This is a genomic window from Shewanella sp. KT0246 (assembly GCF_019654955.1).
Lineage (GTDB): Bacteria > Pseudomonadota > Gammaproteobacteria > Enterobacterales > Shewanellaceae > Shewanella > Shewanella goraebulensis.
This window is the reverse complement of record NZ_BPEV01000011.1, coordinates 57,672-115,342: the sequence shown is the minus strand read 5'-3', so window position 1 is coordinate 115,342 and position 57,671 is coordinate 57,672. Positions and strand designations below refer to the sequence as shown.

Sequence of the window (57,671 nt, the reverse complement as noted above, 5' to 3'; positions counted from 1 at the left end):
AAAAGGCCCATAGCGTCGGTGAAAGCGCCACTATTACTATCGCTAACGACACCGAAGGTACTGAAAAAGCTGTTAATGATTTTGTTGATTCTTTTAATGAATTAATGACTCAGCTAAACCAACTTACTCGCTCAATGGGCAGCTCGGTTTTAGATGATATTAATGACGACAAAGATAAAGATGATGACGATGATGACGATGATGATGAAAACTCATCTGTCACTGAAGATCAGATCGGTATTCTCAAAGGTGATTCAAGTCTGCGTATGCTGCAAAACAGTATCCGTAATGCCATTTTTGATGAAGCACCCAATGGCATGCGCTTATCAGATATCGGTATCGAAATGGGCCGTGATGGCAAATTATCTGTTGATGAAGACAAGCTCTCTCAAGCCATAAGCAGCGACTCAGATGCTATCAAAGAAATGTTCACCGCTGACGGTGGATATATTGGCCGTATTGATTCGATTATAGACCCGTTTACTAAAAACAACGGCTATATCGATTTAAAGCAAAAGAACCTCGACTCTCAGGTGGAGCAAATTGAAGACAACATGTCTCGTCATGACAATCTTATGAGCCAACGCTACCAGATTTTACTCACTCAATTTACCGCAATGGAAAACACCATTAACAAGCTAAATACTGCTAGTGGCCTATTTTAATTAGGAAGAAATGAACAATGTTGAACGAATACGACCCTTTTAATGCTTATAAGCAAACCACATTAGATGCCAGAGTCGCCTCGGCTAATCCCCATGAAATGGTGCGTATGTTGCTGGATGGTTTGTTGGAAGAAATAGAGCGTACCAGCGGCCACATGGAGCGAAAAAACTTTGAAGATAAAGGTAAAAGCGTCAACAAATGCCTCAACATTGTTCATGGCTTAGATTCTATGTTGGATCTAGAGAATGGTGGCGAAGTCGCTACCACTCTAAACCGTTTATACGACTATTGCAGTCGTCAATTGGTGACTGCTAGCGTTGAAAATAGCATCACCGAGCTAACTCCCGTCATTAAGGTCATTACAGATGTCAGATCCGGCTGGGCCAACCTCAATTAATCAATGGCAACAATTTGAACTTGCCTTGGTTAAATATGCAAAAGCAAAAGACTGGAACAAAGTTGAAAAAGTGAATGAGCTAATGATGATGGCGCTTACCGTTCAAGGAAAGCCTAAAACGAAACAGCAATTGCTTGCACGTCAATCGTTAGCTCAAACCCATCAACAAGTCATTGCCATGGCGACTGCTGAAAAAGAATCGCTCAATAAAGAAATGAAACAGTTTCAAGCAACAAAAGACGGTATTTCAGCTTATAAGCTAACCAGTCTTTGTGGTGAACTATATGATAACTAATACGTTAAGCCTCACAAGTGTTGGGACTTCTTCCCAACAGCCATTTCGATCATTAGATGCTGAAAATGGGGAACAGGGTGTTATAGGGTTTGTGATGCCTGAGTCCCAAACCACGCCAACAAATTTAACCAAAACGGCATCATCTCAGACTGCTGCAATGCCAGAGCATATCTTAGCTGAACTAAAGCAACATCCTCAGCTGTTTAATGCACTCTCTGAGTATTCAAACCTGTTATCGAAGCCTGAAACAGGTATATCGCAGTCTTCAATAACTCAGGCTCAGTTGCCTGTGGGTGAATTGCGACTATCGAACCTGATTGCGGCTGATGCAAAGCCTTTAAGCTCAGAGCTAATGGCAATGCTTGCCAATTTAACGCAACAAGCAAGCAGTGTTAATAGCCAGCAAAACAATGCAGCTTTGCACAGTCGATTTAACCCGCAATCACCAACGGTGCAGCCTCAAGGTTCCTTATCTGCTCCAGCTATGCCAAGCAGTTTACCTGCTGTCGATATGCAAACAGCGCAAACCCAAATACAGTCAGTACTTAATGCGCAAGCCGGCTTTCAACCTGTGATCGCCGATGCTGCCAGCACTGAGTTAGACAATATTAATCAAGTCATTAACCAACTCACACAAGCGAATACAAAAAGCCAAGCAGTAACTCAATGGGGCCCCGTTTCTGTGACGCAATCAGCGCCAATGCTGCAACAAACCAATGAAATGATGTCACCACTGCGAGATCAACTTAGATTTCAGATCGATCAGCAAATCAAATCAGCAGAACTCAGACTCGATCCGCCAGAGCTTGGCAAAGTTGAACTTAACATCCGTTTAGATGGCGACAGACTGCACATTCAAATGCACGCAGCAAACTCAGCGGTTCGCGATGCGTTACTCATGGGTCTAGACCGTTTACGTATGGAGTTAGCCATGGATCACGGAGGCCAAATCGATATCGATATGGGGCAATCTCAGTCAGAGCAACAGCCACAAAGGCAACAAGTTAGCAGCGCCCAAAGCAGCAATATTGAATTTCAAGCAAGTGAGCAACACCAAGCCACTGAATTAAAACAACAAGATCAGGTTGATTTACTCGCCTAAAAAGGAAAATAACAATGGCTATTGGTAATAAAAAAGTCGGTAGATTAAGTATGTTAACCCTGGTTTTTCTTACATGGTCGGCAGGTATGTTTTATGTAGGATGGAAGTCGCCAGAAATCATCGGTGCGCCGTTTACGGCTTTTGAACCCGCGCCTAAAGTCGCTAAATTCTATCCGTTAGAGAAGTTTATCTTTTCTGTCCCTGGCAAAGATACCAACCATTATCTGTTATTAGAAATGGCATTGAAAAGTCGCTCTGAAAACGCTGATAGAACCATCCGTGAAGCCGATCCTTTAATCAAAAATGCATTAATGGTGATGTTTGCAGATAAAGATTACGAGCAACTTCATACCAATAACCACCTTCAATTATTACAAAAAGAAGCTCAGGTTTTACTCGCTACAGTACTGAATGAAAACAATTTTACTATTGAATTAGACGACGTTCTGTTTACCAGAATGGTTGTCCAATAAAGAGAGACTGTCATATGCAAACCGGTCAATTAGCGTACCAAGAGGCATTCGATGAAAAGAATGTTCATCGGTTATCTGAAGCCCAAGTCATGAAACAGTACTTACCTTTAGTTAAAAAGTCAGTTTCGAACTTAAGGACGCATTGCGGCGCTGCATTGGCCATCGAGGACATGGAACAAATTGGCATGATGGCCTTGCTAGAGTCTGCTAGGCGTTATCCTGGTGAGTACGACAATGGCTTTATTTCATTTGCAGGGCAACGGATCCGCGGCGCAATTTTAGATGAATTACGCCGTCAGGACTGGCGTCCCCGTCCTGTTAGACAACAAGCACACGAACTCAATGACACCGTAAGAAAACTGATCCGAGAGCTTGGCCGCGAACCTACTGATATGGAAGTCGCTGAAAACTTAGGGCTCAACAAGACACAATATCGTGATCGTCTCTTTGCCACTCAATCTGAGTCAATGAAAAGCCTTGATGAACTATTAACTGATGGGGTCAACTTTAAAGATAAAAGTTGCTTTATTGAGCAAATAACCAATAAAGACACATTATTTAAAGCAATTTCGAAATTAAACAAAAGAGAGCAAGTAATCCTGTCGCTTTACTATCAACATGAACTTAATTTAAAAGAAATTGCTGCGACTCTTGGATTAACTGAAACTCGAATATGCCAACTACACAAACAGGCTATTGTGAATCTTCAGCAAATATATCAACAGTGGGAGCGATAATACCAGGCAGGAAATATGAGCAAGCTAATTGGGATATCGATCATTATTTTTTCAGTATTTGGTGGATATGTTTGGGCTGGAGGTAGCCTAACCTCATTATGGCAGCCTGCAGAAATCCTGATTATTTTTGGTGCGGGTCTGGGTGCATTAATCATCGCTTCGCCACGAGCAGTACTCGACGAAATGGTTGAGCAAGTTAAAACCGTTTTTACACGTGAAAAGGAAGACCCTGAACTTTACCCGCAATTGTTTGGCTTAATGGGAATGTTAATGAGCCAAATCCAATCTCAAGGTCTTAAAGTCCTTGATGAGCACATCGATAAACCAAACGAGAGTTCTCTGTTTTTAATGTATCCAGCAGTACTTGAGCACCCTCATGTGCTGCAATTTCTTATCGACAATCTTCGTTTACAATCAATTGGCAAGTTATCTCCTCATGACTTAGAGCACATGCTCGCTGAAGAGATTGAGCGAATCGAAGACGATAGCATGCGCCCTTCTCACGCATTATCCAAAATAGCTGAAGCCATGCCTGGTTTTGGTATTTTAGCTGCAGTGATGGGTATCATCATCACCATGTCTAATATCGACGGACCAATTACCATGATTGGCGTTAAGGTCGCAGCAGCATTAGTCGGTACTTTTATCGGTATTTTTGCTTGTTACTGTTTCTTTGACCCGCTTTCAAAGTCGCTCGAACATTTAGTTGAACGCAATACCGCGCAACTACGTTGTGTCGCTGCAGCACTGTGTGCGTTTGCTAAAGGTAAACCACCGATGCTGGCGTTGGATGCTGGACGTAAGCAGATTCAATCTGAAAATCGCCCTTCATTCATTGAACTGGAGCGCTGGATTGAGGAGCAACGTGGCTAATGGCGATTCAACCAGAACCGGTCATTATCAGCCGGAAAAAGCGTAAAAAGAAGTCAGCTACCCATGGTGGAGCTTGGAAAGTCGCATTTGCAGACTTTACCTTAGCGATGATGGCCTTGTTTATGGTGCTGTGGATCATGCAAGTGGCTGATCAACGTGAGCGAACCTTGATTGTTCAATATCTTAAGGGTGACATGTACTCTTCAGGGCCAATTAATCCATTCGACTTGAGTAACTCATCTTCAATTATTGATTTGAGCGGCGGTATGAGCATTGAAACATCAATCGTACCCACACCCGGCCAAGGAAAAAGCGAAACAGCGATTAGCAAGCGTCACGCACTAGGTGAGCAATCATCTCCTTCTGGTGATGGTGTAGAGCTCAATTCGATATTACCCGGCGAGTTTGAAACCCAAGCGCAACTTGAGATTTTAGCCCGTGAACTAGATTACATAATCTCTAGCGTCAATATGAACGCTAATGTGGACTTACAAATCGTGCCCCAAGGCATTCGAATCCTAGTACACGATAATGTCGAGCAGTTTATGTTTACCCGTGGAAGTGCTGAAATCCAGCATTATTTTGAAGATTTACTCTTAGCGCTTGGTGAGTTACTCGGACAAATCAACAATGGATTAAGCATTTCAGGCCATACAGATTCACTGCCATTTGCAGGTAGCACGTTTACCAATTGGGAGCTTTCCAGCCAGCGAGCTTTACTTGCAAGGCGCATACTCGAAGCGGGTGGCGTTGACTATAAGCAAGTGGTTCAGGTGACTGGAATGGCGGATCAATCACCTTATGTATTGGATGATCCCGCTGCGGCAGCAAACCGCAGAATTGAGTTATTGGTATTAACCCAAGAAGCGGAAGAAAACCTCAGAATGATGACTGGATTACAAAGCAGACACACAAAAGCTAACCGTAATATCAGTGGCAAAGTCGACGAGGCCATTCAAGCTGCAGAAGATAATATGCCAAGAATGCGGTACCCAAACTAATGACTGACGAACATAAACCAATAGAATTCATTGAGAGAGCTCGCCGAGAAGAGTCCGCCGAGCCTATCACTGAAGATAACCGTGACCATGTCAGGTTAAGCCTCAGAGACTCCAAAGAAGAGCTATCTCAAGCATGTGACGGCATCAGTGTAAAGCTACACAAAAAAGGTTGGTTTCTCATGGAAGAGATAGGCATAGCCAATATCAAAGACATGAGCTTAGGTGGTGTTGGGTTAATCACCCCATTGACGCTTGAGTTAAAGCAAGAAGTTTGGGTAGAAATTCAGCAATCCTTTTTTGCCTTCACCATTATGCGTCAGTACCCAATAAATCAAAAATTAAATTTTATTGGTGGTAAGTGGAATTCGAATTACCAAAAAAAAATTAACAAGCTATTAGTCGAGATCAACAACTTAAAACCTTAGCAAAAATCGCGGTATTTTATAGTGTTTTTCCGACATAAAAATAGGGAGGTATTATGCGGACCAGAGAAAAAAGAAAAGGACCTGATGGCCTGCAAAAAATCTTTCTGTATTTGATATTACTTGAATGGTTTTTACTGATTTATACCACAACAACCATCAGCAGAATGACCTTTAGACAGGGGTTATTAACCTTAGCATTATTACTCGGGTTTAATTTAATATTGGGTAAGTTGTGTACTAAAAGAGCCAAAAGAACCACTGACGGTTACATTATTTATCCAGTAATCTGCGGCGGATTATTATCTTTCCTACTACTGGTTTATTTCATATTTTAAACGCTGTGAACCAGCGTCTAATGAAAGCATAATATTGTTTATCAAATATGATTAATAACCAAACTGACATATATTTTCACTCGACGAACATGGCACAACAGAAGCGCTGACCCCTGTCAGTGTTTCTTGGGTTTCAACCATAAATCCACTCAGTTCAGCTAACTCTTTCATCTTGATAAAATCATTATTTTTCTGCGATTCAAACTGAAACGTATCGCCTAAAGTAAATAAATTTTCTGGTGCTAAATCAAGATAATTACCGTTAGCATCTTTAAGACCCATAAACCTAAAATGTAATTGACTTTCCGAGTCAATAAAATCAACCTCAACGTAGATTTCCGAGCCATCAGCAAAAGCAACGACAATAGGTGGTGACAAGTTTTTCAACGGCAAACTCGCTTGAAGACTTGCGAATTCACCTTGTTGCCATCTAGCTAGCAATGCTGCATATTCATATTCGTATTGCTCTTGCCAATTAAACATCACCTTGCTGGCGGCATAACTGCGCTTAACCAACTCCCAAGCCGTGATAGCGATTTGTGGATCAGCCTGTATATATTGGCGTTGAAAAAAGTCTAACTGATACAGCTGCTCAGACAGTAAAATGACTTTCTCGCGCGCAATATTAGTGATTTTCAATGGCTCTACCGAAGAGCCATCATCCATCTTGCAATAGCCTTTTGTCGCTGATTTACCATAATCACTGCACACTTCAATTTGTAGCTTTTTCACATCAAATTTACGCACATCGAATTGATTAAAATTAATAACATTAACAACTTTTTGTTCTCTATCTTTAAGGGCTGATAATGCGGCGGTTTGATAATCTGAATCAGCAGTACAATGATTACATTGTATACTCACAACCGTGTTGAACACATTTGCCATGACTTGAGGGCTCAAGTACAGCGTAAATAAAAACACTAACGCACAAACTAAACCATTCATTAACTAAAAATTCCATTTCACAGGGGTCACCTGAGTATTTAAAGAAGCTTCCATATCTAAACTAAAATATTAGCCAACTTGGTTACATAAACTTACTGACTGAAAGTGAATAAAACAATCAATTTAAGAGGGGCATTAACAACCAGCTAAGTCTCTTTCGACTACTGGAGTTTCTGCTACTGCCTGTGGTTCGGAGTAACGGATTTCGCAGTCATTCACTGAATAATCTGCCGCAGGTCTAATCCGTAATCCAGCGCGCCCCGCAATGTTATATGTGGTAATTTCAAAATCGTCACCATCAACGATATTAATAGCACGAGCAATGCCAGCATTTGTATGTCTCGGGTAACCATAAGCTAGAGTTATGTTTTGCCCTTCTACCTCGATCGTATTTCCGGTACCTGGCCCTTCTGTTTCATCGCAATCTTGACTTAACACACAAGCCGAATAGATTAAATATTTGGCACTACTAATTGCCCCTGACACCCCTTGCATTTGGCTAGCATAGGCATCTTCTTTTAGGGTAATAAACTTTGGGGCAGCAATCACAGCGAGTACCGCTAAAATAATAATCACTACAACCAGCTCAATTAGGGTAAAACCACCTGAGTGATATTGGGGAGGTTTCATAAAAAGTGAAGTTGAGATTTCATTGTTATCAGTAACCTTATATACAGCAAAGTTTTTCCCCATATAACCTCCTAATAATACTGATATATCATTTAATATAGATTCTAGTACATAGTTGCTTATTACATTGACTAACTCGCCACCATCACTTTGTTTTTGCCTTGATGTTTAGCGAGGTACATCGCAGTGTCAGCACGATGGATCAAACTATCAGTATCTTTATCTAAACCGGTCGATAATGCCACACCAATACAAGCACTAATCGCAATCACTTTGTCTTCAATAATCACTGGCTCAGAGAAAAGCTGCAGTAACTTTTCAGCAGCACACTGTGCTGCGGTAGTAGAATCCATACTCGGCAGTAATACTACAAATTCATCTCCGCCATATCTGGCAAGAATATCGTGAATAAATAGATGCTTATTCGCTTTATCTGCTAATGATTTGAGTAGCTCATCACCGACTCGATGACCATGTCTATCGTTAACACTTTTAAAGCCGTCTAAATCAATAAATAATAGTGAAAAGTGCTTTTTCTGCTGCAATAGCGATTCAATTTCACCTCTAATTGCCACTCTATTTGCTAAACCTGTAACGGTATCATGATTCGCTAGATGTAAAGCTTTGGCTTGCGCTTCAGCTAAATCAGCAGTGCGATCTGCCACTCTAACTTCTAACTCTTCGCGTCCGTTTTTAATCTCTAAAGACATTTGCCTAAAACTATCAAATAGCTTGGCAAATTCAGCAGTATGAATGCCCCGAGGGTGACGATGAATGTCTCTAACTTCATCGGTAATGCCACGAGTTTTAGCTGTTAAAATATCAATTGGTCGAGTAATCAGTCCAACAATCCACCAACTAAATATGCTACAAACAAGCAGTGAAATTAATGCCACCAATAGGGTAAATTTAATCACGACAAACGCACGTTGATCGAGCTCCACTATGGGTTGTGGGATCATCACCCCCCACCCCGTGAGAGGCACAACATCAAAACCTGCAATCATGTCAGCTTTTACCGCTGGAGAATAAAACTGACTAACTCCGCTTTCACCATTCATCATTTGCTGCACGATACTCACCTTGCTAATGTTTTTAGCCTCGGCCTGCCACTGAACATTAGGATGAGCCAACACATTGCCCTGCTGATCCACAATGGCAGCGTGACCTTTTTGACCAAACATAATGGCTGATTGTAATTGCTTAATATAAGTCGCGTGCATTGTGGCTAACCAAATGCGGTTATCGGTAGTTTGACGGATCATATACAAGGTCGGCTGCACAACGCCTTCTTTATGAATAGGCGTAAAATGAGCTTGTGATAAATTAGATAAATCGAATGAATTAACCGAATCGGTCAAACTGTGAGGTTGGGATTGTTCTGAGCCATATACCACGGTTTCGCGTTGACCGTGCTGATCAAACACTCCAATAGATACCACATCAATGGTGCTTAATAAACTAAACATCTCCTCAGCAATACCCTGTTCCTGATTAGCTTGTTGCAGGCTAATGTTAGTGACAGAGGTGAAAATTGCCAAAGCATCCATTGCATAACGGTTCAATGCTTTAGTGATGTTTTGGGCAAGCAACAAATGCTTGTCATGCACCATGTTGTATTCGTTTTCGAGAGCTGAATTCGCGGACCAAAATGAAATTGCAGTAATAGGGATAAGTGACGTTAATATCATCACCAAAAATAACAAATGGCGAAACGGTAATTTCATTGAGATTCCATGCTCGGGTTATCGTATCAATACGTTTTATCGTGACGTTTTTAATTATCTAAACGAGTAACAAACACTTGCTAAGTTACCTGTTTCAAATTGAAAACAATTGTTACAAAACAAGGGGCGCATTGTTACATACGCTCAAAGACTGTTCAACTATTAGCTTTTAAAACAGAATAGTTACTCTAAAAGGTATTATTGAAATTATTTGAGTATGAAAGTTGACGGTAAATAGCGACTTAAACAAAAACACCGTAGCCCAAGGCGACGGTGTTGATATTATGACTTTAGCAAATAGCCAGCTGCGATAAGCTAACAGTGAGTTACTCTTCTGGCATATCCGCTGTTTGATAGTATTTACCATTAATCCGCTCAATAATTTGAGTGGCAGTCAGATCATGCACCACATTAATCACGGTTGACGCAGCATCAGTTATCGCACCTAAAACCACAAGAATAGGGATCACTTCTAATGGTAAACCTAACGTGGTGACAATAAATATCTCTCCAAGAAAAGCGCCACCTGGCACACCGCCGATAACAAATGCTGATAGAACAGAGATCAATATGGTCAGCATAAATACATCACTGGTGAACTCCATGCCTAATAGCGAATAAATAAATACGATCTTAAGCGCAGTAATCATCGCGGCGCCACCTTTATTGAGATTAACTAATAAAGGCAAACTAATTTCGGCTATTTGTTCGTTTAGCCCCATTTTACCCGCGCTTCTTAAATTGACTGGTAGAGTGGCCAGGGATGAACTTGTCCCTAATGCTGTTACAGCAGGTTCAAGCATGTTTTGCCAAAACCGCTTAACGCCCGAAACTCCACCACCAAGCCAAGCATAAACGGTTGAACCTAATGTGAGATAAACTAAGGTTGCCACTAAAAATAGTCCAACAGCTCTCGCAAATGTTCCCATTAGCTCTGCATCTTGGCTCGCCATAGTGGCAGCAAAATATGCCCCTAAACCGATTGGAGCGACAAACATTAATATTGAAACAATCTTCATGATGACGGTGTTCAGACTATCAAGTAACGCTGAAACCTTTCGACCATCTTCACCTGACTGTCCAATCGCTATCCCACTTATCACCGACATGATAATGAGTGCCAAAATGTTGGATTTTGATAGTAAGCCAACAAAGTCGTTAGTCGTCAGTAAGCTAACAAAATCCATGCTGCCAGCAACCTCAACAGTATCTTTTAATTCCAACGTCACGCCTTGAGCAGGATCATACGCTATTGCTAACAACACAATGCCAATCGCGGGCACCATTGCCATGACCACTGATACGCCCATGATCGTTGCCAGTATAGAGCCAAGTTTCTTTAAGTCGGTCATCTTTGCAATTGACGACATCACGCTAACCGCAACTAACGGCACAATAATCATGAATAACAAATTTAAAAATATTTGCCCTATAGGCTTAAGCTTTATAGCCAACTCTGGGAACGTAAAACCCAATAATCCGCCGAGCATCAGTGCTGATAATAAGATGATTGATGAACGATAAGCGCTAAGGGCATTCCACATAAATATGTTCCATATAATATTGTGTAGCTAAATGTTGTACTTAATAGTCAGAATAATAAAAAAGCCTGCAACTTGCAGGCTTATTTGACCATGCACTAATTAAAGCACACGTTAACGATGTCCACGACTTCGTCCTTCACGCGCCATTCCTGATTGACGGGCTTGACGAGAACGATTCAAGCTTTGATGATCAAAGCCACCGCTTGGGCGACTGCGATTGATTGAATTGTTCATGTTAGAAGGCCTCGTTGAAGGCATCGTCGTAGGACGCGAAGAAGGCATCGTACTTGGTTTGCTGATATTGCTCGGTTTACTGATATTGCTCGGCTTATTCAAATTAGTCGGTTTACTCACATCACGAGTCGATGGGGCAGTATTCCATTTACCGTCACTGCGGTTTTCCCACTTTCCTTGATTATCACGAGCAACATTACCATGCTTATCGGCAAAAACATCATTGGTGCGATTCTTATTGTGAGTCGCCTTCTTGAAGTTTTTGTTCGCAACCGCAGGGCTTGCTAACCTATCGCGAGTCGCAGGACGATTATACAAGTTATTCTGCTTACCAATTTTGTTGCCATTAATATTAGTCGAATTCATACGATTAGAAATATTGGTACGGTTGCCCACACTAATACTGTTACCAATGTTGATATCACCTGTGTTAATCACTACAGGTCGGCGATAGCCACCACCATAATAACCACCACAACAACGATAAGGTCTATGGTATCCATACCCACCACCCCACACGACACCTGCGCGGAAGAAGCCGTTGCTCCAACTTACACCGACATTCCAACCTGTCCATGGGTTATAACCTACATGTAAACCCCAAGTCGGCGGACGAGGGTAATAATACCGTCCCCAATATGGTGGGTAATACCAACCTGTCCCATAAATAGGTACACCATAATATGGATACGACCACATATAACCTGGGGTATAACCGACATACACGACCTCAGGAGTCGAATCATAAACTTGCACATAGGTAGTGTTGTAAACAGGTGAACTAGCTGGTATTTGCGCTATTTCTTCGTTAGGAATGTCATCAGCTACAATCCACGGACCTTTTGCGGATGCAGAAGTAAACCACACACCATTATCGACTGCGTAATACACCTTATTAATCAATAATACTTGAGTTGAAGTATTAACGGCATAGGAGACTGAAGTGCCCGTTACTGCTTCAAATTTAGGTTCGCCATCATATTCCACTTCAAGCTTAGCTTCATCGCGTTTAATCGCTGCAGTTTGCGGAATTTGCGCATCTAACATTGCTTGATTTGCTTCATCAGTGCCAGCAACTGATACTCTCAGGCCACCAATATCTGACTCAGGTGGAATATCATTAAAGCTGTCAGGTAACTTATCACCTCTCACAAAGGCCCAAGGGCCTGCTTGTTTCTTAGACTTAAACCAACGACCAGACAACAATACATACATATCACCTGATGTCGTTTCGCGAATCCATGCTGTTTCTGTGTTGGCTACATAAAGTAATTTACCGTCAATCAAGCTCTGCCAATTAGGCGAACCATCAGTAGCAACAAGTTCAGTTGGTTTATCAGCGGTAATAATGTGCGGCGCATTAGCCGTGCTTTTTGCAGGTTCATCTTCATCTGTATTCACCATACTGACCAAATCTTCTGGAGGGTAAAGAGTCACTTGCCAAGGCCCCATTGGATCGTCCGCAACGTACCAATACGTGCCACTGCTTAAATAAAGTTTCTTTGATTGAGTATCACGAGCAACTGCAAAAGGCGTATTAAGAATACGTTCATAAGGACTATTTTCAATTTCTCTAAATTGTGGCTCACCATCATAGGACAACAATACGCTGAGCTTAGTGCTAAAGAGAATATCAGGAGCATCGTTTTTAATGTTATCTAAACTGCGTTTAACTTGGTCAGCCGTTTCTAAACTAGCAGATAAGCGATCCATCGAGATTTCAAATCGCGTCTCTGCCAATGCTTCAGACACTGTATCCGTAAAGGTTTGTTGATCTTCCTCTGTTGAAGATGGCCAGCGGACTTCAGTAACTTGAATATTACGCACAGTGGTGACATCGTCATTAGTATCTATTCTGGCACTAAACCAAAAAGCGCCAAATACTGGGTCTGCTTGGTCTTTCACTTCAAACGACATAGCAGCACGACTTTGCAATACATTGCCATTAAGAGACTCTGGTTGTGGCTGATATACCACTAACGTACCTAGCTTAGTTTCGACTTCTTGAGGCCATTCGAGAGCCATTGCAGAAAAGGAACAAATCCAAAGCGTCAAGCTAATGCAAAGCTTATGAAACCATCGATGACTGGCGTAATTAATCATTATCCTTCCTTAGTCTTAGCTGGCGTAATATTGAGTATAACGGGCTATGCTGAATTAGCTGCAAACTGTAGCAACGATTAATCCATTTGATTGCACAATTAATATACCGACAATTAACCGCAAAAGGGAAAAATCTTTATAAAATACAACTATAAATTGAGATAAGTAGAGGATAACTGCTAGATTAGATTCACCAGCAAAATGAAAGGCAAAACCATGGCTAAAAATTTATTTCAGAACCTTGATTTGAACCTGTTACATGTCTTTTTCATTTTGTACCAAGAACGAAATATGCGTTTAACCGCCAATCGTTTATTCGTCACCCAACCCGCTATCAGTAAATCTCTACAGAAGCTTCGCCATCATTTTGATGAAGAGTTGTTTGTGAAAATATCTACTGGCCTTGAGCCTACATCATTTGCTGACAAGCTTTATAGAAGTGCTAGCCCAATCTACCAAAACCTTGAAATTGCGATTAACAGTGCCAATCAATTTAATTCCGAAGACTTAACCGAAGCCATTTATATTGCCATGTCACCATTTTTGTTAAGCAGTATGGGCAGTAAAATTTATCGAGCAATTTCAATTGAGGCGCCGAACTGCAATGTGCAAATGTATAACTGGTCGAGTAATACATTGGCATATATTCAGAGTGACAAGTTACATTTAGGGGTTAATTATGAAGTGATTGACCTGCCAAGTGATATTTCAGAAAAAGACCTCGCTGAGGACAAGTTTGTGACTTACGTACGTAATGGGCACCCTTACAAAGGAGCTAAAATTAGCCTGAAAGAAGCTGCTAGCTTTGATTTTGCGACTATTTTAACGTCAGATTGGAATTATCGGCAATCCGTTGCTCAACAGGTATTCAACAAACATGGTTTCGAGAATCGCATTAAGTTTCGATCAGAGCTGCCTTCTGCTGTCATTGATACTGTATTGCATTCAGACATGATTGCGCCTTTGTCTGGTTTTCTTGATATGGATGATTACCCTCAATTACGCGCTATTGAGGCTCAAATAGACAGCAAGATTCTCAATCAGAAAATCAAGAGTTACTCACATTACAAGAACCGTCAAAATCCATTAACTCAATGGCTAGAACAAATCATTAAAAACACCTTTACTGAAGCCAAAAAAAGCCCATTAATTTAGGTAATGGGCGAGAGCAACCAAAGGTTAAACACTGGATTTATTAATAAACTAAAAGCCTGCAATTGCAGGCTTCAGTTTTTGTTATATGTCTTAAGTTTACTTAAGAGTTAAAGTTGCCTTTTCACCCCAAGCGCCTTCAGAACCATTAGATAAACGAGTAAAAACGTTTCCACGTGTAACACCATCGATGAAATCAATACGAGGCTCAGCATCTAACATGTCATAGATAGCAGATAGATTTAAATTATCTTGTATATCAGACATGTTGTCACATTCAGTATTGTTTCCACCATCGACTTTGACTGTAATTCGACAGTTAGCTTTAAACTCATTGGAATAGATATATATATTTGTCCAACCTAGCGTTGTGCTTACTTCTTTAGGCAACTCGTTAACTAACATTGAAACGTTAGGGTATTTAGTTGTACGTGGTTGGCTATCTGCATCACCTGCAACAACGATTAAAGTGTTGTCATCAACTTTTTCTACAGTTGCAACATTTACCGTAGAGTAGCTAACTGTTGGAGGGGTTTCGCCACCAATCGGTTTATTAATCCCTTCCCATTCATCAGCAGGACCATCAATTGAAATATCACCATCAGATAAGTAGTAGTGGTAATGAGTATTAACATCTGCACTATCAGTATCATTGTAATCACCTAACTGGGAATTTAGTAGCAGCGAGTAGGTTTCGCCTGTTACAAACCCATAGTTTGCAGCTTCATCTTCAATCGCTGGTTCACCATTAATTTCAACATAGTTAAGATGGCTAGAGTTAGCAATTGATACTAAGCTGAAATGTTCATTTGCTGTTTTAATTGTAATGTTATTCTCATCGATGGCGATTGTGTGCTCACCTTCAACCGACCACTTATTGCTAACAGGAACGTCTAAAGCTGATGAAATACTTGGATGAATAAGTTCGAGTTTATAGCCATCACGAATCTCAATAGTCAAGTTGTCTGCAATACACACATTTGATTCAATAACTTCACTATTTGCTTTTAAATCATAACCACAATTTTCCATCTGATTTGCGATAGTTGTTTCAGACATAGGGTTAATATCTTTATCAACTGTAAAACCGATAGATACGGTGCGTGACTCACCACCTTGAGGATAGTCAGGTGTGCCACTATCAGAATTACAACCGATGAGGGCAACAGATACAGACACGGCAAGTAAGCTTTGAAATAATTTCATTTGGTTCTCTCATTAAATTTAGCCTTGAGGATGAGTGGTCCCATCTCGTTGCATTACCAGTCACCTGACTGTGTAAGCGCTTGTTATGGAGCGTATATTAGTGACTAAAATGAAAGATGAATAATTGTTAATCCTTATTAAACTCATAACCAAAAGTTATCGGATACATGTTGATACATTTAAACATGGAATGAGGCGAGCAAAAATCAACCAACAAAAAAGCCCTTGATGATTATCATCAAGGGCTTTGAATTTAGCCGATGGCCGATTTACATGAGCGTTAAGCTAAGGCTTATAAGCTGTAGTAAAGTTGGAATTCCATTGGGTGAGTAGTACGAGATACTTGCTCACATTCTTCAGACTTAAGTGCAATGTAAGACTCAATAAAGTCTTTACTGAATACATCACCTTTAGTTAAGAATTCATGATCAGCAGCTAGGTTTTCTAGTGCATTCTCTAATGAAGTCGCAACTTGTGGGATCTCAGCCGCTTCTTCAGCAGGTAGGTCATATAGATCCTTATCCATTGCTTCACCTGGGTGAATCTTGTTTTGGATACCGTCAAGACCAGCCATTAGCAATGCAGAGAATGCTAAGTATGGGTTAGCGGTTGGATCTGGGAAACGTGTTTCAATACGACGAGCTTTAGGGCTAGGTACCACTGGGATACGGATTGAAGCACTACGGTTACGTGCAGAGTAAGCAAGCATTACAGGCGCTTCGAAATGTGGAACAAGACGCTTGTATGAGTTGGTGCTTGGGTTAGTGAATGCGTTCAAAGCACGAGCATGCTTGATGATACCACCAATGTAGTAAAGCGCTAATTCACTTAAACCAGCGTACTTGTCGCCAGAGAATAAGTTAACGCCATCTTTAGCTAAAGATTGGTGAACGTGCATACCACTACCATTATCACCAACAATAGGCTTTGGCATGAATGTCGCTGTTTTACCGTAAGCATGAGCAGTGTTATGCACAACATACTTCATAATTTGGATTTCATCAGCTTTGTTTGAAAGCGTGTTGAAACGGGTAGCAATTTCATTTTGACCAGCTGTAGCAACTTCATGGTGATGCGCTTCAACTACTTGACCTAATTCTTCAAGAATTAGACACATTGCACTACGAATGTCTTGTGATGAATCAACAGGAGCAACTGGGAAGTAACCGCCTTTAACGAATGGACGGTGACCAGTGTTACCATCTTCATAGCTAGTACCTGAGTTCCATGCAGCTTCTTTCGCATCAACTTTCACGAAAGTACCTGACATGTCAGTACCAAACTTAACATCGTCAAATAAGAAGAACTCTGGCTCAGGACCAATTAATACAGTGTCAGCAATACCAGTAGACTTTAGGTATTCTTCTGCTTTCTTAGCGATTGAACGTGGGTCACGTTCGTAACCTGTCATTGTCGCAGGCTCTAAAATGTCACAACGAATAAGACCAGTCACTTCTTCAGTAAAAGGATCTAATAAGAAAGAAGAAGGGTCTGGCATTAATACCATGTCTGATTCGTTGATGCCTTTCCAACCGTTGATAGATGAGCCATCGAACATTTTGCCATCTTCAAAAAAGTCTTCGTTCACTTGGTGAGAAGGAATAGAGACGTGCTGCTCTTTACCTTTAGTGTCTGTAAAACGTAAATCTACGAACTTAACTTCTAGTTCTTCAATTTGTTTTAGGATTGATTCAACTGACATTCTTAAGCCTCCGGTAGGGTAAAGGGTGGTCCCTTAATGTAATCTTGTTATTCGTCAGACATAATATCTGTAGTTCGAATTTGTTTTGTTATAAGCGACTTTCATGCCAGAAAGATAAACTACTGATTTAGAAAACAATAAAAATATCCACATAACCGAAAACACCAATAACGCACAACTTCGGTGCACCACTATGCGCACTAATGGTGCAAAAGTCCATTTCGGTGCATTGCTTTCAGTAGCATCATTGATCTAGTTCATTAAAGCGTCACTTTATTGCGGTAATATGATCCTTTTCTATTTTTATCTTCTATCTTTAAGTCGTAAATTTTTATTAAAAACGACCTGTTCAAAAATAATCCTATCTACTGAGCCCTCGCTGGAGTAGAATGGCACGCTTTTTTATAGTGGCTATACTTATCAGCCCTATGAATTCCTATTTTTATTTGATGGTATAGAGGTTTTATCCGTGTTAGAGAATTTACGTAACATCGCCATTATTGCTCACGTTGACCATGGCAAAACGACCCTGGTAGACAAGCTATTGGCTCAGTCAGGCACCCTTGAAAGTCGAGGCGAAGCCGCAGAACGTGTAATGGATTCTAACGATCTTGAAAAAGAACGTGGTATCACCATTCTGGCAAAAAACACTGCCATCAAATGGAACGACTACCGTATTAACATCGTAGACACCCCTGGTCACGCCGATTTCGGTGGTGAAGTAGAACGTGTTCTATCTATGGTAGATTCAGTTTTATTATTAGTAGATGCAGTTGATGGTCCTATGCCACAAACTCGCTTCGTAACTAAAAAAGCATTCGCACAGGGCCTTAAGCCAATCGTTGTTATCAACAAGATTGACCGTCCTGGTGCTCGTCCTGATTGGGTTATCGACCAAGTATTCGATTTATTCGACAACTTAGGTGCAACTGACGAACAGTTAGACTTCCCTATCGTATATGCTTCTGCATTAAATGGTTTCGCAACATTAGATCCTGATGAAACAAGCGAAGACATGACCCCACTTTTCCAAGCTATCGTTGAGAAAGTATCTTCTCCTGACGCTGATGCTGAAGGTGAGTTCCAAATGCAAATTTCTCAAATCGATTACAACTCATATGTAGGTGTTATCGGTATTGGTCGTATTAAGCGCGGTAGCGTTAAAACTAACCAGCAAGTCACCATTATTGGTGCTGATGGTAAGAAACGTAACGGTAAAATGGGCCAAGTATTAGGTTACATGGGTCTAGAGCGTCACGAAGTTGAAGAAGCGAACGCTGGTGACATTGTAGCAATCACTGGTTTAGGTGAGCTTAAGATTTCTGACACCATTTGTGCGCCAACAGCTGTTGAAGCATTGCCTGCACTTTCTGTTGATGAGCCAACACTAACCATGACTTTCCAAGTAAACACTTCACCGTTTGCTGGTAAAGAAGGTAAGTATGTAACTTCACGTAATATCCTAGAACGTCTAGAGCAAGAGCTAATTCATAACGTTGCATTACGTGTTGAAGAAACTGAATCTCCAGATCGTTTCCGTGTATCAGGCCGTGGTGAATTACACTTAGGTATCTTGATTGAAAACATGCGTCGTGAAGGTTACGAGTTAGCAGTATCTCGTCCTGAAGTTATCGAAAAAGAAATCGATGGCGAAATGTGTGAGCCATACGAAACATTAACTGTCGATGTTGAAGAAGAGCATCAAGGTAGTGTTATCGAAAAGCTTGGTACTCGTAAGGGTGACATGCGCGACATGCAGTTAGATGGTAAGGGTCGTGTACGTATCGATTTCGTTATCCCTAGCCGTGGCTTAATCGGTTTCCAAACTGAATTCATGACTGCTACCTCTGGTACTGGTCTTATTTACCATTCATTCGACCATTACGGTCCAGTGAAAGGCGGCGATATTGGTCAACGTGCTCGTGGCGTATTGATTTCTAACGCAACAGGTAAAGCACTGACATTCGCATTATTTAACCTTCAAGAACGTGGTCGCCTATTTATTGGTCACGCAGCTGAAGTTTACGAAGGCCAAGTCGTTGGTTTACACGCTCGCGCAAATGACTTAACAGTTAACTGTTTGAAAGGTAAGCAACTTACAAACATGCGTGCATCAGGTACTGATGAAGCACAAGTACTAACACCACATATCGAAATGACACTTGAGCAAGCTCTTGAGTTCATCGATGATGATGAATTAGTAGAAGTAACACCAGAGAACATCCGTGTTCGTAAGCGTTACTTAACTGAAAACGAGCGTAAGCGTCACAACCGTGGTTCTTAATCGTTTATAATCATGTAATATGATTTAAAGAAACCCGCTTAGGCGGGTTTTTTATTACCTGTAAATCACTCATATTTAAAACTAAAACTACGTATCCAATCGATAAACTTTTCCATCTAACCTATAACTATCTATTACTTTATATTCAAGCATAATGAATTTATATTCACAGGTGTAACACTATTTTACTTTAAGTTTATCCATTAGGAGAGCAGTAATGAGCGTGATTTCACAGGTCGATGTCGCAACACAAGCTAATGTCTATTTTGATGGTAAAGTCATCAGCCGCACCATTCATTTTGCAAATGGCAGCCACCAAACCCTAGGCGTGGTGATGCCTGGAGAATATGATTTCGACACCACACAAGCAGAAGTAATGAATATTACCTCTGGTAAATTTGATGTTTTACTCCCAGAAGCCGCTGAGTGGAAAACCATTGCCGCAGGCAGTTTATTTGAGTTAGATGCCAATGTGAACTTTAAGATCCGCACAGAAGTCGTGAGCGAATATCGCTGTCAGTACAAGTAATTAACCAAGATTTACACCAGTGATAGACTAAAGCTATACATCAGTAATTGCTGATTTTTTGTTTAAAAGAGGCTAGTATTAAGGTGATTAAAGCCCAAGGTGAAGGAACCTCCAATGCGCTCGACTCTAATGACCAGTTTAATAACTAGCCTAATTATCAGCCTGATTTTGTGCAGTATGGCTATCTCGAACAGCCACGCAACGGTTTATCGCTGGGTCGATGAAAATGGTAAAGTCCATTATAGTGACGAACCCAAAGGGAATGCTGAAGAGGTTGAGCTTAACCAAAATACTCAAAATAACATTTCAGTGAGCCTGCCCGCTGAAACAGAATCTCATGCTAAGCCCACTGAAGCAATTACCTACCGCGTGCGCATTGTTAATCCTACCCAAGAAGAAACCATCCGCAATAACCAAGGCAATTTTACCGTTGTTGCCAGTGCCGCACCTGAATTACCTAACGGTTACCTTCTCGCCTTATATATTGACGACATCCTTTACGGTCAACCACAATCTGGCGCTATTTTTAATGTCACCGAAGTAAATCGAGGTGAACATAACTTAGTGGTTAAGATTTTGACCCAAAACGGCAAAGTCCTTGCATCTAGTTCTGCTAGAAAGATATTTCTACATCAGGCATCAATTGCATTAAAGGCTAAACCTACGCCAATGCCAGCTAAAAATTGATATATATCAAATAGATAAATTTAAGCTGTAAAAATTATTTATTGTTGATTGTCGATGTAGAATAAGTTGCACAACGCACCAAATCGGTGCAACATGATGGTGCAACTTCATTATGCAGGACAATTGATGGACACAAATAATCTGCTGAATCATTTAGTTACCGCCGTTTTCGTTATTGATAGCGAATTACGGCCTCATTATGCCAATGCAGCAGCAGAGCAGTTGTTAGGTGTTGGTGCAAACAAGCTACTTGAGCAACGTCTACCTGAACTTTACCAATTCATGGGCGTTGAAAATCAGTTATTAATTGATTCAGTCAATGCTAACCAAGGTATTACCGTCAACACTGCTGCGCTCATCACATTAGATGGCGTACACCACATCATCGACATCACGTTAAGCCCGATGGAAAGCGAAGATAACTTGAGCTTATTAGAGCTACGCCAGGTCGACCAACAACACCGTATTCATCAGCAACTAAACCTCGATGCCCAGCAACAAGCAGCACAATTCTTAGTTCGTAACTTAGCTCACGAGATCAAAAACCCGCTGGGAGGGCTTCGTGGTGCAGCTCAATTACTTTCTCGAGAATTGGCTGAACCTGAGTTAAAAGAGTTTACCGATCTCATCATCGAGCAAGCAGATAGATTACGTAATTTAGTCGATAAACTTTTAGGACCACAACGCCCAACTCAGCACACTGAACACAATATTCACCAAGTGGTGCAGAAAGTCTTAAAGCTGATTGAGCTAACTTTACCCGAAAAGGTGACTCTCTCACGCGATTATGACCCATCGATTCCTGATATGAATATGGATCCCGACCAACTGCAACAAGCGGTGCTTAATATAGTGCAAAACGCCATTCAAGCCCTGGAGCATCGAGGGGGGGAAATCTTAATTAGAACCCGAACCCAGCATCAGGTCACCATTGGTACCCAAAGGTTTAAGCTAGTGTTGGCGTTATCAATTATTGATAACGGTCCAGGTATCCCTGCTGAACTGTTAGATACATTGTTTTATCCGATGGTAACAGGCCGAGAAGAAGGTTCAGGCTTAGGGCTATCTATTGCACATAATATTGCTCGACTACATGGAGGTCGAATCGATTGTGTATCGGCGCCAGGACACACAGAATTTACTATTATCCTGCCATTACAATAACATGCCATTGATGGCTATAGAGGAAGTAACATGAGTATAAGCGAACAAGTTTGGATCCTCGACGATGACAGCTCTATTCGCTGGGTATTAGAAAGAGCCCTACTCGGGGCCAAAATATCTACAGCCAGTTTTGCAGCTGCAGAGTCATTGTGGCAAGCATTAGAGATCTCACAGCCAATAGTGATTGTGTCAGACATTCGCATGCCTGGGACCGACGGACTAACTTTGCTTGATCGCTTACAAATGCATTATCCGCATATTCCTGTGATAATCATGACTGCTCACTCTGATTTAGATAGTGCAGTAAGTGCCTACCAAGCAGGGGCATTTGAATACTTACCTAAACCTTTTGATATTGATGAAGCCATTGCACTGGTTGAGCGTGCCTTAACTCATGCAACCGAGCAAGTTCCAGCTCCGAGTGCAGAACCTGAAGTGGTCAAAACACCAGAAATTATTGGTGAAGCTCCCTCAATGCAGGAAGTATTCAGAGCCATCGGCCGCCTTTCACGTTCTTCAATCAGTGTGTTAATTAATGGGCAATCTGGTACTGGTAAAGAGCTGGTCGCAGGTGCTCTGCACAAACATAGCCCACGAAAAGACAGCCCTTTTATTGCTCTTAATATGGCTGCAATTCCAAAAGACTTAATTGAGTCAGAATTGTTTGGCCATGAAAAAGGCGCCTTTACTGGTGCAGCCAACGTTCGCCAAGGTCGCTTTGAACAAGCTAACGGCGGAACTTTGTTTTTAGATGAAATTGGCGACATGCCACTTGATGTGCAAACCCGTTTATTGCGTGTGCTAGCTGATGGGCAGTTTTATCGTGTCGGTGGTCATATTGCAGTACAGGTCGATGTTCGGATCATTGCCGCAACGCACCAAGACTTAGAATTACTGGTGCAAAAAGGCGATTTTCGTGAAGATTTATTTCACCGCTTAAACGTAATTCGAGTACACCTACCACCACTGTCACAACGACGTGAAGATATTGCTCAATTGGCGACTCACTTCCTTATTTCGGCAGCGAAAGAAATTGGCGTCGAACCGAAAATTCTCACCAAAGAAACTGCTACCAAACTTGAGCAACTGCCATGGCCTGGTAACGTCAGACAACTTGAAAATACTTGTCGCTGGTTAACCGTCATGGCATCGGGTCAAGAGATTCTGCCGCAAGATTTGCCGACTGAGTTACTTAAAGATCCTGTCAGTGCAGGCGAAAGGGTCAACGGTGTATCTGATTGGCAAGTGGCATTAACTCAATGGATAGATGAAAAGCTAGCTGCTGGCGAAAGTGATTTACTCACCGAGGTTCAACCAGCGTTTGAGCGGATTTTACTTAAAACTGCGCTCAAACATACTCAAGGGCACAAGCAAGAAGCCGCCAAACGATTAGGCTGGGGACGTAACACCCTCACCCGTAAACTCAAAGAATTAGAAATGGATTAATTTACGGCAAGAGTTGAAACAGAAAGGATAGCGAAAGCTATCCTTTTTAACTTAACTCGCTTTATCTTTTTATGCTAAAGAGCACTCAGTTTAAAACTGGTAATGCAGGCCTAATGCTAACTGTGAAGTATCTGCATCAATATCTAGCATTTCAGAACGATCGGCATCTAAGTCACCGGTGACATACTCATAACTTAAACGTAAGCGCAGCGATTCGGAAACTGCAGCTGTTATGCCAACACCATAAAGCACATTAACACCACTCCAATCGGCAGTATCAAAGCCTTCGTCATAATCGTAATCTGGGTCAACTTCGAGTGCACGAATCGCTAAGCCCACTTTACCAAAAACAGAAAAGGTATCATTGATAGCCCAAGTAAATTTCGGTGCAGCCGAAAAAACAGCTAAACCAAGATCAACACGACCATCTTGTAGATCATTGCTCAGCATCCATTTTCCTTCAATGCCAAACCAATGATTGAAGTTATAACCACCATAAGCACCGAAACCAGCACCAGAATCGTCAAAACTGCCGACTTCCAGTTGTACATTACTCAGTTCACCACCCACATACCAACCCGTATCGCGGGCTTTGTGTTCTTCGGCTGTGACATTAAAAGATAAACCAACCATTAATATTGCACTTGCTACTACAGATAAGCGTTTCATTATCATTCCTTAATAATTCTATCAGCGCAGGCAGCATAGCAGAAAGCACTCACTCATCAATCATTTCAAATGTAGGTATTTGTTCGAAAATGTGTCAATAACGATAAGCTAATAAAAAAGGAGCGTTGCTGCTCCTTCTTATCATTATCTAATAGATTAATACTGGCTTAACTTATTAAAAACCTGAATTCAGACTAGATAATCATGCTCAGTACACCGACAATAATAAAGGCGATAGTCCCAAGTAATGTTTCCATCACGGTCCACGTCTTTAAAGTGGTTTTCTCATCCATTTCCATTAAACGACCCACAAGCCAGAAGCCTGAATCATTAAAGTGAGACAATACCGTCGAGCCACCAGCAATGGCAATGACAATAAAGCAAAGATCAAACTGTGTCAGACCCGAAGTGACAGCGACCATTGGCGCAATCAACGCTGCTGTTGTGGTTAAAGCAACCGTTGCAGAACCTTGAGCAACCCGCAAACAAGTAGCGATAACAAAAGCAGCCACAATGATGGGCATACCAGTATCATTCAATACACCTGCTAAGGCTTCACCGATACCACTGGCACGTAATACACCACCAAACATACCACCAGCGCCTGTCACTAAAATTGCACCACAAATAGGAGCGAGCGAATCACCACACAATTTCTCAAGCTGCTTCATACCGTAATCTTTAGCAAACACAGCAAGACAAACGAGTAAGGTTATTAGCAATGCAATGGGAGTTTTACCTAGCATTCGCAGGCTTTCAACCCAAGTGGCACTGCCATCTATCACACCTGCTACGCTCAAGGTGTTCAAGCCTGTATCTAGAAAAATTAGTAATACTGGTAACAATAAAATCATCAGAACAGTAATGAATTTAGGCTGTTTAGCTGGGTCAATCACGGTCTCAGAGCTTAAAAAGACCTTAGATAAAGGAATATCAAACTTCTTGCCAGCATATAAGCCAAATAGGTAAGCACCGAGATACCACGTCGGAATGGCGACTAAAATACCAATCATTAGTAGCATGCCTATGTTTGCCCCAAGTAAATCAGCTGCTGCAACAGGGCCTGGATGTGGGGGAACAAATGCATGCATAACAGCAAAGGCACCCGCTGATGGCAATGCGTATTTTAACGGTGAGCCGCCAAAGCGTTTGGCTACACTGAATATAATCGGCATCATCACAATTAAACCCGCATCAAAAAAGATAGGGAAGCCAAACAGGAGTGAGGCAACACCCAATGCCAATGGCGCTTTTTCTGCACCGAAACGGCCTATGAGGCTGTCGGCTAATACCTGCGCCCCACCTGTAACTTCTAAGATTTTACCAATCATGGCACCTAAGCCTACTAAAAGCGCGACAGCTGCCAACGTGCCACCAAAGCCTGACATCATCGTCGGCACGACTTGTTCAGTAGAAATTCCTGTCGCAAGGGCAGTTGATAAACTCACTAATGTTAACGCCACAAAGGCGTGCATTTTGAGTTTTATGATCAATAAGAGTAAAGCAGTTATAGCCGCAGCAGCGACCATTAGTAGGTAGGTAGGATCAGCAGATTGAGCTAAAGTGTCCATGGTATGTTCCATCGTTCTTTTAGGTATTCTTTATCAAGTTGATTAAATCTAATCTAGTCAAAAAAAATCAACTCAACGCGGTACTATCACTCAGCTTCGAGATATACTTTCGAAACGGCTAAAGTATATAGATCAACCCTGATTTGAGGTACGTAAATGACCGGTAAAACCATTATTGTGATGGGTGTGTGTGCTTGTGGTAAAAGCACCGTTGGCGAAAAGTTAGCAAATAGCTTGAATGCGAAATTTATTGATGGTGACGACCTACATCCACGAGCTAATATTCAAAAAATGGCCCGTGGCGAGCCATTAAACGATGATGATCGCTCACCGTGGTTAGAGCGTGTTCGTGATGCCGCATACAGTATCGAATCAAAAAATGAAACGGCCATCATTGTTTGCTCTGCATTAAAACAACAATACCGAGACACCATACGAGAAGGTAACCAACAAGTCGCTTTTCTATATCTACAAGGCAGTTACGAGCTTATCTTGGCAAGAATGCAGGCTCGAAGTGGCCACTTTATGAAACAAAACATGGTCGATAGCCAGTTTGCTACCCTTGAAGATCCTAGCCAAGAAAACTTAGTCGTCACTGTTAATGTCGATAACAGTATCGACAATATTGTTTCACTCGCGGTTAAACAATTTAAACAGCTAGGTTATTAGCCTATCTTGCTCAAACAGACATGAAAAAGCCGCTAACAATCATTATGAAGCGGCTTTATTATGTTAATAATCCAGGTCACATACTGAGAAGCAAACTGATTTAACAGGCTAATCGATGGGGTCTTGGTGAATAATCACTTCCGCACTATCAAATGCTTCACATAAACGTTTCTCAGTGTTGTCGGTTATTTCATGGGCTTCACGTAATAGTAATGAGCCTTTTAACTCGATATGAAACTGGATAAACGTGGTCTTACCCGCTTGTCGAGTACGTAAGTCATGTAAGCCATTCACTCTAGGATCTTGCTTAACAATTGCGATGATGTCTTCACGGGTTGCTTCATCTAGCTCACGATCAAGCAAAGACTGAATAGAGCGATAACCTAAATCTATTGCTTGATGACCTATGTATAAAGCAATCAATACCGCAAATAAACCATCGGCCCACCACCAGCCATATTGTGCCAGTACCAAAGCGAGTAACACTGCACCATTTAAAAAGAGGTCAGATTTATAATGCAGTGAGTCAGCTTCAACCACAGTGCTGTTGGTTTTAGCTAAGGCCTTCTTTTGAAGAAGTACTAACGCAAAGGTCATGATAAGGGCAATTATCGAAACAACTACGCCTAAACCAGCATGAGTAACTTCAACAGGGTTAAAGAGTCGCTCACCGCCATAAAACATCAGCAAGAAAGCAGAACCAAGAATAAAGGCAGATTGAGCTAGAGAAGCTAATGGCTCAGCTTTACCATGGCCATAACGATGATCGTCATCAGCAGGCAAAATAGCATAACGGATGGCAATAAAATTAACGATTGAGGCAAGTGCATCGGCAAACGAATCGGTTAACGATGCAAGCATGCTCGCCGACCCAGAGTAGAGCCATGCGAGCAATTTGATCACAATAAGGATTAACGCGGTGGCTACCGCTGCGCGACTAGCTAACTTAACCCAAAAATCGTAGTCTGAATCTGTTGTCATAATAGAGGTCATCACGCCTAAATAAATGCAGTAGTAACCTCCAGTATAACGGAGTCAGTTAACAATTAACCACGACCTTTACCTTTAGCTTTGGTAAAACGTGAGTCAAACTTCGCTTTTTGCTCTTCAGTCAGTAGCTGGTAGATTTCATTTTGCATTTTCATGAAGTTTTTCATGCCTTCTTTTTGCTTCAACTGTTTCGCTTCAATGATTGAATCAGCCTTGGCATCGTCAAAGTTAGCATTGCTGATAAGCGCTAGCATTTCAGTTTTATGTGCAGCACGTTCTTCTGCTGATGGACGCTCGCCTTTCTCTTCTTTGTACTTCTCAATAATCGCTTTTACATCTGTGCGTTGAGTGTCAGTTAAATCGAGTGAACGTAGCATTTTACGAACACTTTTATGCATACTTTTACCGTGGTGCTTACCACCATCTGCTCGCTCACCCTTTTCTTGTGTCTGTTCAGTTTGAGTATTGGTATCTGTGCTTGTTGCGTACACTTGACCTGCTAATAATGCAGAAGAAGCAACTAGGGCTAATAAACTGTTTTTTACTGTTAAACGTGATTTCATAATCTCACCTATATATTTGCTTAATTCATCATTTGAAGAATGGCTACCAGCACTTGATCAAATTGATTAAATAGCACTGCTAACAGAATTTTGTCTTGTTATACCAAGCTCACTAACTGCAAATCCTTTGAAGTCGTTTTTGGTATGAAGCTAGTTTAGCCAATGCAATGTCAGTTAGGGTTATGAGTCGGTAAAGCTATGTAAAGATCCCATTTTGAACATAAAAGTTATTCTATAAAGCAGAATGGGAGCCAGTTCACGTATATAAAAGCTAATCATTTCCATACTGAACAAAAGCATAAGTTGTGTATCTGAGATAACACTAGCGTCTTCAGTCTGCCTTAATATTTCTAATGGCGACGTAGTGATTCTGGTTAACTCTTTTGATGTTTATAGTTGAGGTTATGGATGAGCAAGTTTTTCACCCGCATAATGATTTTATTCAGCCTGATAGTGTCAGTAACAGGTTTAGCGCACGCAAACGATTCCGATATTTGGGTCAACAAAACTACCAGTGAGCCCTCGGTAAATTTACACTTTTTCTGGTCGCAGACTTGCCCCCATTGTCGTGAGGCACATCCCTTTATCGATGCTTTAGCAGAGCGATACAACTGGATTAATCTCGAAGATTACTTAATCAGCGAACCAGGTAATGTCGATAAGTTGATGGCTATAGGTAAGAAAACAGGAGTAGAGCCTAAATCAGTACCTTACTTTGCAGTTTGTGGTGAAGCGATAACTGGTTATAACAGTCACGACGTTACTGGGCGCTATATACTTGAACGACTTGAAGCTTGTTATCAAAGAAACGGCGGTACTGGAGATCTTAAAGATGTCATGGCTGATTTCTATGAAGATAAAACCACTGCTGATGCGCCATTATTTGAAACATGTTCAGACAGCGCCGATCCTGATGCGGGAACATGCGGAATGGACTTTGAAGCAAGTAATGGCGAACATTCAAACCTAGACTCAAAGCCCCACGTTCAGCCTGTTGATATTCCTTTAATTGGCGCTGTACAACCTGAAAAGATGTCGCTACCTGTATTGACCTTAGTGCTAGCTGGCGTCGATGCCTTTAACCCTTGTGCCTTCTTCGTCTTGCTATTTTTATTAAGCATCATGGTGAATGCGGGCAGCCGTGGACGCATGCTATTAGTGGGCGGGATTTTCGTTTTCTTCTCTGGCTTTATTTACTTCATCTTTATGAGCGCATGGCTCAACCTGTTCCAACTGCTTGGTGGTGGAGACGGAGGCTGGATTATCACAGGTGCGGGATTAATTGCACTGGTGGCCGCCTTGGTCAACATAAAGGACTTCTTCTATGGCAAGGGAGATGTCAGCTTATCGATGTCGGTTGAAAACCGTGGCAGCTTAATAAAGCGGATGGGTAAATTGTCTAAAACCAGCTCTTTACCAACCTTAATATTTGGTTCTGCGTTATTGGCTATTATGGCCAACGCTTATGAGTTACTTTGTACTGCTGGTTTCCCGATGATTTACACGTCTGTGTTATCAATTTCGGGGTTAGATACCATTGAGCGTTATATGTATCTCATCGCTTATAACGTCATTTACGTTATTCCATTAGCAACCATTGTGATTGTATTTGCTGCTACCCTTGGCAAGCGTAAGCTAACGGAAAAAGAAGGCGAAGTACTTAAACTGATGTCGGGTATTATGATGTTAGGTTTAGGCAGTATGCTTGTTATCAACCCGATGGCGCTGCAAAACGTGGTGTTCTCTATAGGCTTGATTCTAGGCTCTATCTTGTTAACTTATGTCATCGTTAAGATTAAACGCTTGAAGCAAAAGTCTTAATCTTGCTATACAAGGCTCATTAGCCTTGCTATTAAAGCGAGTCTTACGCGTAAGACTCGCTTTTTGTATTTAGTTTTCCAATAGACTTTATTGGTAAGCTCCAGCCGAGTAAGTTAACTCATAGCTATGGCTATAGATTTCTAAAATATTGCCGAATGGGTCTTCCATGTAAATCATCCGATATGGCTTCTCGCCAGGGTAATAGTAACGAGGCGCTTTCATGCGTTTTTTACCACCAGCGGCAACAATTTTTTCAGCCAAACCTTCAACATCTGGATCTTGAACACAGAAATGGAAGATACCTGTTTTCCAATATTCAAAATTATCGTCAGGGTTTTGCTGGTTTTTAAATTCAAACAACTCCACTCCAACTCTGTCGCCAGTAGATAAATGGGCTATCTTAAATCGTTCCCACCCTGGACCAAAAACGTCGGTACACATCTCACCAATGGCTGAATCGTCTTCAACAATTTCAGTCGGCTCCATGATTAAGTACCAGCCTAAGACTTCAGTGTAAAACTTAACTGCGGCCTCTAAATCTGGCACCGAGATACCGATATGAGAAAAGGTTCTAGGATACGGTGTAGGTGAATCTGGCATTGCTGCGGCCTCAGCAGTAGCCTCTTGTTGCGAGGTGGCAGACGCACAACCCGTTAATGCCATAGGCAAAGCAGCGGCCCCTAAACTTACACCCAGTAACTTCATGAATTCTCTTCGACTGGGATGATTGATAAACATAGTGTGTTCCTATAACGGCGATACAATTGAGGATGTCTAACAGATTGAAAGCGGGGTTACGAAAACTTAATAGCCTCCATAAGCCCCTGTGAATATTATTTATATGCACCACTGGCATAATGTAATTCATAGCTGTGGCTGTAGATTTCTAGGATATTTCCAAATGGATCTTCCATGTAAATCATGCGGTACGGTTTTTCACCTGGATAATAATAACGCGGTGCTTTCATTCGTTTTTTGCCACCAGCAGCAACAATTTTTTCAGCCAAACCTTCAACATCAGGATCCTGAACACAAAAGTGGAACACGCCAGTTTTCCAGTATTCAAAGTTGTCTTCTGGATTCTTTTGATTCTTGAATTGAAACAGTTCGACGCCGATACGGTCACCAGTAGAGAGATGGGCAATGTTAAAACGCTCCCAACCTGCACCAAATACATCCGTACACATTTCGCCAATGGCAGAATCATCTTCAGTAATTTCTGTTGGTTCCATAATTAAGTACCAACCTAGTACTTCGGTGTAGAACTTCACTGCCGCTTCTAAATCAGGTACTGAAATACCAATATGAGAAAACGTTCTTGGGTAAGGCATAGGTGCAGACATATTTATCTCTCCAGTTGTTGTTCATAAAGTCGGGCTAATTTCGATGAGAAAAGTATAGGAGAACTACAATCAAAAAGTTAAATTATCAATATTTATGTTTTTAATAACATTTTGTAATAATTGAAATTATGATGTGCTGGATTATGCTGATTTGTTTGATACTGTTTCTCACCAAGTGGCCTTTTTGTATTTCCTTTAGCAACTATAATTGACTGATACTTTGAGATTAATTTTAAAAATCTTATTTTAATCACGATATTGAGCACCGACAGAGATCGCAAACATGAATCTATTACACACAGTATTACCGGCTATTTTATTCAGCACTTTACCTGCCACCGCTGTCTTTGCAGAAACCTCCCCCCAGTCTGAAGTCATCACGACAGCTGATATTGACTGGGGTTATTTAAACCCACTTCGTGGCGATAAAAGCCCTGGGGCGGCCAACCTTTGGGGCGATCGCACCCAAAATGTGCCAACGGGTATGTTAGTGAAATTCAATAAAGGGTTTTCCTCACCTCCCCACATTCATAATATTACTTATCGTGGTGTGGTTATTGAGGGGAAAATGCATAATGACGATCCCGATGCGGCAACCATGTGGATGCCAACCGGTTCTTTTTGGACACAACCTGCTGGCGAGAACCACATCACTGCAGCCAATGGCGAAGACAACCTCATCTTCCTTGAAATTGATAGTGGCCCTTATTTGGTTAAACCATCTAGTGAGCAATTTGACAATGGCGAACGACCAATAAATCTTCATCAATCAAATCTTGTTTGGCTAGACCAAACCGACATGAAGTCTATCAATGGAAATAGTGCTGAAATAACCTCATTATGGGGCAGTAACAAAGTCGGGGAACTCGGCGGTGCAATGATAAAATTACCAGCCAACTTTAGCGGAACACTGACAAGCGATGCTGAAGAGTTTAGAGCCATTGTTATCAAAGGTAGCCTTAACTATCAATCTGTTGAAACACCAAACAGTAAGGGATTAACCGCGGGCAGTTATTTTGGCTCTAGTGGTAAATTCAGCCATAACGTGACAACGTCTGCGCAAGGGGCAATGGTATATATTCGCACTGATGGAAAATATCACGTCGCAGAAAAATAGTGAGGCTAAGTGGTAAGGCATAGCAAAATTTATGCTGCACTTACTCATCTTTATGTAAAAGAGTGCAATGTTGCTAAACTTGGATCCTCATTCGTTATATAGTGCAATTAATAAAAGAGTGAGGATCGCAATGAGTCGTATTTTATTAGTTGATGATGACGCAGGTTTATCAGAATTATTAGCACAGCTTTTAGTACTTGAAGGTTTTGAATTAACCCAAGCATTTGATGGCCAACAAGGCCTTGATTATGCCCAAAATCAAGACTTTGATTTAATTCTACTCGATGTCATGCTGCCAAAACTCAATGGCTTTGAAGTGCTGCGCGCCCTAAGAACCCAAAAGCAAACCCCAGTACTCATGTTAACTGCTCGTGGTGATGAAATTGACCGCGTGGTTGGCCTCGAAATTGGCGCTGATGACTACCTACCAAAACCGTTTAACGACCGTGAGTTAATTGCACGTATGCGCGCTATTTTACGCCGCTCAGCTTTAACGCAAACCGAAAGTGGTGAGCAAGATACGATCTCGTTTGGTGACCTAAGTTTAGACCAAGCCAGACAAGAGCTTTACTGCAATGAACAACTCATTATCTTAACGGGTACTGAGTTCTCTTTATTGCACAGCTTAATTACTCAAGCCGGTGATTTAGTCACTAAAGAACAGTTGAGCGAAACAGTGTTAGGTAAAAAACTCATGCCATTTGATCGTAGTTTAGATATGCATTTATCTAATTTACGTAAAAAATTACCTGAGCGCAGTGATGGTCGCCCAAGAGTTAAAACCATTCGTGGTAAAGGCTATATCTGGATCCCGTAATGAAAGCACCTTCTTCGATAAACCGTTTATTTGTTAAATTGCTGCTGGGCTTTTGGTTATGTAGCTCATTAATCATTGCCTTTGTTGGGATATTGCCATTTCTGCAACAAAGCCACGATCAACAACCCCTTTCCCATAAGCAAGAGCAACTACTTAAGCGTGTTGCGAAACACTTCATTGAAGAACCTGAATTATTAAAAGACTCACGGACGCTAAAAAAACTTAACCGCCACCGTGCACCTGACGGTAAATTTCTCAAATTTTACATCCTCGATGATGAAAGCCGCGTCATAAATCATAGAAAAGTACCTCGTACCTTTCGTGAGTTTTTGCTGCTTAGTGAAGACCATAAAGAACCTATAAGTCATCAATTTCGTACAGAGCTTATCTTTGGGCCTTACAAGTTTATCGCAGGTGAGCGTGAATACCGGGTTTACAGCCGTATTGCTGATAACCATCCAAAGCCTTGGTTTTTCTTTTTTAACGATAACAAATTACTCACTATCATCATTGCAATGATGCTCTCTGGCATGTTGTGCGGTTTATTAGCGTGGAATTTAGGTAAACCACTTCGCTCGCTTAAACAAAGCTCAAACGCGCTTGCTGAAGGTGACTTATCTAGTCGAGTTGATAGCAAAGTTGCTAACCGTGGTGATGAAATTGGTGAATTAGCACAGGCTTTTAATAGTATGGCCGATGCGATTGAAACCATGATTAACAATCAGCAACGATTAATGGGTGATATCTCCCATGAACTAAGAACGCCGCTGACTCGGTTACAATTATCGTTAGCTTTAGCGCGTAAGAAAGAACAAAGCAGTATTGAAATTGAGCGTATTGGCTATGAAGCTGAGCAATTAGAAGATTTGATATCTGAATTGCTCACCTTATCTCGCGTGACCATCAGTAACAACGAAAACCTAGTGCATTTAGAACTGGCTGAATCCTTAAGCCAGGTTCTTGATGACGCAGAATTTGAAGCCGAGCAACAGCAGAAACAGCTGGATATTGATATTCCTGAATCTATCAGCTTAGATCATTATCCAAAGTCATTATCACGCGCGATTGAAAATGTGCTGAGAAATGCCATTCGTTATGCTGATAGCGCAGTGAGCATTCATGCGATACAAGAACGACAAAACGTACTGATTACTATCAGTGATAATGGCCCAGGTATTGATGATGCAGAATTAGAAGAGGTCTTTAAACCTTTTTATCGACCAGACAGTGCAAGAGATCGCGAGTCTGGAGGATGGGGGTTAGGGCTGGCAATTACCCATGCCGCTATCAAATTAAACCAAGGTCATATCAGTGCGAGTAACCTTAAGCCTCAAGGCTTAAAGGTACTCATTACTTTACCGGTTAAAATGAAAGGTCAGTAAGCCCTATCATAAAATGACCCTAAGTTTTGATGGATTAGGTCGCTTCTGCTGACTTAATCCATCATTACTTTCACACCCAAGCATGTTTGCGTATAATTCCCAGCTCATTCAATCAAGGTAACGCCCATGTTTAATATTGCTCTTTATGAACCAGAAATCGCCCCAAACACCGGCAATATTATCCGCCTATGTGCTAACAATGGCGCAAAACTGCATTTGATTGAGCCATTAGGTTTTGATTTAGAAGAGAAAAAGCTTCGTAGAGCTGGCTTAGATTATGCTGATTTAACCAATATCACTCGCCACAAGAATTTTGAAGCCTTCCTTGAGGCGATGCAAGGCAAGCGCATAATGGCGTGCACGACTAAAGGCAGCCGCCCTCATAGTGAACTCGAATTTGCTAAAGACGATGTATTATTATTTGGCCCTGAAACCCGTGGCTTGCCAATGGAAATTATTGAATCTATTCCAACCAGCCAGCGTTTACGCATTCCAATGGCGGCCAGTAACCGCAGCTTAAATCTGTCAAACTCTGTGGCGATTATCAGCTACGAAGCGTGGCGTCAGCTAGATTATGTAGGTGCCGAGTAGCCCAATTAATTCAATTTATGGGTTGGTAATAGGGCTCAGCTCAATCGCACGAATTAATTGATACTGCTCGCTATCATCATCAAGGTAGTGAGCGCTTTGGCGCCATAGCCAAGTAACAGAACCATTCTCAGTCTTATTAGCACTCTGCACTGCTGTCGTTGAAGCTTTAGGTTCAAACCGCAATCTAATTAAAGCAGGACGTTGATTTAAATGCCCTTTCCCAAGAAAAGTAAAGCTATCACCTCGTTGATATAAGCTAAATAACTGCTCTCTATCTTCACCAACTCCATCGGTATAAGTCAGCAAAACGTCACTCCCTTGCGTTCGAAACCACCACACTTCACTGTTTGGATTACTGTCACCTCGACTTACCGTGAGCATCAAATTTCGTTTATCAGATGAGCAAATACCAGAGGTTGTGACTTGCCTAGGCGCGACACCATTTTTAGCTGCTGAACCTTGCCAGTCGCCATCAAGCACAGGGCAAAACTGACTCAATTCGACTTTTGCAGCCAACGCTCTAGGGGCAATCATCATGCCTATAATCACCATAACTAAGAGGATGAGATATTTACCCTTTGATAAACCTGCTTGATACCACATCAACAACGACACCTTTCATTTAAATGGTTCACTAGCAAGAACACTATTTTATTGCGATTATTTTTTCAATTAGAACTTAGTATCGCACCATTAGAATCACGCAATAAAAATGCCTTTCATCAAAGATAAAAGGCATTCAAAATATTAACCACAATGGTAAGGCTATCCGTTACTGACCAAAACCCACGTCCGTCATATTAATTTGGGTCACTTCGCCATATTCTTTGGCGATATCAGCTACTTTAGCTGCATTACCAATTAATACAAACTGAAGGTTTTCTTGCGGGAAGTAATTGCGAATCAAACGCTTAGTTTCTTCAAGGGTTAAGCCATCAACCTTAGCTTGAAACTCATTAATGAATGAATCATCAAACTTGTAGATATACATATCAGCCATCAACTCAGCAAGTTGACCGCCGGTTTCAAATTTTGGTGGATATTGACCTTTTACATAGGCTTTAGCCGAATCTAAGGTTTGCTGATCTATGCCTTCCTCCCATAAACGTGCATAGGTTTTTAAGGCTAAGTCCATAGCCTCTTTTGTTGTGCTGGTTTTGGTAAAGGTACTGATTTGAAAAGTACCTGAATCAGAAAACGCATTAAAGCCAGAGCGTGCGCCATAGGTTAAACCTGCATTAACACGTAGTTCGTCATTTAACCACGAGGTAAAACGGCCACCTAAAATGGTGTTGACTACCGTTAGCCCTACATAATCAGGATTATCGCGACTGATACCTAAGCCACCAAAAATAAAGGTCGTTTCAATAGCATCAGGCTTATCCACCAACAACACACGGCTTGACGACAAGCTAGGTAAACCTTGACTTAAATCCGGCTGCACTGCTTTTTCAGAGCCTTGCCAATGACCAAAGGCTTTGGTTAGCTTGGCCTTCATTTCAGCTGCATCAAAGTCACCCACGACATTAATTGCCATGTTGCTTGGCTGGTAATAACTTTTGTGGAATGCGCGCAGTTGAGCAATATTGATTTCGGCTAACGAAGTGCTATTGCCCGTTGTAGGGTTAGCGTAAGGATGCTGTCCAAAGACCATTTTAGAATAGTATCGACCAATCACAGCGCGAGGACTTTCTTTTGCTTGAGATAAGCCAACAATTTCCCGCTGTCTTAGCTTCTCAAATTCAACACTATCAAAGTCAGGCGACATTAGTACGTCTTGCATTATCGCCAGAACTGTATCGACATCTTTACTCATAAAATCAGCACCGATTAGTGTGCTTTCTCGGCCTGAAGCGGTATCTAAGCTAGCACCAAGAAAATCAATCGTCTGCTCAATCTCGGCTTTGGTTTTACCACCTGCGCCAAGCATTAAACTTTTAGCAGTCATGTACGACACGCCAGAGGTAGTGTCATTCACCGCACCAGCTCGAACAACGGCGTTTACATTAATAATGGGCACTTCAGACTGCACCATAAAATTCACTTTAAGGCCATTATCTAACGTCATTGATTGGTACTGCGGCATGCTGAAGCTACCGGTATCAACAGTGTTGGTTTTATCACTGGTACTTGCACAACCTGTTAGCGCCAATGTACAAGCAAGTGCAATGGCCGACACTGTGGTGTTTTGGCTAAATCTTGATAATGAAATCATTGGTCAGCTCCTTCTGTTGCAGCTAACACACCCACTGTGCGATTGGCTTTACGTAAATAAGTTTGAGCAACACGCTGAATGTCTTCAACGGTGACTTTGTTATAGGCTTCTGGCGCACTGAAGAGTTTTTCATAACTACCAAAATACAACTCATAACGGCCTAATGTATTAGCGCGGCCATTAATGGTTTGCATAGTACGGTAAAAGTCCATTAGCTTAATATTCTTAACTTTTTCAAGCTCGTTTTGGCTAACACCTTCTAAGCTAATACGATTGATTTCAGCAATCATATTGGCTTCAAGTTGCACAGCATCAACACCTAAATTGGCAACACCCATAAAGTAAAATAAGTTAGGGTCAAACGACATTGGTAAATACGACATCACGTTTGAAGCGACTTGCTTATCGACTAATCCTTGATAAAGACGCGAGCTATTACCTTCACTGAAAATAGTATTCAGTAAATCTAACGCGTAGTAATCTTCATGCTTTGTTGAAGGCACATGGTAAGCCAGCATCACATTGGGTGTGCTCACTGACGCTTTTTCAACAAATACGCGGCGCTCACCTTTTTGCAGCGGTTCTACTGTGCGTACAGCTTTAGGTGGCGTTTGTGCAGGTATAACACCAAAGTACTGCTTTGCGAGTTTTTTCACTTCAGCCACTTTGACATCGCCAGCAATCACTACCACGGCATTATTCGGTGCATAGTAAGTTTTATGATATTGCTGTAAATCTTCTAAACTCCAAGCGGCAATATCAGACTCATGTCCAATCACTGACCAACTGTAAGGATGCGCTCTGAATGCCGCACTCTTCACCTCTTCTTGAATGGTACGCCAGTTTGAATTTTCAAGCCCTGTAGTGCGCTCTGATTGCACCACACCGCGCTCACTTTCAACCATTTCAGGGTTTATATCCAAATTAGCGATACGGTCTGCTTCTAAATCAAAGATGGTTTCTAACGCATTGGCTGGGAACCAATCGGTATACACAGTAATATCTTCAGTGGTGTAAGCGTTATTTGCGCCACCAGCAGCTTCCATCGTGCGGTCAAACATTTTAGGGCCATATTTTTTAGAACCATTAAACATCATGTGTTCAAAAAAGTGCGAAATCCCCGTTATACCAGGTACTTCATTACGCGAGCCCACTTTCCAAAATAAATACATATTGGCATTGGGAATACTGCTGTCTTCCAGCACCATTATTTTCATGCCGTTATCTAACGTAAACGTATTCACATCTTCTTGAGTAGTGGCATTAGCATTAATGCTCACCCAAGTTGTCAGTAATACCACTAACGCGGCGATTCTGCGTTTCATGATTTTTTCCTTTTTATAAATCGTAAAGTACGACAATGAGTTCTATTTAGTCGCGCCTAATGCAGTTAAGGCGATTTGAGTCATGGTTTGTACGCCGACTTTAAGCGCGCTTTCATCCACATAAAATGATGGCGAATGATTACTTGCAACGGTTGCAGGGTCTTTCCCCTCAGGCGTTACCCCAAGAAAATAAAACAAACCCGGTGTTTCTAATGCGTAATAAGAAAAGTCTTCTGCACCAGTTATCAGCCCTGGTTCAATCAAGTTATCTTCGCCTACTACGCTGCGGATCACTGGGCGCATGTCAGCCACTAATTTAGGATTATTAACTGTCACAGGGTAACCAGCATCAATCTCAGTAATCGCAGTTGCGCCTAATGTTTTAGCTGAAAGCTCGGCAATTTCAGCCAGCTTAACTTTAATCTCAGCGCGCATATCTTGATCAAAGGTACGGATAGTACCAATCAGCTCTACTTCATCGGGAATGATGTTTGAGCGAATACCACCATTAATGGCGCCAAAGCTCACAACAGCTGGCGCTTTAGTCACATCAACTTGACGGCTAATAATAGTTTGTACGCTATTAATGATTTGTGCTGATGCCACAATAGGGTCAACACCGCCCCAAGGGCGAGAGCCGTGAGTTTGGCGACCTTTAACCGTAATGGTAAATGAGTCTTCTGACGCCATCGCAGGGCCAGAACGCAGTCCAATCACACCAGTTGGCAAGCTTGAAGTGACATGCATACCAAACACTTGATCTGGCGTTCGCTTAGCAAATAGTCCCTCTTTGAGCATTAACTCAGCGCCGCCCTCTTCTCCAGCTGGTGCGCCTTCTTCAGCAGGTTGGAAGATAAACATCACATCACCAGCAAGACTCGCTTGTGACTTGACTAAGTTTTCTGCCACGCCCATAAGCATTGCAACATGGGTGTCATGACCACAGGCATGCATCACGCCAACAGTTTGGTCGCGGTAGGTATCGGTGGCTTTCGATGCAAATGGCAAATCAACTTCTTCGGTGACAGGCAAGGCATCCATGTCGGCGCGAATACCAATAAGCGGACCAGGTTTTGCCCCTTTTAATATGGCAACAACACCAGTGTGAGCGATACCTGTTTGCACCTCTAAGCCTAAAGACTCAAGGTGTTTAGCAATCACTTTGCTGGTTCTAAATTCACGATTCGATAATTCAGGGTGTTGATGCAAATCTCGGCGCCACTCAATCACTTTCTGTTCTATATCTGCGGTAAGCTTGGCCGCATCGGGAGTGTTCGCTAAAACGGGAGCCGAAATAGGGCTTAATAGTGTCGCTAAACAAAGCGCAATCATTGAGGGACGCATAAATCTTCCATGGTTATTATGGTTTTTGTGCGATTTAATCTACAGGGTCTAGCCGAAGTTGTTAAATATTTTGTTATTGCAGGGCCTAAGAAATTGTTTCGATTTGTTTACTGACTCAATCGCCCAACTTATAAATAAACAATATTATGGCTTTTATCATCACCTTGTTATGCTTCAAATTAATAGTGATATGGTCATTTTTTGCTAAGTAAAGCGAATAAACCTAGGATGAAATTAATGGATATCAAGTTTCATGAGTTTACAGCCAAAACCAACAGTGTCAGCCTTGATATTGCCGACTGGCATATTTGCCATCAATCATGGGGCGTTTTTTGCGCTCATAGCGATATTGGTTCATTGATTGGCGATGCCCTTTGTCAGCCAAATGATCCTAGTCATAAACTAGACATTATCTCAGGAAGTATCACTAAATCATCTAACAACATCGCCCAAGTATCGTTAACAGAACAACAAAGGTTGCAGGCCTTAGAGCTTGAAAATGATGATACCGACTTTTCCAACGTGGTCGATAAAGGCAGTACGGTTATGGATCTCATTAGCCTACAAGTTCATGCCTGCACCGATAACAAAGACACCCTCGTCAATTCAATATTAACGGATCTGGATTTACACTATCTACAACAGCGTGGGTTTCATGAACTCTCCACCGGCGAAACTCGTCGAGTCATGTTGGCGCGCGCCATTGCATCACAACCCGACTTTCTTGTACTAGATAACCCCTTTGCAGGTTTAGATGTTGAACATAGGCAATCTCTAGCGACGTATCTTGCTCAACTCAATATCCCTATGATGGTGATATTTTCCCGCGAAGAAGACATGCCGCAATGGATAGATAGCATTGCGATATTCAGCCACGGTAAATTAGACAGCATCATGGATAAAGCCAGCTGGAACAGTCATCCGGTGATAGGACAAATTAAGTCTCAATCTAAGGTACAAAGCGAGTTAATGCTGGCATTAATGCAGCGTCACCAACATCAAAGTCAGTTTGAAAACCCCGTTTTTGAACTTAAAAATGGCAAAGTGGCTTACAGTGATAAAACCATTTTTACTGATATAAACTGGCGGATTGATAATGGTCAGCATTGGCAAGTAAAAGGGCCTAATGGTTGTGGTAAAAGTACATTACTAGGACTGATTTTCGGTGATCATCCACAGTGCTATAGCAACGATATCCAGATCTTTGGCAAGCAACGTGGAAGTGGCGAAACGATTTGGGAGATTAAACAGCACATAGGAATGGTGTCATCAGCATTGCACCTGCAATATCGGGTCAATTGCAGTGCTATGGAGGTGATTCTATCTGGGTTTTATGACTCTATCGGCCTGTATCAACAAGCCAGTGTTAAACAAAAAGAAGTGGCTCATGATTGGCTAACCATTTTACATATGGAGTCGCTGGCCAACACCCCAATGAAGCAATTGGATTACAGCCAACAACGACTATTACTCATCGCGCGCGCGTTAGTGAAACAACCCACATTGCTGATATTAGATGAACCTTACCAAGGGTTAGACTACTTAGGGATCCGCTTAGTAAGAAACACGCTTGAATTAATCGCAAGGGAAAACTTAAGTCAGCTACTGTATGTGTCTCATTATCACCAAGACAGTTTAGCCAGCATCAAGCATTACTTAGAGTTCGTTTATGATGAAGACAGTGAGGGCTATAAAGCCTGCGTCAGTTAATCCTGCTCTTCGATTTTACGTTCTTTAGCAGCGGCCTCTTTGGCTTCGCGTAGATATTTGTCTGCGCGAGACTCACGTTCACTGAATTGTGCTTGAGACTTTTTTATCTGCTCTTTTTCCCACTCGCCAGACTCTTGACGCGCTAGGACTTCTTGTTCGCGGTTTGTGGTATCGCTTGCAGCTTTACGGGCTTTTTCTAGCTGTTCTTGCTCCGTCTTTTTAGAATCAATTCTGCCTTGGTCTGCCTTTTGAGATAAGGTCAGACGCGGTTTATCACTGGCTGTTGCAGTAAAAGAGATTGCTAGCATCAAACTCATAAAAGCCATTGCTGTCATGCGGTTCAACATCGTCATTATCTTCCTTGTTTTGTTGCTGCTATTTTTCTTGAGCATAGCGTGCACGCACTGCGGCAGGCATCGCATCTAGCTTATGTTGCACCATAGCATCAAAGGGTGCAAACATAGGTGCTATGTCCAATGATGGACTTATAGCTTGAAGCATGTACGCTGTCGCTTCTAGGGTTGATAAGCTATCACTGCGCTTTGCCTTACGGATACGGTATTGTGATACACCTTCAAACTCAATATGCAGCGCAGGTAGCTCTAATAGCCACGGATTAAGCTGGAGCATTTTAAAAGCTTTTCGCCAAGTACCGTCAATCAATAAAATAATACACTCTTCAGAAGCTTCAGAGTCCGCTGCACTTTGACTGGTTTCACTCGGATAAACTAAATAAACCGGTTTACCAGCTTGTTGTAAATATACTTGCAGTTCAGCAAAGTCATCTGCCGTTTCCCCCACCACCACCTTCGTCGCAGGCAAGGTTAAACACAATAACTTCACCGTATTTTTAGCGTGCTCAACTTCAGATGGGTGCTGAAGCACAATCACCCCTGTCTTAATCGACATAGGTGACACACTATCGCAAATACAAGTTGTCTTTGGGTAACCACAATCATCACAGATAACTCTAATACTTCACCTCTATGAACATCTTTATGCTTTAAACAATCACTGTAAATTCACACCTTGAAAGACTATTTTAGCGCTAATTAGCTGTACTGTGCCAGAAACAACAATGCCGTTGAGTATTATTCAACGGCATTGCCTTAAATCAGTTTATCGCAAAGGGTTTAATGCTCTGGGTGAACTTGTTCCATATGCAAATGGCTTAAGCTTTTAAGTGACATCATTACCAGTAGTAATAAAGATAACCCACCCATTAAGATGGCAACAGCATATGGGGCTGTAATATCGGTCATTTGTATTAAACCAGCTAACACTGAAGCACCGCTCATTTGAATACAACCTAGCATGGCAGCTGCAGTACCCGCTCTTTCACCGAAAGCTGATAAAGCCATTGACGTTGCAGGGCCGAGCAAAATAGCAAAGCCAATACATAGCAGCATCATAGGCAGCATAAAGCCTAAACCTGCAGCAAAACCTGATTGTGGCCCCACTAATTGCACCACAACTTCAAGTGCGGCAGCCAATAACATCATACCCAGTGCCACAACAACAGCGGGACGATTACCAATATGCTTAACGAGTACTGGCGCAGCAAAACAAGCGGCAATATTCACTGCAGCGTTTAAGCCAAATAAACCACTAAACGCAAGCTCACTTACTCCTAACTCACCAATTAACCACATTGGCGAATACGATACGTAAGTGACGATAGAGGCCATAGCCACCATACAAGTGCTAGCATAAAACAAGAAGTGTGCATCACTTAACACAGGTTTATAACGTGCCCAACGATATAAAGGACCGCTGGTATCGGTGTTCTCTGGACGAGTTTCTGGGAATTTAATTAATACAATAGCAAGTACGATAATGGCGTACAGAGCCATAAAAATAAACGTAGAACGCCAACCAAATTGAAGCGCTAATAAGCCACCTAGTGTTGGTGCCAAAGCAGGAATCACACAAATAGCGCCATTTAAGTAGCTATACATTTTGACGCTTTCTTTGCTGCTATAGCAGTCACGTACAGCACTGAATACCACAATTGAGGTTGAACAAGCCGCTAGGCCTTGTAAAACTCGCGCTAATTGCAGTACTTCAAACTCTTGCGCCATCGCACCAATAAGACTACTGACGCCATAAAGGACAATACCAAATAATGCGATAGGACGACGCCCAAAACGATCCGCTAAAGGACCAATCAGGATTTGCCCTAAGCCCATCGCAAACAAAAACAGCACTAATGTCGACTGAACCTGACTGCCACTCACACCATACTCTAATGCCATGGTTGGCATTGATGGTAAGTAAATATCGATGGCTAATGGGCTTAGTAGCACCATAAACATCAGCGTTGGCAACAAATTACGTCTCATTGTTCAATTCTCTTTCTTTAATTCAAATGTTGATTCTGGCGCGCATTCTAGACTACTCATGGTATGAATAGAAATGGTATGATTTCCTAAGTAAATTTCCCTAGAGGAATATCAGTCAAGGAATATCACATGAATATTGATAATCTTGCCAAGATTGACTTAAATCTACTGGTCATCTTGCAAGTCCTGCTCGAAGAGCAAAGTGTCACCCGTGCTGCGAGTCGTTTGCACTTAAGCCAATCCGCGCTCAGTAAAAGTCTTAATCGTTTGCGGGTAACCCTTGATGATCCTTTATTTCAGCGAACGGCTCACGGTTTAAAACCGACTGCTCATGCTGTTCAGTTAGGGCACCAATTGCCGCAAATTTTACAAACTTTGCATCAACTCACCCAGCCGCCGACCTTTGTACCTGCCAGTAGCCACCAGCATTTTTCATTCTCTATGGTCGAGAGTGCCTATGAAACGTTACTACCTTATTTCATCGGCAGAATTTTACATGATGCACCCAACGTCAAACTCGACTCTTATGTTTGGACTGAAAAGTCGATGCAAGATTTACAGCTGGGCCAAATTGATTTTGGTATTGCTGGGCGTGATACCCACCCCCAAGCAGATTTGAAAATCGAACAACTTCCAGATGGCATAGAGCACCAAACATTATTCAAAGATAAACAGGTCTGTTTAGTGCGCAAAGGTCATCCAATGTTAGACGTGATCCGCAACAAAAAATGGGACTTAGATACCTATTTAAGTATGTCGCACGTACAGGTTCGTTGTGAAGGCAATGACTGGTGGGCATTGGATTATCATTTAGCAAATTTAAATTTACGGCGTCAGATCAGTACCACGGTGCCTGACTTTTATGGTGCTGCAAGCATTTGCGCTCATAGTGATTTGATATTTACCCTGCCATCGAGCTTTGCGCGTCACGCTGTAAAATTATATCCGCTAGAAGAAATACCCTTACCGTTCGAATTTATGCCAATGGCTTATGTGTTGTTATGGCATGAACGCAATAGCCAAGCACCAGGGCATTTGTGGCTAAGAAACATCATTTGTGAAAGTGTCGCTACGGCTGTAAAACAAACTCAAATCGAAATGCTGAAATAATGCTCATGAACTCTATCTATTCATACATTTGTGTTATTTGACCCTCTACATAGGTAGCAATCATGATCAAACATTAATCAGGATTAACGTGACGTTAATAGTGCTTTTATTGCACACTGAAAGTGTCATCACTTTAAAAAGTGATTTTATCAAAGGTTGAAACAGTATCCATCGCCATTTTGATACTCGCTCTATCCATATTGAGGAACATCAATGAATTTTAATCAGTTTGTAAATCAAGCACAGGTCAAACAGCGTGTTGGCACTATGCATCCATTTATTGCATTACTGTCGATTGTGGCCATCGGAATAACATCGATTGTACTGCTACCTTTTTTATTGGTATTTGCGCTAGTGAGCTTTATTGGGCTCAATTTATTAAGCCGTAAATATCTAGCACCTAAAATGCAGCCAATATTCGGCAACCGTTCACAACAAGATGAAGTGTACCGAGGTAACCCGAATGTACAACGCGAACAGTCGCTGTATAAGTCTGAGATGTTTAAGCGTTCGAACCCATCGTCTGGCGGACGCACTTTCGAGCATCAACCGGACTAAACATTCATATGGTCAGTTAACCTTGATTCCCCCGAGGTTGATTGGCCATGATGTTTATTAAAGCTTTTGAGAGTTTATAGCTCAAACTAAAACACCGCCAAATGGCGGTGTTTTTTATAATTAAACTGGATATTTATACACTAACTACTCAACTAGAAAATGCAGTTTTCGGTGCTCTTTCACACCTTTCACGGGCAACAGTTATCGCATGTCGCCCCTTGTTGGGAGCAGTTTTTAATGCTGGGAAAGATCTAATTTCTCTAAAATACCTAACACCATTACTTACACATTCATTATAAATTGCTTTCTCTTCTTTTATTTGGTCTTCAGTTTTTTACAAGCGGTTAGGAGCAATGTCACCAATATAAACGCAGTTCTTTTTGCAATCATAATGATTCTTCATTCCGTGATAATTAATACAAACCCAATAAAATCAACAACTAAAAATAATTATTAGGATTATTTCATAATGTACTATCTATTATAAACGATTCCCATTCTGAACCTAAAGTCGTGGTGCTTCGCCCACACCAGACCAAAAGGGAGTGAACGGCAACTCCCTCTTGGATCACCCACCCGCTCCATTGAAGTGTTATTCCCTCAATCTTATAAGTGAATTTTCTAACGCCTCAGATTCGCCTTCCATGGCTCAATCTAAGGCTACCTCGGCATCCTTGCCGAGCTCACTAAAATTCACTTAACACTTTCGGACACTTCAAACGGAGACCATTTAGCCTGCAAGTTCATCTCTTATTTCTAGATAGAACTAAGCTATAAGTCCTTAAAGCTTTTCGAATTCGGCCTGAAATTTCATAACAATTGAGCTCATCAAGAAAATCGCGAGAGTCTGGCCATGGTCTTTCTCGCACATCCATGTGCTTCAAGGCATTTAGTACATCCTGTACTTAAGATTCTGGCTAGCTTTAGAGGGGAAGGGACGCCCCATCGGAAGCGATAGTGATTTTCGAAGATGGGTGAAGCAGGTTACAGACAGCATTAGAAGCTAAAATAACTTCCGTTGGAAATTTTGCTTTTTAAATTTCGCCGGAGAGGCTAGGGATATCGAAAAGGGAAAAGCTGTTGTTTCCCTTTCGTCATTCTTTGCATAAGATCGGAGGCGAAGCGCCACGACCTTGATCTGTTTCATGTAGAAGAAATTAATTAAAAAGGTCATCCAGACATCTAAACTTAACTACCCAAAGATCAAAATTAAGCCAATATGCCTTGTGCATGAACCAAAGATTTAAGCTCTTCATCGCTAGGTTTAAGCGCGATGACATTATCAATTTGAATTTGCAGCGATTGCCAAATCGGTTCGATAATCTCGGCTTGTTCATCATTAGCATATTGTTTAGCAAGTTTAAGCAATGAGGCCGATTCAACCACATCAATGCGTTTAAATACACCATCAGCAAGCGCTACACTTAGCTCTATCATTGCAGGTACACTGCGGCCGTAGTTAATGACATCACGTAAATAACGCTCAGCTAAACACACATCAGCGCCTAAGCCAGAATCATCGTTTAACATGTGTTGAGCGCGGGTAAACATGGCATCAAGTTGCCCTTGCTCTGCCGCTTCTGCTAACCAATGTTCGCTGGTATTCGCGTTAGCTTCGCAACCTTCGCCGTTAAACAGCATTAGCGCTAAATGGTATTGCGCATGGGGGTAACCAGCCTGCGCAGCTTTATTAATCCACTCAAAGGCTTTGTCTAACTGTTGCTGCTGATAATATAGTACGCCAAGGTTAGACATGGCTTCGGTGTTTTCAGCTAATGCCGCTTTTTCAAGCCATGTAGCTGCTACGCTTAAATCAACGCTGAAGTTTTCACTGCCAACTAAGTAGAAGAAACCTAATAACGCTTTAGCTTCAACCACACCTTCTTTAGCAGCACGTTCAATGGCAAGCTCACCTGCTACGGCATTTTTACTGCCGTTGTATCCGTGAAGTAATGCAACACCGTGCTCAAACAAAGCTTGTTGATGCTTATCTGACGCCAATTCAAACCAATTAGCGGCTTGTTTGAAGGTACTGACTGATTCAGCATGCTCAGCTGCTTCTTGATCAAGAGATTGCTCTTGTTCTTGCTGCATTAATGCTTTTGACTTAAGCGACATACCCACTAAGTACTGAGCTTGATGATCATTATGCATAACGGCTTGATAGCAAAGTTCACGACCTACAAACGAGTCAAAAGCTTCAAACTGATATTCAGGCGCTTTTTTACGATGGATTTTAGGGTAAAGCAGGGTAATTAACGACAAGATATTCTTGATGGTTTTCTCAGCGAGTGAGACTAATTGATCTTGGGTTAAATGGTATTTTTCAGGATGCGCGCCACGATTACCGTCACTTCGCAGTCGATGCAATGCACGCGTCGTTGGTACATCAATAAAACGCATGCGATTTAACTGTTCGATGCGGTCATAGAGATTAGGGCTATTAAATTTTACTGACTGTTTTTCTGCCAGCAATGAGGTTACTTGATGGGTAAAGCTGCGAACAAACACCAAAGCTTGGGTTGGAATATCCCTGACATAGCTTTTAGCTTTGGTGTAATCATCCACTATTTCAGCTGAGAAGCCGCCAATAAACTCAATATCATTTAACACTGGCGGTTACCCCTCTGCTTTCATTCACTATTCAGTTAGATCTCAGTGGTATCAGATTCACTTTCATCTGTATTACGGTTAACCATATACAATCTAAATAGCGCAACGTTAACGAATAGTCCTAAAAATGCGAACAAGGTATCAGTAATAACTCGTAACGGGAATCCACCGAACTCGGTTAACTGTAAGACGATGCCACCGACCATTGAAAGCGGTAGATATAACATTAAAATCATCATCGTTTTCAATACGATTGGTGACGAAAACTTAAAGCTACTTTTAATGGCTTCTAATGGTGATACACGCTCAACAATGACCATAAAGTTAACGTAAGCAAGACGTGCGAACAGATAAAAACTAATACTTAAACCAATAATCCAAAATGGTCCAAATACTGCAAATAACATCACTGGCGCTAATATAGCTAAACCAGAGAATACCCCGGCAAGTAAAAGTGGTGGCACAAAGGTAAAGCTATTTTTCAGTACTAAACCTGGGGTGACTTCGTGTCCGCGTGAACGAACTTCCAGATATAGAGTTAACGCTGCAATAAGCAACGAGAATATGAGTAATAGCACCATCATAGCAGCGCCGTGAATAGCACCAAATTGTGGCACCTCAACTTCAGCTTGTGCTGCCAGCTCACCGCCAAGCCAAACTTGGATCATGACCTGAATTAACAGTAGTGGCACTGTAAGTGACGCAAGCTGCGCCACGTGGTTACGAAAGAAATTATATGCTTCAGTCAAAATTGCAGACAATGACATGGGATTTCCAATAATCTAAATAAGACAAATATGCTGCTAAGGATACCGAAAAAACTGCGTTTTTGCACAATTGATATTGTTGCAGCGTAAAGTTAGTTAAATCATTTGTCACATTTTTGTGAATAACGTTAAAATGGTCACAGGATCACGAAAACTAACCTTTAATCATTCAACATGAACCACAGGATGGCCACGATGAAATTAAGCCCAGCAGTAAGTCTTTTAGTTGCGATGTTTGCAGTTACTTCTCCAGCACAAGCGGGTTGGTTAGACAGTATTTTTGGCACTGAAGAAAAGAAAGTAGAAAAAGTAGAAACTACTACAGATGCACAATCTGCTGATTTAGTTGGCAATGTGATGTCACAACTTGGACTGAGTAAAGACCAAGCTGAAGGCGGCTTAGGTTCATTGCTAAGCCTTGCCCAGTCTAACTTAGGCGATTCTGACTTCAGTCAATTATCAAACAGTATCCCTGGTGCTGACGCTCTTTTATCTGCTGTTCCCGCTTTATCTTCAGATGACGGTATGTCTGGTCTTCTATCTCAAGCTGGTGATTTAGGTAAATCTTTTGAAGGCGCAGCAATGGTATACGATGCGTTTGAAGAGTTAGGTATTAAAAAAGAATACGTTGCTCCAATGGTTGATATCGCTAAATCATACTTAGAAACCAATGGCACTGAAGGGACAACTGATTTGTTAATGAAAGGCCTTGGCTCACTGCTTTAAGCTTGATACCGATAGAGGATTAATTTTAATTAATGCCGAGCTATTCGCTCGGCATTATTGTCTCTGTTAAGCTTATCTTATACTTGTTCAATAATAATGCGTCTCACTTGCTGGCGTTTAGGAGGCAATATGATCGCGAAACTGAAACAGTTTTTACAGTCGCACACCCAAGCAATCACCCCAGAAGAGCAAGCTAAACAGCTTAACCTTGCTGCGGCCAGTTTATTGCTTGAAGTCATGTATGCCGATGAAACGCTCGACGAGCAAGAAGTAGCAATGTTGCCTGATATGCTCAGTAGCAGTTTAGGCATGAGTCTCACCGAAGCCAATGAGCTCATTGATGAAGCAAAGCTTGTGCAAGGCAATGCGACCTCGTTATATGAATTTACCGCTGAAATTAACGCTCAATTCTCGATTGAACAAAAGCAAAAATTACTGCTTTGTATGTGGAAACTTGCTTATTCTGACGGTAAATTATGCCGTAATGAAGACCAAATCATCCGCCGCACTGCTGACTTACTTTACTTAAAGCACAGTGAAGTCATTCAAATGCGTAATATCGCCATGGAAGAACGTTAAGCCTTTTAAGGCGTAAATCAAAACAATACCCAAAAAAAGCGCGGCTCCAGTAACAGAGTCGCGCTTTTATCATTTTTGCCGTTTTTAATTAAGATACTGAATAAATTACGCCGCTTGCTTACGGTGTTGATGTTGTTTTTGCCAATACATAAATGGCGCTACCACCAATACCAGAATAAACGAATACAACATGTTTTCAGCCAGAGCGATACCCACTCCGATACAAAATAGACAACCGCCTACCACTAAGGGTAAAAAGCGTTTACTGAGTAATTTAACCGCTGACAGCATGGTCAATAAGTAGATAATCACAAATACGCCATTGCTCCAAGCAATCAAATCTTCTAGCTTTTGTTCAGTCACAAAAGTAAACGTAATCACCACTACCATGGTTACTAAAATGGTCATTAAGGCGCGTAAAGGCACGCCGAATTGATTGAGCTTACTAAAGTAACTTGGCAGCACACCTTCCTTACTAAAGCTCCAAAGCAAACGGGCCGCACTGGCGCAATACACATTAACGGTAGCAATACCGCTGGCGATCCCTAAAATACCAATGACTTGTGCTCCCATGCCTTGCCATACAAAGCTGCCCAATAAAGCATCAAAGGCATGGATCATTGCTAAGCCTTGTTTATCACTCGGCACCATTAGCAGCAATAGAGTACAAATAAGATAAATGATCCCCACCAGCACTGTGCCAATCATCATCGCTGGTAACATGTCTTTTTTAGGGTTTTTAAAATCATTAGCCAAGTGTGTCATGGCTTCGATTCCTAAAAAGCTCCAAAAGCCAATCCCCATTGCCAGCATCACAGTAGAGACTTCAGGCGTTGCTATATTCGCTAAAGTTTCAACTTCACTGACATTGGTTCCACTGGCGCCAAATAACACTGCAACCACTGCGACAATCGCTAACGTCAACGCAAACTGCAGCTTAGCAGAAACCTGAATACCGCGGTAATTTAGCAGCAAAAGCACCACCACAATGGCAAGTTCAGCAGCAAGTTGTCCCCAGCCCGTAATAGACACCAAAGCATCCATAAACTGGAAGGTCATCAAAATGGCCGCAGGGGCTCCAATAGGAATCACAAACAAGAAAATTAACCCAATGGTTCTTCCTGCAGTAGTGCCAAATGCTTTCTCAATGAAAAAAGCAGGCCCTGCCGCGTGGGGGAAACGGCTAGCTAACAAACCAAACACCACAGCCACAGGCAAAATGGCGACAGTAAGAATAACCCATGCCAGTAAAGCGCCACTATTGGCGACAGCAATGGTCATTTGCGGCAATATAAATACCCCAGTACCAAGCAAAGTGGTGGCCATCAACCCGGCGCCTTGCCAGCGCCCTATCGTTCCTGTAATTTGATTCATTGGCTTATTCTATGGTGAAGTTTGAAAGAATTATAAAGTGAATTTGATAAACAAACTGCCGTTAATGCCCCGCAAGTTTACCTATAAAACCGACATTATGACGTCATTAGCCAAAATAACCGACTATATGTTGGCAGTATAATGGCAATAGATAAAAAGACAGCTTGTAGTATTGATGATTAATCATCTAAATGTTGGCATACCCTTCAGTATTTAAAGATTAAAATTCAGTACCAAAATAATTAATTCTCAGTAATCTGCAATGAGTCTTAAACAAACGATGAGGAAGTAGCATGGATAAATTTGATCAACTCATTATTAATGCATTAAGAGCCAATGCTCGCCAAAGTATTTCTCACATCGCTGATACCGTCAGCTTATCGCGTAGCGCTGTGACCGAGCGGATTAAAAAGCTGGAACATTCAGGGATAATTCGTGGCTACCAAGTACTATTAAGTGAGTCGCAAAAAGAAGGCGTGTCAGCCTACTTTGAAATTCAACATGAACGGGCAAATTGTGCCGATGTCGTACATGTATTTCATGCAATTCCTGAGGTAATAACTTGCCAAGGCATTACCGGTGAAATGGATTTACTGGTTTACGTTAATGCAGCTTCGATGAAACGACTCCACGAAATTCGTGAATTTATTGATGCGCAAGCAGACATCATCAAAATTAAAACCCACGTGGTCATGAGCGAATGGATTAACAATCAAGCGTAACGCACATTTTCAAATTAATTATAATGAAAATAGCCATATATATACTGAAATACGGCTAAGATAAGATGTAGTTTCCAGCTCAATTTGAGCCTACTCTACGTGGTTTATACGATTCAGTTTCAACATCAATTTACAATTGGGTATTTAAGACTATGCAAACACAGCCAACTTCTGACATCAATTTACTTTGGGGTGCCTTAATCCTTGAAGAGCTTGCCCGTCTTGGTGTGAAACACGTTTGTATGGCACCAGGGTCACGCTCAACCCCGCTCACGTTAGCTGCTGCAGCTCAGGATAAACTTGAACGTCATCTGCACTTTGATGAGCGTGGATTAGGCTTTATGGCCTTGGGGTTAGCAAAAGCCAGCAATAGTCCCGTTGCTATTGTCACCACTTCAGGAACCGCGGTTGCGAACCTTTACCCTGCCATCGTTGAAGCTTGGCTGACCCAAGTCCCTTTAATTGTACTAAGCGGCGATCGCCCTCCCGAGCTCATTGGCTGCGGCGCAAACCAAGCCATTATTCAACCGGCAATTTTTGCCGACTATGCTAAGCAAGTAAACCTGCCGACACCAGACTTGGCCATTAGCCCCAATACTTTGCTAACAACTATTGATGAAGTTGTCGCCAACCAAACTCAACCGGTACATTTTAACTGCATGTATCGCGAACCCTTATACCCAACAGAATTAGAAACCTTAGCTCAACTGGCTAAATCAGCTTTATCAGGTTATGTCACTCCCATCGCTGATTGGCTAACGCATAGTTACCCTTATACTGATTATGGCCAAGTCTCAGCCTGTAACGTGCCAAGTGAAGACACCATGATGCGTTTCGTCCATGGTAAAGGAATAATTGTCGTCGGCACCTTATCGCCACAAGATAAACCGCAACAGATTATTGAATTAGCGCAGAAGCTTGGCTGGCCTATAGTGGTTGATGCTCAATCGCAGTTAAGACAACACCCAAGTGTTATCGGCCATATTGACCAATTAATGCTAAACCCAAAAGCAGCTAAATTTGTTGAACAAGCCGACAGAGTATTAGTCTTTGGTGGGCGATTTATCTCAAAAAGGCTGATTAGCTTTATTGCCCAGCAGCAATGGCACAGTTACTGGCAAATACTGCCAACGCAACAACGCCTCGACCCGAATCATCAATCAAAGCGTATTTGGCAAGCCAGTGTTACTGAATTATGCAGTGCATCATGGCCTCGTTCGTCTTCAGCTCATTGGGCTTTGCCATTAATTGAAATGAACCAACAACTCGAAGCTTTGCTCACCCAACACATAGATCAAAGCAGTTTTGGTGAGCCTCAAGTGGTGCGCCAAATCGCCAAAGTTCAAACGTCGAATCATCAATGGTTTATCGGTAATAGTTTGCCTGTTCGTTTATACGATATGTACTCGCCAATTACCTGCGATACACCAAATATCTATACCAATCGCGGCGCTTCAGGCATCGATGGCTTAATAGCTACAGCTAGTGGTATGGCATTGGCGACCAAACAGCCAAGCACCCTACTCATTGGTGATATATCAAGCTTGCATGACCTTAACTCGTTAGCCATCACTAAGCACATTAACAATCCGTTAGTGATTGTTATTTTAAATAATGATGGCGGCAATATTTTCAATTTATTACCTGTGCCTAATGAAGCAGTAAGAGATGAGTATTACCGCTTGAGTCACGGACTGGAGTTTGGCTATGCAGCTGCCATGTTTGGCTTGCCGTATAACCAAGTGGACGATTTAACCAGCTTTAATGAAGCTTATGCTGATGCAATGGCCTACACAGGTACTTCAGTGATTGAAGTGAATGTCAGTCCAAATCAAGCAAGCGATCAAATAAAGCTCATTGCACAATGGGTGAAACAACACTAATGCCAACCATTAAACGTTACGGTGACACCGCTTTACCTGCACTGGTTTTATTACATGGTTTTTTAGGATCTAAAGAAGATTGGCAGGCAAGCTTGCCTGTTTTAAGCCAGTATTTTCATTGTATTTGTATCGATTTACCCGGCCATGGCGAAAACGAGCAGCTACTGCCAACACCGGGGTTTGAAGCGCTAGCCAATACCATTACCGAGAAAGTGATTAATTTAGGCTATCCGCAATTTCACCTGTTGGGGTACTCACTAGGTGGCCGAGTTGCCCTGCACATTGCCAAATATCACCCTCAAGCATTATTAAGTTTAATGCTGGAGTCGGCACATTTAGGTTTATGTTCGACTCGCGATAAACAAGCGCGCCTCAAGCACGATCAAAAATGGGCGGACAAGCTTAATAACATGCCAATAAGTTTGTTCTTATCCGAGTGGTATAAACAACCAGTATTCGCAGATTTAGAGACTAATACACGTGAGGAACTCATCAGTATTCGCAGTAGAAATAACCCTCAAGCCTTACTGCATTGTTTTCAGAGTACTTCGCTTGGCTTACAAGATAATGGCCAAAAAGTACTGAAACAATTACACTGCCCGACATACCTCTTGGTGGGCGAGCAAGATAATAAGTTTTCAAAGCTTGCGGAAAAGTGGCAGCAAAAAATCGATTTATCGGTTATTGCTATTCCTAACTGCGGCCATAACACCCATAAGGCTCAGCCACAGATGTTTGCAGCAAGGATAATTCAGCTGCTTTACCCTTAAAAATTCTGGCAAACATTAAGCTGTCAGTACCTGATTTAAAAGGACGTACGCTTCATGCACACTGATGACCATTCCTCTGACGAGATTGAATCTAATCTAGGCGATAATTCACGAGCTAATATAGATTCGTCAAGTACAACACAGACTCAAGCTGCCATCATCAGTGAGCTTACACTGCATCGTTATAACATCGCCCTGTCACCAAGATTACCAGTGGCAACTCAGCGAATAGATCAACGATTTGGCCTCCTGCTCAGTGCTAAGTTAGATTCAGGTGTAAGCAATGAAGTAGAAATTAGCCCATTGTCAGGACTCGATATTGACGCTAAACCATTAACAGGTTTTAGCTTAGAGACACTTGAGCAGGTTACTAATGAATTAGAGCAACAACTACCTAGGCTAATTAGTAAACCGCTAACAGAACTCAACTTAGTTGCCAATAAAATCAGCTTACCTTCAGCAGCGTTCGGGCTCAGTTTACTCGCGCTTAAGTTTGCTCCTTCATTTCAATATGTACATGTTGACGATCGAAAAATAAGTTTATTTTATTATCAACCAACTATGACAGACGATGAGCTGACCGCAAAAGTACAAGCACTACCCAAACGTACTTATGCGATAAAAGTTAAAGTGGCTCAAGCAAGCATTGAGCAAGAAATTCAGTTTATTCATCAGATATTATCGATAAACCCGAAGCTCAAATTACGCCTAGATGCCAATCAAGGTTTTAGCGCTGAGCAAGCCATTGAGTTTCTGGCTTGTTTGCCTAAAGCCAGCATCGAATATATTGAAGAGCCATGTAAAACGCTAAAAGAAAGCCAATTGGTTTACCAAGCACTCAAAGTCCCTTTTGCGCTGGACGAAACCTTAAACGATACCAACTATCAATTTACCATGCTTGATGGTTTAGCTGCGCTCGTCATTAAACCGATGATTATTGGTAGCATCGACAAGTTAACTCAATTAATTGAAACTGCAACAGAGTATGGTGTTCGCTGTATTTTAAGCTCCAGCTTAGAAGCCAATTTAGGCATTAATGATTTAGCGACGCTAGCGGCGATTTTAACCCCTGATGAAATCCCTGGCTTAGACACCTTAGCTAGCTTTTCCGAGCAGTTAATCCTCGAAAACAATCAAGTAAACTCAAAGGTGAGCCAGCTTATCAATCGCTATAATTGTACGAATAAGCACGATACTCAATCCGATTAACAAGGTTTTGTGATGATTTCTCCACTACACCAAACAGCCCTAAATACACCCAATGCAATAGCAATAAAGCTTACTGAAAGTAGTGCTAATTACATTGGTCTGAATCAAAACGGGGCAATCAGTTATTCGCAGCTGAGTATCATAGTCACCAACTTGGTTGAGTCAATACAAACCCAAGGCGTAGGTCCAAATAGCCGCATCGCATGTATCAGCCGTAATAACCTAGAAATGATTTGCCTCTATTGGGCTTGCGTAGATTTAGGGGCAATATTTTTACCCATATCATCACGTTTCCCAACGGCACAAATCACTCAGTTATGTCAGCGCTTTAAGGTCGACTTTTATTGGTCTGAATCATCATTATTAAAGACTTACAGTAACAACAATACGACTGAGTTAGAGGTTAAGTTAACGACTGCTTCACCCGTTAGTCTTGAGCTGAATGATATAGTTTTAAGTCACAAACCTGTCAATCCGCCAAATATTGATAAGCATCGGCCTCTGAATATCATTCTCACTTCAGGCTCTAGCGGCGCTCCTAAAGGCGTGGTGCATTGTCTAGCCAACCACATTGCAAGTGCTGTTGGATCTGCTAAAAATATTGGACTTAAAGAAAATAACAGCTGGTTATTGTCCCTTCCGTTGTTCCATATTGGCGGCTTAGCCATAGTGAATCGTTGCACCCTTGCTGGCGCCTGTGTGGTATTAAGTACTGAACAAGCTTTATGGCAACAAATAACCACGGCTAAAATCAGCCATGTGTCGTTAGTTGCTGCGCAATTAAGCCAAATTTTAGCCCTGCACCCGCAAGCCTTAGATAATGTAGAGGCACTGCTTTTAGGTGGCGGAACCATTGAGCCTCATTTAGTCTCAGCGCTCGCTGACAGGCATATTAATGCTTATTGCAGTTACGGTATGTCTGAGATGAGTTCGCAAATAACCACTGCTTTGATTAACCCTCAAGGACATTTGGGTAAGCCATTAGCCAATAGGCAATTAGAAATTCGAGATGGTACGATTTGGGTTAAAGGTGAATGCTTATTTTTAGGCTATTTAACCAGTGACTCAAGTGGCGAAAGCTCGGAATCGAATAAACCATTATCGCTATCAAAACCAACAGATGCACAAGGCTGGTTTAATACCCAAGATTTAGGTGAGCTTGATGCTAATGGCAACCTAAAACTGCTTGGCCGCGCTGATAATATGTTTATTTGTGGTGGCGAGAACATCC

General features: G+C 41.8%; 55 protein-coding genes (2 of these 55 cut by a window edge). 32 read left to right on the top strand and 23 right to left on the bottom strand.

Annotation, left to right across the window (positions count from 1 at the left end; translation table 11 throughout):
• The 10 genes in view from fliD to K5Q58_RS07420 are tightly spaced (at most 53 nt apart) and all read left to right on the top strand, a layout consistent with a single transcriptional unit that may run on beyond the window.
• Positions 1-665, top strand: the final stretch of a protein-coding gene (gene fliD, locus K5Q58_RS07465) for a flagellar filament capping protein FliD (protein ID WP_220753315.1). It extends 691 nt beyond the left edge of the window; the window shows 665 of its 1,356 coding nt (coding positions 692-1,356); its start codon lies beyond the left edge, outside the window; the stop codon is at positions 663-665.
• Positions 666-682: 17 nt separating this feature from the next.
• A complete protein-coding gene (gene fliS, locus K5Q58_RS07460) occupies positions 683-1,063 on the top strand; it encodes a flagellar export chaperone FliS (RefSeq protein ID WP_220753314.1) in 381 nt (126 codons plus the stop codon).
• Positions 1,032-1,358, top strand: coding sequence for a hypothetical protein (locus tag K5Q58_RS07455; protein WP_220753313.1), 327 nt, complete (start codon positions 1,032-1,034; stop codon positions 1,356-1,358). Before fliS ends, K5Q58_RS07455 begins: the two co-directional genes overlap by 32 nt.
• On the top strand, positions 1,348-2,460 hold the full coding sequence (locus tag K5Q58_RS07450; protein ID WP_220753312.1) for a flagellar hook-length control protein FliK: 1,113 nt from the start codon (positions 1,348-1,350) through the stop codon (positions 2,458-2,460). Before K5Q58_RS07455 ends, K5Q58_RS07450 begins: the two co-directional genes overlap by 11 nt.
• A gap of 14 nt (positions 2,461-2,474) precedes the next feature.
• The gene (gene fliL / locus K5Q58_RS07445) at positions 2,475-2,933 is read left to right on the top strand and encodes a flagellar basal body-associated protein FliL (protein WP_220753311.1); all 459 of its coding nucleotides are present in this window, start codon (positions 2,475-2,477) and stop codon (positions 2,931-2,933) included.
• 14 nt (positions 2,934-2,947) lie between these two features.
• Entirely contained in the window at positions 2,948-3,670 is a 723-nt protein-coding gene (locus K5Q58_RS07440; protein WP_220753310.1) for an RNA polymerase sigma factor FliA, read from the top strand.
• Between the two features lie 15 nt (positions 3,671-3,685).
• On the top strand, positions 3,686-4,543 hold the full coding sequence (gene motA, locus K5Q58_RS07435; protein WP_220753309.1) for a flagellar motor stator protein MotA: 858 nt from the start codon (positions 3,686-3,688) through the stop codon (positions 4,541-4,543).
• Positions 4,543-5,544: a flagellar motor protein MotB gene (locus K5Q58_RS07430; RefSeq protein ID WP_220753308.1), complete on the top strand. Its 1,002-nt coding sequence runs from the start codon at positions 4,543-4,545 to the stop codon at positions 5,542-5,544. Before motA ends, K5Q58_RS07430 begins: the two co-directional genes overlap by 1 nt.
• Positions 5,544-5,969, top strand: coding sequence for a hypothetical protein (locus tag K5Q58_RS07425; protein WP_220753307.1), 426 nt, complete (start codon positions 5,544-5,546; stop codon positions 5,967-5,969). Before K5Q58_RS07430 ends, K5Q58_RS07425 begins: the two co-directional genes overlap by 1 nt.
• A gap of 53 nt (positions 5,970-6,022) precedes the next feature.
• Positions 6,023-6,304, top strand: a complete 282-nt coding sequence (locus K5Q58_RS07420; protein ID WP_220753306.1) for a hypothetical protein — start codon at positions 6,023-6,025, stop codon at positions 6,302-6,304.
• A 51-nt stretch (positions 6,305-6,355) separates the two neighbouring features.
• On the opposite strand, the gene K5Q58_RS07415 is transcribed toward K5Q58_RS07420, so the two are convergent.
• The 5 genes from K5Q58_RS07415 to K5Q58_RS07395 form a co-directional block, all read right to left on the bottom strand.
• On the bottom strand, positions 6,356-7,252 hold the full coding sequence (locus tag K5Q58_RS07415; protein ID WP_220753305.1) for a hypothetical protein: 897 nt from the start codon (positions 7,250-7,252) through the stop codon (positions 6,356-6,358).
• Between the two features lie 135 nt (positions 7,253-7,387).
• Positions 7,388-7,945, bottom strand: a complete 558-nt coding sequence (locus tag K5Q58_RS21250; protein ID WP_308443218.1) for a Tfp pilus assembly protein FimT/FimU — start codon at positions 7,943-7,945, stop codon at positions 7,388-7,390.
• A 68-nt stretch (positions 7,946-8,013) separates the two neighbouring features.
• Positions 8,014-9,609, bottom strand: coding sequence for a diguanylate cyclase domain-containing protein (locus K5Q58_RS07405; RefSeq protein ID WP_220753304.1), 1,596 nt, complete (start codon positions 9,607-9,609; stop codon positions 8,014-8,016).
• A gap of 326 nt (positions 9,610-9,935) precedes the next feature.
• Complete coding sequence (locus K5Q58_RS07400; protein ID WP_220753303.1) at positions 9,936-11,153, bottom strand: dicarboxylate/amino acid:cation symporter; 1,218 nt, start codon at positions 11,151-11,153, stop codon at positions 9,936-9,938.
• A gap of 111 nt (positions 11,154-11,264) precedes the next feature.
• Positions 11,265-13,490 carry a carbohydrate-binding family V/XII gene (locus K5Q58_RS07395; protein ID WP_220753302.1) on the bottom strand — a complete coding sequence of 742 codons (2,226 nt, stop codon included), beginning with the start codon at positions 13,488-13,490 and terminating at the stop codon, positions 11,265-11,267.
• Between the two features lie 216 nt (positions 13,491-13,706).
• On the opposite strand from K5Q58_RS07395, the gene K5Q58_RS07390 reads away from it, so the two are divergent.
• Positions 13,707-14,645 carry a LysR family transcriptional regulator gene (locus K5Q58_RS07390; protein ID WP_220753301.1) on the top strand — a complete coding sequence of 313 codons (939 nt, stop codon included), beginning with the start codon at positions 13,707-13,709 and terminating at the stop codon, positions 14,643-14,645.
• 96 nt (positions 14,646-14,741) lie between these two features.
• Here K5Q58_RS07390 and K5Q58_RS07385 read toward each other — a convergent pair whose 3' ends face one another.
• Complete coding sequence (locus K5Q58_RS07385; RefSeq protein ID WP_220753300.1) at positions 14,742-15,848, bottom strand: hypothetical protein; 1,107 nt, start codon at positions 15,846-15,848, stop codon at positions 14,742-14,744.
• A gap of 292 nt (positions 15,849-16,140) precedes the next feature.
• A complete protein-coding gene (gene glnA, locus K5Q58_RS07380; protein WP_153912499.1) occupies positions 16,141-17,550 on the bottom strand; it encodes a glutamate--ammonia ligase in 1,410 nt (469 codons plus the stop codon).
• A gap of 469 nt (positions 17,551-18,019) precedes the next feature.
• On the opposite strand from glnA, the gene typA reads away from it, so the two are divergent.
• The 5 genes from typA (at position 18,020) to glnG (ending at position 23,660) form a co-directional block, all read left to right on the top strand.
• Positions 18,020-19,834 carry a translational GTPase TypA gene (gene typA, locus K5Q58_RS07375; RefSeq protein ID WP_220753299.1) on the top strand — a complete coding sequence of 605 codons (1,815 nt, stop codon included), beginning with the start codon at positions 18,020-18,022 and terminating at the stop codon, positions 19,832-19,834.
• Between the two features lie 217 nt (positions 19,835-20,051).
• Positions 20,052-20,363, top strand: a complete 312-nt coding sequence (locus K5Q58_RS07370) for a pyrimidine/purine nucleoside phosphorylase (protein ID WP_220753298.1) — start codon at positions 20,052-20,054, stop codon at positions 20,361-20,363.
• Between the two features lie 114 nt (positions 20,364-20,477).
• Entirely contained in the window at positions 20,478-21,050 is a 573-nt protein-coding gene (locus K5Q58_RS07365; RefSeq protein ID WP_308443216.1) for a DUF4124 domain-containing protein, read from the top strand.
• A 126-nt stretch (positions 21,051-21,176) separates the two neighbouring features.
• Positions 21,177-22,214: a nitrogen regulation protein NR(II) gene (gene glnL / locus K5Q58_RS07360; RefSeq protein WP_220753297.1), complete on the top strand. Its 1,038-nt coding sequence runs from the start codon at positions 21,177-21,179 to the stop codon at positions 22,212-22,214.
• Between the two features lie 30 nt (positions 22,215-22,244).
• Positions 22,245-23,660, top strand: coding sequence for a nitrogen regulation protein NR(I) (glnG, locus tag K5Q58_RS07355; RefSeq protein WP_220753296.1), 1,416 nt, complete (start codon positions 22,245-22,247; stop codon positions 23,658-23,660).
• A 90-nt stretch (positions 23,661-23,750) separates the two neighbouring features.
• On the opposite strand, the gene K5Q58_RS07350 is transcribed toward glnG, so the two are convergent.
• Both K5Q58_RS07350 and K5Q58_RS07345 read right to left on the bottom strand, forming a co-directional pair.
• A complete protein-coding gene (locus K5Q58_RS07350; RefSeq protein WP_220753295.1) occupies positions 23,751-24,329 on the bottom strand; it encodes an outer membrane protein in 579 nt (192 codons plus the stop codon).
• Positions 24,330-24,523: 194 nt separating this feature from the next.
• Positions 24,524-25,900, bottom strand: a complete 1,377-nt coding sequence (locus K5Q58_RS07345) for a GntP family permease (protein WP_220753294.1) — start codon at positions 25,898-25,900, stop codon at positions 24,524-24,526.
• A gap of 156 nt (positions 25,901-26,056) precedes the next feature.
• Between K5Q58_RS07345 and K5Q58_RS07340 the strand changes: the two genes are divergently transcribed.
• The gene (locus K5Q58_RS07340) at positions 26,057-26,569 is read left to right on the top strand and encodes a gluconokinase (protein WP_220753293.1); all 513 of its coding nucleotides are present in this window, start codon (positions 26,057-26,059) and stop codon (positions 26,567-26,569) included.
• A 108-nt stretch (positions 26,570-26,677) separates the two neighbouring features.
• Here the strand turns inward: K5Q58_RS07340 and K5Q58_RS07335 are convergent, their stop codons facing one another.
• Positions 26,678-27,550, bottom strand: coding sequence for a cation diffusion facilitator family transporter (locus K5Q58_RS07335; RefSeq protein ID WP_220753292.1), 873 nt, complete (start codon positions 27,548-27,550; stop codon positions 26,678-26,680).
• 65 nt (positions 27,551-27,615) lie between these two features.
• Complete coding sequence (locus K5Q58_RS07330; protein WP_220753291.1) at positions 27,616-28,122, bottom strand: Spy/CpxP family protein refolding chaperone; 507 nt, start codon at positions 28,120-28,122, stop codon at positions 27,616-27,618.
• Between the two features lie 408 nt (positions 28,123-28,530).
• On the opposite strand from K5Q58_RS07330, the gene K5Q58_RS07325 reads away from it, so the two are divergent.
• The gene (locus K5Q58_RS07325; RefSeq protein WP_080914632.1) at positions 28,531-29,943 is read left to right on the top strand and encodes a cytochrome C biosynthesis protein; all 1,413 of its coding nucleotides are present in this window, start codon (positions 28,531-28,533) and stop codon (positions 29,941-29,943) included.
• An 87-nt stretch (positions 29,944-30,030) separates the two neighbouring features.
• On the opposite strand, the gene K5Q58_RS07320 is transcribed toward K5Q58_RS07325, so the two are convergent.
• Together K5Q58_RS07320 and K5Q58_RS07315 are read right to left on the bottom strand one after the other, a co-directional pair.
• On the bottom strand, positions 30,031-30,543 hold the full coding sequence (locus tag K5Q58_RS07320) for a lactoylglutathione lyase family protein (protein ID WP_055025412.1): 513 nt from the start codon (positions 30,541-30,543) through the stop codon (positions 30,031-30,033).
• 233 nt (positions 30,544-30,776) lie between these two features.
• Entirely contained in the window at positions 30,777-31,286 is a 510-nt protein-coding gene (locus tag K5Q58_RS07315; RefSeq protein ID WP_174567600.1) for a lactoylglutathione lyase family protein, read from the bottom strand.
• Between the two features lie 283 nt (positions 31,287-31,569).
• On the opposite strand from K5Q58_RS07315, the gene K5Q58_RS07310 reads away from it, so the two are divergent.
• The 4 genes from K5Q58_RS07310 (at position 31,570) to trmL (ending at position 35,193) form a co-directional block, all read left to right on the top strand.
• The gene (locus K5Q58_RS07310) at positions 31,570-32,403 is read left to right on the top strand and encodes a DUF4437 domain-containing protein (protein ID WP_220753290.1); all 834 of its coding nucleotides are present in this window, start codon (positions 31,570-31,572) and stop codon (positions 32,401-32,403) included.
• 130 nt (positions 32,404-32,533) lie between these two features.
• Positions 32,534-33,220, top strand: coding sequence for a response regulator (locus tag K5Q58_RS07305; protein ID WP_220753289.1), 687 nt, complete (start codon positions 32,534-32,536; stop codon positions 33,218-33,220).
• Complete coding sequence (locus tag K5Q58_RS07300) at positions 33,220-34,602, top strand: ATP-binding protein (protein WP_220753288.1); 1,383 nt, start codon at positions 33,220-33,222, stop codon at positions 34,600-34,602. The genes K5Q58_RS07305 and K5Q58_RS07300 overlap by 1 nt, the downstream gene beginning before the upstream one ends.
• Before the next feature lie 126 nt (positions 34,603-34,728).
• Positions 34,729-35,193: a tRNA (uridine(34)/cytosine(34)/5-carboxymethylaminomethyluridine(34)-2'-O)-methyltransferase TrmL gene (trmL, locus tag K5Q58_RS07295; RefSeq protein ID WP_220753287.1), complete on the top strand. Its 465-nt coding sequence runs from the start codon at positions 34,729-34,731 to the stop codon at positions 35,191-35,193.
• A gap of 15 nt (positions 35,194-35,208) precedes the next feature.
• Here the strand turns inward: trmL and K5Q58_RS07290 are convergent, their stop codons facing one another.
• The 4 genes from K5Q58_RS07290 to K5Q58_RS07275 all read right to left on the bottom strand — a co-directional run bounded on the left by K5Q58_RS07290 (position 35,209) and on the right by K5Q58_RS07275 (position 40,065).
• Positions 35,209-35,796 carry a hypothetical protein gene (locus tag K5Q58_RS07290; protein WP_220753286.1) on the bottom strand — a complete coding sequence of 196 codons (588 nt, stop codon included), beginning with the start codon at positions 35,794-35,796 and terminating at the stop codon, positions 35,209-35,211.
• Between the two features lie 169 nt (positions 35,797-35,965).
• Positions 35,966-37,408, bottom strand: coding sequence for a pitrilysin family protein (locus K5Q58_RS07285; protein ID WP_220753285.1), 1,443 nt, complete (start codon positions 37,406-37,408; stop codon positions 35,966-35,968).
• Positions 37,405-38,733: a pitrilysin family protein gene (locus K5Q58_RS07280; RefSeq protein WP_220753284.1), complete on the bottom strand. Its 1,329-nt coding sequence runs from the start codon at positions 38,731-38,733 to the stop codon at positions 37,405-37,407. The genes K5Q58_RS07285 and K5Q58_RS07280 overlap by 4 nt, the downstream gene beginning before the upstream one ends.
• A 42-nt stretch (positions 38,734-38,775) precedes the next feature.
• A complete protein-coding gene (locus K5Q58_RS07275; protein WP_374758484.1) occupies positions 38,776-40,065 on the bottom strand; it encodes an amidohydrolase in 1,290 nt (429 codons plus the stop codon).
• Positions 40,066-40,314: 249 nt separating this feature from the next.
• On the opposite strand from K5Q58_RS07275, the gene K5Q58_RS07270 reads away from it, so the two are divergent.
• Positions 40,315-41,787 carry an ATP-binding cassette domain-containing protein gene (locus tag K5Q58_RS07270; protein WP_259651269.1) on the top strand — a complete coding sequence of 491 codons (1,473 nt, stop codon included), beginning with the start codon at positions 40,315-40,317 and terminating at the stop codon, positions 41,785-41,787.
• Here K5Q58_RS07270 and K5Q58_RS07265 read toward each other — a convergent pair.
• From K5Q58_RS07265 to K5Q58_RS07255, 3 genes are all read right to left on the bottom strand, one after another.
• Complete coding sequence (locus K5Q58_RS07265) at positions 41,784-42,134, bottom strand: hypothetical protein (protein ID WP_259651271.1); 351 nt, start codon at positions 42,132-42,134, stop codon at positions 41,784-41,786. The two genes, K5Q58_RS07270 and K5Q58_RS07265, sit on opposite strands and share 4 nt — an antisense overlap.
• Positions 42,135-42,162: 28 nt before the next feature.
• Entirely contained in the window at positions 42,163-42,762 is a 600-nt protein-coding gene (locus K5Q58_RS07260; protein WP_220753332.1) for a tRNA-uridine aminocarboxypropyltransferase, read from the bottom strand.
• Positions 42,763-42,920: 158 nt separating this feature from the next.
• Positions 42,921-44,129 (bottom strand): multidrug effflux MFS transporter, encoded by a 1,209-nt coding sequence (locus tag K5Q58_RS07255; RefSeq protein WP_220753281.1) that lies wholly within the window; start codon positions 44,127-44,129, stop codon positions 42,921-42,923.
• Positions 44,130-44,258: 129 nt separating this feature from the next.
• On the opposite strand from K5Q58_RS07255, the gene K5Q58_RS07250 reads away from it, so the two are divergent.
• Together K5Q58_RS07250 and K5Q58_RS07245 are read left to right on the top strand one after the other, a co-directional pair.
• On the top strand, positions 44,259-45,239 hold the full coding sequence (locus tag K5Q58_RS07250; protein WP_220753280.1) for a LysR family transcriptional regulator: 981 nt from the start codon (positions 44,259-44,261) through the stop codon (positions 45,237-45,239).
• A 213-nt stretch (positions 45,240-45,452) separates the two neighbouring features.
• The gene (locus K5Q58_RS07245; RefSeq protein ID WP_220753279.1) at positions 45,453-45,797 is read left to right on the top strand and encodes a hypothetical protein; all 345 of its coding nucleotides are present in this window, start codon (positions 45,453-45,455) and stop codon (positions 45,795-45,797) included.
• A gap of 1,209 nt (positions 45,798-47,006) precedes the next feature.
• Here the strand turns inward: K5Q58_RS07245 and K5Q58_RS07240 are convergent.
• Positions 47,007-48,410 (bottom strand): tetratricopeptide repeat protein, encoded by a 1,404-nt coding sequence (locus tag K5Q58_RS07240; RefSeq protein ID WP_220753278.1) that lies wholly within the window; start codon positions 48,408-48,410, stop codon positions 47,007-47,009.
• A gap of 35 nt (positions 48,411-48,445) precedes the next feature.
• Positions 48,446-49,177 carry a hypothetical protein gene (locus K5Q58_RS07235; protein WP_220753277.1) on the bottom strand — a complete coding sequence of 244 codons (732 nt, stop codon included), beginning with the start codon at positions 49,175-49,177 and terminating at the stop codon, positions 48,446-48,448.
• A gap of 195 nt (positions 49,178-49,372) precedes the next feature.
• On the opposite strand from K5Q58_RS07235, the gene K5Q58_RS07230 reads away from it, so the two are divergent.
• Together K5Q58_RS07230 and K5Q58_RS07225 are read left to right on the top strand one after the other, a co-directional pair.
• Positions 49,373-49,903 (top strand): DUF2780 domain-containing protein, encoded by a 531-nt coding sequence (locus tag K5Q58_RS07230; protein WP_220753276.1) that lies wholly within the window; start codon positions 49,373-49,375, stop codon positions 49,901-49,903.
• Positions 49,904-50,032: 129 nt separating this feature from the next.
• Entirely contained in the window at positions 50,033-50,482 is a 450-nt protein-coding gene (locus tag K5Q58_RS07225; protein ID WP_220753275.1) for a TerB family tellurite resistance protein, read from the top strand.
• Positions 50,483-50,587: 105 nt separating this feature from the next.
• On the opposite strand, the gene yjeH is transcribed toward K5Q58_RS07225, so the two are convergent.
• Positions 50,588-51,856 carry an L-methionine/branched-chain amino acid transporter gene (gene yjeH, locus K5Q58_RS07220; RefSeq protein WP_220753274.1) on the bottom strand — a complete coding sequence of 423 codons (1,269 nt, stop codon included), beginning with the start codon at positions 51,854-51,856 and terminating at the stop codon, positions 50,588-50,590.
• A gap of 293 nt (positions 51,857-52,149) precedes the next feature.
• Between yjeH and K5Q58_RS07215 the strand changes: the two genes are divergently transcribed.
• The 5 genes from K5Q58_RS07215 to menE all read left to right on the top strand — a co-directional run.
• Positions 52,150-52,578 (top strand): Lrp/AsnC family transcriptional regulator, encoded by a 429-nt coding sequence (locus tag K5Q58_RS07215; protein ID WP_220753273.1) that lies wholly within the window; start codon positions 52,150-52,152, stop codon positions 52,576-52,578.
• Between the two features lie 152 nt (positions 52,579-52,730).
• Positions 52,731-54,461, top strand: a complete 1,731-nt coding sequence (menD, locus tag K5Q58_RS07210) for a 2-succinyl-5-enolpyruvyl-6-hydroxy-3-cyclohexene-1-carboxylic-acid synthase (protein WP_220753272.1) — start codon at positions 52,731-52,733, stop codon at positions 54,459-54,461.
• A complete protein-coding gene (gene menH / locus K5Q58_RS07205) occupies positions 54,461-55,231 on the top strand; it encodes a 2-succinyl-6-hydroxy-2,4-cyclohexadiene-1-carboxylate synthase (protein WP_220753271.1) in 771 nt (256 codons plus the stop codon). Before menD ends, menH begins: the two co-directional genes overlap by 1 nt.
• Before the next feature lie 54 nt (positions 55,232-55,285).
• Positions 55,286-56,440: an o-succinylbenzoate synthase gene (menC, locus tag K5Q58_RS07200; protein WP_220753270.1), complete on the top strand. Its 1,155-nt coding sequence runs from the start codon at positions 55,286-55,288 to the stop codon at positions 56,438-56,440.
• A gap of 12 nt (positions 56,441-56,452) precedes the next feature.
• Positions 56,453-57,671: the 5' portion of an o-succinylbenzoate--CoA ligase gene (menE, locus tag K5Q58_RS07195; protein ID WP_220753269.1), read on the top strand. The gene runs 287 nt beyond the window's last position; 1,219 of the gene's 1,506 nt are visible here — the first part of the coding sequence; the start codon lies at positions 56,453-56,455; the stop codon falls past the right edge of the window.

Coding starts and splice junctions, on each gene's coding strand:
- K5Q58_RS07370 (WP_220753298.1), top strand. CDS start 20,052: ATGAGCGTGATTTCACAGGTCGATGTCGCAACACAAGCTAATGTCTAT.
- K5Q58_RS07400 (WP_220753303.1), bottom strand. CDS start 11,153: ATGTGGAATGCCCTTAGCGCTTATCGTTCATCAATCATCTTATTATCA.
- K5Q58_RS07215 (WP_220753273.1), top strand. CDS start 52,150: ATGGATAAATTTGATCAACTCATTATTAATGCATTAAGAGCCAATGCT.
- K5Q58_RS07335 (WP_220753292.1), bottom strand. CDS start 27,550: ATGACAACAGATTCAGACTACGATTTTTGGGTTAAGTTAGCTAGTCGC.
- K5Q58_RS07345 (WP_220753294.1), bottom strand. CDS start 25,900: ATGGACACTTTAGCTCAATCTGCTGATCCTACCTACCTACTAATGGTC.
- K5Q58_RS07325 (WP_080914632.1), top strand. CDS start 28,531: ATGAGCAAGTTTTTCACCCGCATAATGATTTTATTCAGCCTGATAGTG.
- K5Q58_RS07455 (WP_220753313.1), top strand. CDS start 1,032: ATGTCAGATCCGGCTGGGCCAACCTCAATTAATCAATGGCAACAATTT.
- K5Q58_RS07235 (WP_220753277.1), bottom strand. CDS start 49,177: ATGTCATTGTCTGCAATTTTGACTGAAGCATATAATTTCTTTCGTAAC.
- K5Q58_RS07285 (WP_220753285.1), bottom strand. CDS start 37,408: ATGATTTCATTATCAAGATTTAGCCAAAACACCACAGTGTCGGCCATT.
- K5Q58_RS07250 (WP_220753280.1), top strand. CDS start 44,259: ATGAATATTGATAATCTTGCCAAGATTGACTTAAATCTACTGGTCATC.
- K5Q58_RS21250 (WP_308443218.1), bottom strand. CDS start 7,945: ATGGGGAAAAACTTTGCTGTATATAAGGTTACTGATAACAATGAAATC.
- K5Q58_RS07330 (WP_220753291.1), bottom strand. CDS start 28,122: ATGAAATCACGTTTAACAGTAAAAAACAGTTTATTAGCCCTAGTTGCT.
- K5Q58_RS07225 (WP_220753275.1), top strand. CDS start 50,033: ATGATCGCGAAACTGAAACAGTTTTTACAGTCGCACACCCAAGCAATC.
- K5Q58_RS07315 (WP_174567600.1), bottom strand. CDS start 31,286: ATGTCTGCACCTATGCCTTACCCAAGAACGTTTTCTCATATTGGTATT.
- menC (WP_220753270.1), top strand. CDS start 55,286: ATGCACACTGATGACCATTCCTCTGACGAGATTGAATCTAATCTAGGC.
- K5Q58_RS07245 (WP_220753279.1), top strand. CDS start 45,453: ATGAATTTTAATCAGTTTGTAAATCAAGCACAGGTCAAACAGCGTGTT.
- K5Q58_RS07310 (WP_220753290.1), top strand. CDS start 31,570: ATGAATCTATTACACACAGTATTACCGGCTATTTTATTCAGCACTTTA.
- K5Q58_RS07365 (WP_308443216.1), top strand. CDS start 20,478: ATGCGCTCGACTCTAATGACCAGTTTAATAACTAGCCTAATTATCAGC.
- fliL (WP_220753311.1), top strand. CDS start 2,475: ATGGCTATTGGTAATAAAAAAGTCGGTAGATTAAGTATGTTAACCCTG.
- glnL (WP_220753297.1), top strand. CDS start 21,177: ATGGACACAAATAATCTGCTGAATCATTTAGTTACCGCCGTTTTCGTT.
- glnG (WP_220753296.1), top strand. CDS start 22,245: ATGAGTATAAGCGAACAAGTTTGGATCCTCGACGATGACAGCTCTATT.
- K5Q58_RS07385 (WP_220753300.1), bottom strand. CDS start 15,848: ATGAAATTATTTCAAAGCTTACTTGCCGTGTCTGTATCTGTTGCCCTC.
- glnA (WP_153912499.1), bottom strand. CDS start 17,550: ATGTCAGTTGAATCAATCCTAAAACAAATTGAAGAACTAGAAGTTAAG.
- yjeH (WP_220753274.1), bottom strand. CDS start 51,856: ATGAATCAAATTACAGGAACGATAGGGCGCTGGCAAGGCGCCGGGTTG.
- K5Q58_RS07350 (WP_220753295.1), bottom strand. CDS start 24,329: ATGAAACGCTTATCTGTAGTAGCAAGTGCAATATTAATGGTTGGTTTA.
- K5Q58_RS07420 (WP_220753306.1), top strand. CDS start 6,023: ATGCGGACCAGAGAAAAAAGAAAAGGACCTGATGGCCTGCAAAAAATC.
- K5Q58_RS07440 (WP_220753310.1), top strand. CDS start 2,948: ATGCAAACCGGTCAATTAGCGTACCAAGAGGCATTCGATGAAAAGAAT.
- K5Q58_RS07425 (WP_220753307.1), top strand. CDS start 5,544: ATGACTGACGAACATAAACCAATAGAATTCATTGAGAGAGCTCGCCGA.
- K5Q58_RS07415 (WP_220753305.1), bottom strand. CDS start 7,252: ATGAATGGTTTAGTTTGTGCGTTAGTGTTTTTATTTACGCTGTACTTG.
- K5Q58_RS07320 (WP_055025412.1), bottom strand. CDS start 30,543: ATGCCAGATTCACCTACACCGTATCCTAGAACCTTTTCTCATATCGGT.
- motA (WP_220753309.1), top strand. CDS start 3,686: ATGAGCAAGCTAATTGGGATATCGATCATTATTTTTTCAGTATTTGGT.
- K5Q58_RS07300 (WP_220753288.1), top strand. CDS start 33,220: ATGAAAGCACCTTCTTCGATAAACCGTTTATTTGTTAAATTGCTGCTG.
- K5Q58_RS07395 (WP_220753302.1), bottom strand. CDS start 13,490: ATGATTAATTACGCCAGTCATCGATGGTTTCATAAGCTTTGCATTAGC.
- K5Q58_RS07390 (WP_220753301.1), top strand. CDS start 13,707: ATGGCTAAAAATTTATTTCAGAACCTTGATTTGAACCTGTTACATGTC.
- fliS (WP_220753314.1), top strand. CDS start 683: ATGTTGAACGAATACGACCCTTTTAATGCTTATAAGCAAACCACATTA.
- K5Q58_RS07270 (WP_259651269.1), top strand. CDS start 40,315: ATGGATATCAAGTTTCATGAGTTTACAGCCAAAACCAACAGTGTCAGC.
- K5Q58_RS07430 (WP_220753308.1), top strand. CDS start 4,543: ATGGCGATTCAACCAGAACCGGTCATTATCAGCCGGAAAAAGCGTAAA.
- K5Q58_RS07275 (WP_374758484.1), bottom strand. CDS start 40,065: ATGATTGCGCTTTGTTTAGCGACACTATTAAGCCCTATTTCGGCTCCC.
- menD (WP_220753272.1), top strand. CDS start 52,731: ATGCAAACACAGCCAACTTCTGACATCAATTTACTTTGGGGTGCCTTA.
- K5Q58_RS07230 (WP_220753276.1), top strand. CDS start 49,373: ATGAAATTAAGCCCAGCAGTAAGTCTTTTAGTTGCGATGTTTGCAGTT.
- trmL (WP_220753287.1), top strand. CDS start 34,729: ATGTTTAATATTGCTCTTTATGAACCAGAAATCGCCCCAAACACCGGC.
- K5Q58_RS07290 (WP_220753286.1), bottom strand. CDS start 35,796: ATGTGGTATCAAGCAGGTTTATCAAAGGGTAAATATCTCATCCTCTTA.
- K5Q58_RS07305 (WP_220753289.1), top strand. CDS start 32,534: ATGAGTCGTATTTTATTAGTTGATGATGACGCAGGTTTATCAGAATTA.
- K5Q58_RS07340 (WP_220753293.1), top strand. CDS start 26,057: ATGACCGGTAAAACCATTATTGTGATGGGTGTGTGTGCTTGTGGTAAA.
- K5Q58_RS07255 (WP_220753281.1), bottom strand. CDS start 44,129: ATGAGACGTAATTTGTTGCCAACGCTGATGTTTATGGTGCTACTAAGC.
- K5Q58_RS07405 (WP_220753304.1), bottom strand. CDS start 9,609: ATGAAATTACCGTTTCGCCATTTGTTATTTTTGGTGATGATATTAACG.
- K5Q58_RS07265 (WP_259651271.1), bottom strand. CDS start 42,134: ATGTTGAACCGCATGACAGCAATGGCTTTTATGAGTTTGATGCTAGCA.
- K5Q58_RS07280 (WP_220753284.1), bottom strand. CDS start 38,733: ATGAAACGCAGAATCGCCGCGTTAGTGGTATTACTGACAACTTGGGTG.
- K5Q58_RS07450 (WP_220753312.1), top strand. CDS start 1,348: ATGATAACTAATACGTTAAGCCTCACAAGTGTTGGGACTTCTTCCCAA.
- menH (WP_220753271.1), top strand. CDS start 54,461: ATGCCAACCATTAAACGTTACGGTGACACCGCTTTACCTGCACTGGTT.